The organism is Nocardia cyriacigeorgica, assembly GCF_029868385.1.
Classification (GTDB): Bacteria; Actinomycetota; Actinomycetes; order Mycobacteriales; family Mycobacteriaceae; genus Nocardia; species Nocardia cyriacigeorgica_F.
Map to the genome: position 1 here is coordinate 1 of NZ_JARWNX010000037.1, position 57671 is coordinate 57671.

A 57671-nucleotide genomic window follows, 5' to 3' on the forward strand; every position below is an offset into this window, starting at 1 on the left:
ATTGCTCTACCCGTTTGCGGGTCGATCGGCCCGCCCTCGATGGGGAGGACCCATGCAGGACACCGGATCCACACTGCCGCGCCGCCAACTCGGCCGCTACCTGATGGACTGGCGCACCCGCGCCGGACTGAGCCTGACGCAGGCGGCGGTACTACTCGAGATGGGATCGACCAGTCTGTATCGGCTCGAACACGGACAGAACGGACGCGTGAATATCGCTCAGATCGAAGCGGCCTGTGAGTTGTACGCGGTACCCGAACATCACGCGGCCGCATTCGTCGGGCTGGCGCAACAGGCGAACGTGACGAGTTGGTGGCATGAGTTCGGCGATCTGATTCCAGAAGACTTCGACGTGTACCTGGGCCTGGAATCCGCTGCGCAGACTTTCATCTCGTACCACGCGGAACTGGTGCCCGGAATTTTGCAGACCGCCGACTACACGCGGGCGCTGATGCGTGCGGCGCGCCCCGACGAACCGGAGGCCGAGCGGGAACGGCGGGTACAGATGCGGCAGTACCGGCAGATGATCGTCACCCGGAAACGTCGTCCGGTCGAGGTCGATATCGTGCTGTACGAGGCCGCGCTGCGGCGCACCGTCGGTAGCCGCAAGACCATGTCCGTCCAGGCGCGACACCTGGCCGATATGAGTACGCGGCCGAACGTCACCATCAGAATTCTGCCCCTCGCAGCGGGCATCCCCGGAGCCTGCACCGGGCAGTTCACCATTCTGGAGTTCGGTACCAACGGCACCGGCCAGCCCACCGAACCACCAGTGGTTTACGTACCGAGTCTCACCGGCGGGCTCTATCTCGAGAAACCGCACGCTGTTCGTCGGTACCATGAGGCATACAACGCATTTCGGAACGCTGCGCTCGATGAGGTGGCAAGCAGGAGCCTGCTTCGGCAGGTAGCGAAGGAGCTTCAATCGTGACGACCGATTTATCCGACGCCCGCTGGTTCAAGAGCCGCCACAGCGATGCAGAAAGGGATTGCGTGGAGGTCGCCTTCCTGAACTCCGGCCTGGTCGGCCTTCGCGATTCCAAGAATCCGGGCAGCGGTGCGCTCGTTTTCGGTCCAGGCGAGTGGGATGCATTCACCACTGGATTGGCAGGCGGCAAGTTCGACCGTTGATCAACCGAGTGCTGGTCCTGGACAACATCTATCCAGGGCCGACACTCCGGTCTGGCCGACCAGTGATCGATCGAATGTTGCCGGATCAGGACGTTTGCGCGTCGCTCCGACCTCAGGCGTGCCATAGCGACAGGCGATTACTCCGTAGGTGCCAATGTGATTCGCAAGACGGCGATCAGCCGGGTCCCTGCGGAATGTCCTGCCCGGTCTTCGTAACCTGCTGCCCGGTGTCCTGATCGGTCTCGGTCAGGTTCGCGATCGACTTGGCTACGACCTGTTTGATCAGCTTGACTGTCTCGATATGTTCGAGAATCACCGCGTCGAGGGACTGGGGTGTTCCGCTGCCTTTGAGTGAGAACTTGTCACGCAACGCCTCGCCCGACGGAAACGTGCCGAAACCCTCTACGTTTGCGACGTTTCGTGCCTTCAGTAGCGCATCATCCAACTTGTCCAGATAGGTCTGGCATGCCGTGTCCAAGTTGGCGGCGACATCAGGATCCAATGCCAGCTCGCCTGCTTCGGCTCGACTCAGAAGGTTGCGCCACACTTGTGGGTCGACTCCACCGAGGTCGACGACGCCCATCGTCTATCTCCTACTTCTCGGGCAGATGGTCGGCAAGGTCAGCAGCGTGCCGATCGACCACTGTGCAGGGGTTCTCCTGCGCGCCCTTTGATGCGCGAGCCTGCACTTTGATCATGACCACACCTTGCTGGAGCTCGACTGCGGTCGCACATTCCAGATCCTTTGTGGCTCCGACTGGAACGTACTGTGTCGCTCGATGTGAACCAACGGTTTTAGGCGTGTAGCCCGTGAATGTCGGGCGAGCCTCCACTTCCGCCAGCGTTGGTGTGCCCGAGAAAATTGTCACGTCATACCAATTCGCTGTCGCACGCCACGTGCAGATTTCCCACCCGGCGTCGGTGAAGTCGGTCTCCGCGATACCGGACTCCTTGGACGCCGGGTCCAGCCCAGTTCCGCTGATCGCCGATTCCGGCAGTGCGCACGGATCCCACAGCTCCGCCTCTTCCGATGCTGCGGTAGTACTCGCCGCCGCACCATCGGTCCCCGCGCTCTGACTGCTCTCCGACCCGGTGGCACCCGCCTCCACCGGAGTCGGTGACCCATCGGTCGACCCCGAGCACCCGGCGAGCCCCAACGCCGCCACGGCGAGCATTGCGACGACCGGCCCTCGGCGAGCGCGACGGAACCTGCTGTTGTCCACGGACACATAGCCCCCTTCTGAACCCATACCGGCCGCTGAACCCCGCCAGGAACCGGGCGGTGGAGCCGATATATCCCTCAGCACGCTACCGCCCACCCTCACCCCCAACAACCTCGGCGGCGCGGCGTGGTCGTGCTCTCGTTTCGTGTCGATATCGAGGCCTCCCGAGATAGCAGAGAGCACTGCTCTTGACTTGGCGGCAAAGATATGCGACTGTTGTTCTCAACAGAGAGCGATGCTCACAAGGAGGCGGAGATGACCGGCAACAACGCGAACAACCGATACATCGGTCCGGGGCGGGGTGAGGCGACCATGAATCGGATCGCGAACCTGCTGCCCAAATTGGGGATCAGCGTCATGGGCTCGCGACTGCTCGCGGTGCGTGGGCGCAAGAGCGGTGAATGGCGCACGACGATGGTGAATGTGATGGATGCCGAGGGGGCGCGTTATCTGGTCGCGCCGCGTGGGCACACCCAGTGGGTGCGGAATCTGCGGGTGGCCGGTGGTGGTGAACTGCGGCTCGGGCGGAAGGTGGAGGCGTTCACCGTGAGCGAGGTCGACGATGCCGACAAGGTGCCGCTGCTGCGGCTGTACCTGAAGCGTTGGGGCTGGGAGGTCGGGCGCTTCTTCGACGGTGTCACCAAGGACTCCACCGACGCGGAGCTGGCCGCGGTCGCTCCGGGCTTCCCGGTGTTCCGTATCGCCTGATCAGCGGCGCACCAGGAATTCGATGGCGGCGGCGTAACCGAATACGCCCATGCCCGCGATCACCGCGGTCGCGATGGGGGAGATGAAGGAGTGGTGCCGGAACTCCTCGCGGGCATGCACATTGCTCACGTGCACCTCGACGATCGGCACCTCGGGAATCACCAGCGCATCGCGCAGGGCCACCGAGGTGTGGGTGAGCCCGCCGGGATTGATCACGATTCCCGATACGGCCCCGCGCGCCTGATGGATCCGATCGATCAGGGCGCCCTCGGAGTTCGACTGGTATGCCTGCACCTCGCGGCCGAGTCCGGTGGCGGTGCGGGTGCACAGTTCCACCACGTCGTCGAGCGTGTCCGAGCCGTAGATCTCGGGCTGGCGAACGCCGAGCATGTTCAGGTTCGGTCCGTTCAGCACCAGGATCGGCAGGTTCGGCGCGGCGGTTTCGGGCATGCGGGCAACCTTACCGATCGGGTCGATGGGCACCCCGGCGATTGGCCGCGGACCCGGCCGGGTATCTATGGAGAAACGCCGAGTTCGGTGGTATCTGCACACCGGGTGTCGTCTGCCGGTACGGTAGCGGCGCCGGTTGTCTTCGCACCATCGGCCGAGGTTGGTGAACGCCTTCGGAGAAGGGAGGGATCGGGCACAATTGGAATCGTTGTGTACGGGTGGCTCTCCCGGCTCGGGGGGCGCCGCAAACAGGGATTTTTCAGGTACGGTGTTCTTGTTACTGGAGTGACAAGAGTGAAGAGTGGGCGACATGGATGTGTGGGGATCCCGCCGCTTTCGCTTCCGGGGCGCACTGGCCCTCACGGGGGTGGCGGCTCTGGTATTCGCGATGGGATCGTGTGGTTTAGGTGAGCAGCCGAATGAACCCGAGGCTGTGGTCGAACGCTTTACCGAGCTGCTCGACGACCATGACTACGCGGCCGCCGCGGAGCTGACGTCGTACCCCACTGCGGCCTCGGCAACCCTCAAGCAAATGTTCGAGGGCCTGGAATCGGGCGAAGTCGACTACGAGAAGACCCAATTCATCGGGCTCGATCCCGCGTCGGGCATGTTCAGCATGGACGTCGACTGGAACTTCGGCGAGGGCAAGGACTGGAGCTACAGCATCGAAGGCTCGGTGCGCAAGCTCGCCATCGGCTGGCGGATCTCCTGGGACCCCGCGATCGTCATGCCGCAGCTGAGCCACAGCCGCGACGTCAAACTGGTGCGGACCACCCCGAATCCACCACCGCGCGTGGTGGACATCGTCGGCGAGCCGCTGATGGCCGAGCAGACGATCAATGTGATCAAACTGGACCCGGCCCTCATGCCCGATCCGGTCGCCTCGACCAATGCCCTTGCCGCCGCGATCGAACCGGTCGCCTCGCTGATCACGGGCCCGTCGCTGATGCAGGACCTGGCCGCCTCGCAGGGCAAACCGATCGTCGCGGTCAGCCTGCGCGACGGCGACTTCAACATCCTCGAACCGTTGATGGCGCCCATCCCCGGTGTGGTGATGGAGAAGCATCCGCGGCTCATCTCCCTCGACCGCCGGGTGCGCTCGCCGATGCTCGACGCGCTGAACGAGGTGTGGAAGGACAGCCAGCAGGCGCACTCCGGATGGGGCGTCCAACTGTTCGAGAAGGACGGCCGCTTCATCACCCAGCTGGCCGGTGAACAGGGTCCGGCGGGCCCGGATATCGCCTCGACCATGGACCAGAAGTTGCAACGTGCCGCCGAGGACGCCGTGGTGAGCGTGGCCTCACCGGCCACACTCGTCGCGATACAGCCGTCGAGCGGCGCGGTGGTTGCGGTCGCCCAGAACGGTTACGCCAGCGCGCATGGACCGGTGGCGTTCACCGGTCTGTACCCGATCGGCGGGAATATCGAGCTGTTCCGCTCCGTCGCGGCCATCACCAAAGGCAAGGCGCCGCAGGACGTATCCGTGCAGGAAGCGGCCGAGGCCGCCTCGATGCTCGGGGTCGGCGTCGACTTCCGGGTGCCTGGACTGGACGAGGTCACCGGACGGCTGGCGATCTCGGGTCGCAGCGCCGAGCAGGTCAGGCAGGGCGGCGGTGCGGATGCGGTGCTGGCGAGCCCGTTCGGGATGGCGATCGCGGCCGCGACCATCGCGCGCGGTTCGGTGCCGCCGCCGATGATCGAGCGTGGCCGCCCGGCCGAGACCGACGCCCAGCTCGGACCGCTGGCCGCCCCGGTCACCGATCGGCTGCGGACGATGATGCGCGACGGTATGAACGATCCACGGCTGGACAAGCTGCGGGTCTATCGCGATGTCACCGGGTTCACCGCCACTGCGGGAGCCGACGGCTGGTTGATCGCCACCATGGGTGATCTGGCCTTCGCCGTCCACATCGACAATGTCGACAGTGGTGACGCGGTGGCGCGCATGGCCGCCCGGATGTTCCAGTCCTTCACCACACCCGAACCCTGATCGGTCGGAAGTCGGCCTGATCAGTTGATCGCGGTGATGGCCGCGCGCCAGCCGAGCAGGAACAACGCGAGCACACCGGACGCCACCAGCATGAAGCTGAACGCGGTGCCCTGACCGCTGAACGAACGCAGCAGCATGCCGCCGCCGAGGGTGCCGAGCCAGACCAGCACGCCGGTGGGCCACAGGGCCGTGCCGTCGAAGCGGGCGCCCTCGCCGTACATCCGGCTCGCCGCGGCCAGCGCCACCAGCCAGCCGACCGCCAACCCGATCGCGAACGGCCATACCGTCCGCAACAATCCGGCGAGCACCGCCTCGTCGTGACTTTGCCGTCCGATCGCGCAGAACAGGATCACCAGCAGGGCATCGACCACCAAAGGCACGAAAATCCTCACGCGGGTCAGCTTAGTGTTTGTTTCAACAACATCCCCGCGACACCACGGCTACACGGTGCGGCGCTGCTCGAATTCCTTTTCGTATTCCGCGTCATCGGCCTGTTTGGTGCGGAAAAGGAACGCGAAAACGATCCAGCCGATGATCGCCACCAGAATGAAACTCACCAACCGGTAGACGAATGCGGCGGCGACGGCCTGTGCGGCGGGCAGGCCAGCGGCGGCGGTGAGACCGTAGATCAGGGTCGCGTCGACGTAGACGATGCCGCCGGGCGCGAACGGAATGGAACCGACGGCTTTACCGGCGGCGAAAGCGATCAGCAGACCCGCCCATTTCGGATCGCCGCCCACCGCATAACAGGCGGCGCCGAGACAGGCGACATCGGCGAATCGGTGCACCAGCGCCCATCCGGCCACCCACGCGCCATCGCGTTTGCCGAGGTCGACCGACTCCAATTGGGCCAGCATGTCGGTGACGTCGGCCATGCCGTGATCGGCCGGTTGTTTACGCACCCGGTTCACCAGCGCCAGACCCTTGCGCAGCACCAGTTCCAGTGCACCGGGATTGCTGGAGATGTAATTGCCCGCCCATACGAGGGCGACGATGGCGGCCACCGTGACGATCAGCTTGACCGGCCCCACCCGGTTACCGACCAGCAGCGCACCGCCCACCCCGAGCAGCGCAAGGCCCGCCGCCGCCACCACACCGGAAAACACCAGCTGCCAGGACGCGACCACCGGGCTTGCGCCCCAGCGGCGGGTCTGCCGGTAGGTGAAGGCGGTGGAGAAGACCTGACCGGCGGGCAGCGTCACCGACATCGCGGTCGCGCCATAGACGACGGCTACCGATTTACGCTGACCGACCTCGACGCCACCGGCATTGAGCAGCTGTTTCTGCACCCGTCCGAAACCGCTCATCGACATCGCCTGGAATGCGATGCACAGCGCCACCCAACCCCAATGGATTTCGGTGAGGGTGCGCCACGATTCGTGCAAACGCGGCCACAGATAGATGGCCTCGCCGATCAGCAATGCGAGCAACGCCACACCGGCAACCCATTTCAGCCACCGGAATTTTCGCCGATTCGGCGCGACAGCGGCCGCGGGCGATGCATGATCACCTGCTGGAGCACCGTTGGCCGTCACGCGGTCAGCCTAACGAACGCACCTGTTCTTCGTCTGCATCGTCGGTCGCCTCGGCGCCGTTCTTCGGCCAGGCCAATCTGGTTTTCCTGCGGCGCCCGCGCAGCTGTACCTCGTCGCCGCTCACCCAAAACTCTTGCTCACTTTCATCGGCGAAATACAGCGCGGAGCCCGAGGCGAGCACCCGACCGGGCTGGTCTTTGGCCAGCTCGGTCAATCGCGACGCCTCGTTGACCGGATCTCCGATGACCGTGTATTCGAAACGGTTGGCCGCACCGATATTCCCCGCGACGGCCAGACCGGCCGATACGCCGATACCGATATCGAGGCCGTTCACCTCGCGCAGCGCTTCACGCAATTCCCTGGCCGCGGCGAGGGCGGCGCCCGGTGCGTCCGGGCGGTCCAGCGGCGCACCGAAAATTGCCAGCGCGGCATCACCGACGAACTTGTTGACGAATCCGTGGTGCCGATCGATGACGTCCACCACGACCCGGAAGAACTCGTTGAGCAGGCTCACCACCTCGGTGGGCGGGCGTTCGGCGGCGGTGGCGGTGGAGCCGACCATATCCACGAACAGCACGGCGACGAAACGCGTCTCACCACCGAGTTCGGTGCCGTAGTCGAGGGCGCGCTGGGCCACCTCGGCGCCGACGTGCTGGCCGAACAGCTCCTGGAGCTGCTGACGCTTGGCAGCCTCCTCCATCATGCGGTTGAAGCCCACTTGGAGCAGCCCGATCTCACTGCCGTCGAAAACCTCGACCTGCACATCACGCGCGCCCGCCTGCACCCGGTCGATGGCCTGGCTGAGCTGGCGCACCGGATCGGAGATGCTGGAGGCGGTGAGCATGGACAGCGCGAGCGCCTGCATGATCACCACACCGCACAGCAGCAGGATCGACACCGCCAGCGACTGTGCCGAGAACTTGATATCGGAGGAGATCTGGGTGACGCACAGCAGCACGATCGCAATGGTCGGCGCGAAGGTGCCCATACCCCAGGTCATGGCCATTCTGGTGCCGACACCGGGGGTGAGGGTCTGATCGAAGGTCCCGGCGGTGAGCGCTTCGGCGGCGACGGGGCGCAGGATGCGCTCGCCGAGCATGTAGGTGAAACCGAACACGATGGTCGCGGCCATACATTCGGTGACGATCACCGCACCGGCCAGTTCGGGTGTGTCGACGATGATCAACGAGGCCAGCACCGCGCCGCCGACCAGCCATAACGCCAGGTGCAGGATCGCCTGACGCAGCGGGGCGTGCAGTGCGGCCATCTGCTCTTGCCGGCTCGGCGGACCACCGCGGACCTGCCAGCGCATCACCGGTCGCAGCATCCACGCCGAGGCGACTACGCTGAGCAGGCCGCCGATCGCGAAGACCAGCGCCGGAATCAGCAGGCCGACCCGGCGCGGGCCGCCGAGTTCGCCCTCGGGCACCGGCAGACCGTATTGGATGAACGCCCACACCAGCACCGCACCGAAGGCATTCGCCAGCAACATCGAGGCCAGGTACAGCGGCCAGCGCGTATGCATGGTCTGTTTGACCGCTTCCAAGGGCGCTGACACGATCACCAATCTAGCGTTTCGAACATCTATCCTCTGCGCGGTGGGGTTGCGCGGATAAGCTCGGCAAGGTGACCGAGCCGAAGTCAGGTTCCGCGGGATCGACGCCGGAGACGGCGGCACAGCGGGAGGGGAGAGCGTCGGCGGCAGCCGATGCGGTGCATCCGATCGTTCGGGTGAGCGCGGAGTGGGCGTGGCGGTTACTCGTCATCTTCGCGCTGATCGCGGTGCTCGCCATGGTGGTGCAACGCCTGGCGACGGTGGTGATCCCGCTGGCCATCGCACTGCTGGCGGCCGCGCTGCTTGCGCCGCTGGTGGACTGGATGCAACGGTTGGGGATCGCGCGCTCGGTCGGCGTGTTCGTGGTGCTCGCCGGATCGCTCGGGCTGGTGGCCGGAATCCTCACCTTCGTCGTCGAACAGTTCGTCGAGGGCGTACCGCAGCTGACCGATCAGTTCACCAACAGCATCAAAGAGGTCCAGGACTGGCTGATCAACGGGCCGATCCACCTCAGCGAGGACCAGATCCGCAGCGCGGGCGACACCGCGGTCAAGACCATCCAGTCCAATCAGGACGAGCTGACCAGTGGCGCGCTGACCACCGCGACGGTGATCGGGCACATCCTCACCGGCACCTTCCTCACCCTGTTCATCCTCATCTTCTTCCTCTACGGCGGCGATCAGATCTGGCGCTTCGTCACCCGGATCGTGCCGACGCCGCATCGGCAGCGGGTGCGCACTGCCGGTGAACTCGGCTTCGGATCGCTGGTCGGGTTCGTGCGCGCCACGGTGGCGGTGGCGGCGGTCGACGCCATCGGTATCGGCGCTGGGCTGGCGATTCTCGGGGTGCCGCTGGCGCTGCCGCTGGCCTCGCTGGTGTTCGTGGGCGCGTTCATCCCGATCATCGGCGCGTTTCTGGCCGGGTTCGTCGCGGTGTTCATCGCGCTGGTCACCAAAGGCCTGGTGACGGCGCTGATCGTGCTGGGCATCATCATCGCGGTGATGCAGCTCGAAGGCCATGTGTTGCAGCCGCTGCTGCTCGGCCGGGCGGTGAGCATCCATCCGCTGGCGGTGGTGCTGGCGATCACCGCTGGCGTGGTGCTCGGCGGAATCGCGGGCGGTCTGCTCGCCGTGCCGTTTGTCGCGGTGATGAACACCGCGATCAGATCGCTGCTCACCGACGATCCGGAGGAGCTGCTGGAGGAACTGCACACCGACGAGGAACGCGGCCGCCTGTACTCGGCTGAACCCGATGAGGCCGAGCCGGGCCGATTCGACGTCGCTGCCATGCTGGCGGAGGCGCAGCGCAAACTCGGCTCGGGGAGGTCCGGTCACGCCAAGCTGCGCGAGTCCGCCGGGCCCGGATCGACGGTCGATGATGTCGGGACAGCCGATGATGCGACCTCCGACGATTGACCTGAACCCGGCCGACACCGCGACCGCGCCGCTGTGGCGGGCGGCGCAGGCGTTTCGGCTGGTGACGCTGCTGTACGCGGTCGGTCAGCAGATCGCCTCGGTGCCCTACTACCAGAACCAGCGGCTGAGCTGGGTGTTGATCGCGGTGATGGCGGTCTGGTCCGGTGTCTCGGCGATCATGTTGTCGCAGTGGCATTTCCCCGATGCGATCCGGCTGCGCGGCTGGGTGGTGCTCGGCGACCACGTGGTGGTGATCGCGCTGATGGCCTCGACCCGCTTGGTCGCCGATTACGGCTGGTACCACGGCCATCAGACCCTGCCGACCACGCTGTGGGCGACCAATGCGGTGATCTCGGCGGCGATCCTGCGCGGACCGCTGTTCGGCGTGCTGTCGGGGGTGCTGATCGCCGCCACCAGCATCACCGTGCGGGACCAGTGGGGGCAGGACGTGTGGACCGATGCCACCGCGCCGGTCCTGGTGTCGGTGGGGCTCGCGCTCGGCCTCGCCGCCAACACCGCACGCGCCGCGCAACGGCAGCTCGAGCGTGCCGTGCGGTTGACGGCGGCGACCGAGGAACGCGAACGGCTCGCCCGGCAGGTGCACGATGGGGTGCTGCAAGTGCTCAGCTACATCAAACGGCGCGGTACCGAGATCGGCGGACCCACCGAAGAACTCGCGCGGCGCGCGGGCGAGCAGGAGGTTGCGCTGCGCGTGTTGATCTCCGAACAGGGCGCTCGCGCAGACGAGGGCGGGGCGGAGGTGGATCTGCGGCCGCTGCTCACCGAGAACGCCACCCCGACGGTCTTCGTCTCGACACCGGGCGATCCGGTGCCGGTCGGACGCTGGGCGGCGAACGAGATCGCGGCCGCCGTCGCCACCGCGCTGTCGAATGTCGGACTGCATGCCGGCGCGGACGCGAAAGCCTATGTGCTGCTGGAAGACACCGGCGACGAGCTGATCATCAGCGTGCGCGACGACGGTGTCGGCATCGCGCCCGGCCGGTTGGCCGAGGCCGAACGCGAAGGGCGGATGGGGGTTTCACGCTCCATCGTCGGCCGGATCGCGGCACTCGGCGGCACCGCCGAGCTGTTGACCGAGGAGACCGGCGGTGTCGGCTTCGGCACCGAATGGGAGATCCGGGTGCCACGTGGATGAGCATCGGGACGAGGGAGGTAGCGAATGAGCGGGGACGCGATCACCGTGATGGTGGTGGACGATCACCCGATGTGGCGCGACGGCGTCTCGCGTGATCTGACCGAGGCCGGGTTCCAGGTCGTCGCCACCGCCGACGGTGTCGGAGCCGCGACCAGGCGCGCGACGGCCGTGCGTCCCGATGTGGTGCTGATGGATATGCAGTTGCCCGACGGAAATGGCGCACAGGCCACCGCCGAGGTGCTGCGGGTGTCACCGGACAGCCGGGTGCTGGTGCTGTCGGCCTCGGCCGAACGCGATGATGTGCTCGACGCGATCAAGGCGGGCGCCACCGGATACCTGGTCAAGAGCGCGTCATCGGCGGAACTGCTCGAGGCCGTACGTGCCACCGCGGCCGGTCAGGCGGTGTTCACGCCGGGGCTGGCCGGGCTGGTACTCGGCGAATACCGGCGCATCGCCACCACGCCCGCCGATCCGGCGACGCCGCCGCGGCCCGCACTCACCGAACGTGAGACGGAGGTGCTGCGGATGGTGGCGAAGGGGCTGTCGGCCAAACAGATCGCCTCCCGGTTGGGGTTGTCGCATCGCACCGTGGAAAACCATGTGCAGGCGACCCTGCGGAAGTTGCAGCTGGCGAACCGGGTCGAACTGACCAGGTACGCGATCGAGCAGGGGCTCGAGTAGAGCGGGCGGAGATCGTCCTCGGCCAGCCGCTCTTGCTGCTACTCCCGCTGGAGTTGCTCGCGGCTGGGCGTGCATCCGGTCACCGATCGGGCGTCGACGCCGGAATTCGGGTCGTCGCGAGATCGCGCCTACGACTTCGGGAGGATGCGCTGGGGCGTCGGAATCGGGGATCGCCCCGATGCCGAGTCGGGCGATTCCTCGGTAATCTCGGACGCATGGGCGGCCCCGATTCGGATTCTTCACCTCTCGGCTCCGGCGGTCCGGTGGGTGATCGCGACCTGCGGGTCTCCGATGCCGAACGCGAGCACGTCGGTCAGCTGCTGCAACGCGCCGTCGGGCTCGGCATGCTCTCGCTGGGGGAGTTCACCGAGCGGATGGACACCGCGCTGGCCGCCAAGACCCGCGGCGAACTGAACTCCGTGCTCATCGACCTGCCCGGCGTCCGGCTGGTCGGCCAACCCGCCGCACCGTCCACGCCGTTCGTGAACGCGCCGCGCCCACTCTCGGAGCCCACCGCGCCGACCCACGTCCCGATACCGCAGCATCCGAGCAATGTCATCCGTGGTCGGTTGTCCACGCTGAGCAGACGCGGTCCCTGGCAGGTGGCTCCGGTGCTGCACGCCAACAATGTGCTCTCCACCGTGACCCTGGATTTCACCGAGGCCATCATGTCCACCCAGATCGTGGAACTGCACGTCGACGACTACGCCAGCACCCTCACCCTGATCGTCCCCAGCGAAGCCACCGTCGACCTCAACGGCATCGAACTGGTCGGCTCGAGCACCAACAACAAGGTCCGCACCGGCCCACCCATCGGCCGCCTCCACCTCATCGTCCACGGCCGCACCCGCTTCGGCTCCGTCACCGCCAAACACCCGTTCATGTCGAACTGGCGCAAACTCATGGGGTTCTGAGGGGCGCATCGGATGGCCGACCTCGCTGCGGGGTTGCTCGGTGGCGCTGTTCCGGGCAGATCCCGACGCTGTGGCCGAGAGCTGAGTCGCGATCGGCGGGACGGGAGCCCGCGTCGGCGTCACACTGGCCGATAGGCGGCGCACCTGCGGATTCGGGTAGATATTTGGGTGCGGACGGGGGTTTCTACTCATGTTCGCGGATGCTCGGCGGACGAGCATCGACGGTATGAGTACAGCTATTGATCCAGTGCTGATCTCGCGGTTGTCGGGGGAGTTCGAGGCGCTCGGCGATCAGATGTGGGCTATGGGGCGCGACCTGGAGCTGTTGCGGGTTCAGGTCGCGGCGGAGGGGGTTTCGGGCGACCGGGCTGCCCGGAGTGGGGCAGATACCGAACCCGTATCGGAACCTGCGCCGGGGCCGGAGGAAACGGATGCCGGACCGAGCCGAGGCCGAGCGGCGGCGGATGGAGGCGGGATCGCGGCCTCGGCGGTGCATGTCGCGGCGGCGGATATGGGTCGGGCGGGGGCAGGCGCTCCCGCCGCCGGAGTGCAACCCGCCGAATCCGGGCTCACCCACGGCGGTGCTGGTGAGACTGTCGAAGCGGGTGCAGGACCGACTGCCGGAGCGGCCCCGCCGCCGAGCGGGGCTCCGGGCGAAGCAGCGCGGGCGAACGCTTCCGGCGCTTACGCAACCACTGGTGGGCAGTATGACGACTCTGGGCGTGCTCCCTCGTCCAGCGCACCAGGTCAGGCTCCCCGCGCTGGTGCGATGCCCGCGCCGGGACTGTTCGCGCAGCCGGTCGGCGCCGCTGGTCCGCAGCCGCAGTACCCACCGCCCGCCGGGCAGTTCGTTCAGCCCGGTGCGTGGGCGGGTCGGGGCGCCGGGGTGCCTTATGGTCTGCCGCCGGGTGGGCGGGGGTGGGGTGTGCCGGTGGGGGCCGCGTGGCGTCCGCCGCAGGTGCCGAAGCGGACGCCGTGGTGGCAGCAGGATGGGGTGATCAGCCGGATTCTGGCGGTGGCCGGGGTCGGGGTGACGTTGATCGGCGTCGTCATGTTGCTGGTGCTCGCGGCGCAGGCGGGGTTCTTCGGGCCGGTGCCGCGAGTCGCTACCGGTATCGCGTTCTCGGCTGCGCTGGTCGCCGCAGGAGCGCGGGTGTACGGACGCAGCGGTGGACAGGTCGGCGGGATCGCGTTGGCGGCCACCGGGATCGCGGGTGGGTATCTGAATGTGGTCGGTGTGACGACCGTGTACGAATGGTTGCCGTCGGTCGCCGGGCTCGCGTCGGCTTCGGCGGTCGCGGCCGGTGGGGTATGGCTGGCGATGCGGTGGAATTCGCAGACCCTCGCGGTACTGGTGGTGGCCGGTGCGGCGGTGCTGTCGCCGGTGCTGACCGTGGAACTGGCACTGCTCGGATTCCTGATCGTATTGCAAACTGCCTGTGTGCCGGTGCAATTGGTGCGTGACTGGCCGATCCTGCACATCATCCGAACCGCGCCCGCCGTACTGGCCGCGCTGGCGGCGATCGCCGTAGCCACCTTCGAATCCCCCGAGCGTGCGCGGCTTTATTGGCTGCTCACGGCGGCGGTCGCCATCGCGGTGGTCGGGTTGGTCGGCGCGGTGCTCGCGGTGCGTAAACGCCAGGGGGACATCACCGCCACCGTCACCCTGGCGATGGCTGCCACCCCGCTGCTGGCCGTGCCAGTGATGTTCGAACGGCATACCTCGGTGCTCATCGCGGCGGTCTTCGCTGCGGTACTGCTCGCTGTCGCGGCAACGGCGGTCCTGCCGAATCAGCGGATGCGCCGGTTCATTCCGCCGCATACCGCGATCGCGGCGGCCGTCGCCGGATCGTTCGCCCTGCTCGAGGCGTGCGTCGGCGCGACCAGGGTGCAGACGTTGCCGATCGCGCTGTTGCTGGTCGCGCTCGGCTTCTTCGGCGTCGCCGGACAGCTGCGCAACCCGGTGGCCGCTGGTATCGGCGCGATGTTCGCGGTGCTCGGCGCACTGGTGTTCCTCGACAGTGCGTCACCGGAAACCCTTGCCGTGCAACGGTTCGCCGAAGCGCAGCTCGGCATCCCGACACTGCTGGCCGCACTGCTCGCGCTCGCCGTCGCGGTCGCGGGGGTGTGGGCCGTGCGCAGGCTGCCCGGTATCGGCGGTGATATCGCGGACGCGGTGCTGTGGGTCACCGGGAGCCTCGCCGGGCTGTACGCGGTGACCGCGGCGACGGTGTCGATCGGTGTCGCCACCGGCGCGCGCGACGGATTCCTCATCGGCCACAGCGCCGCCACCATCGCCTGGATGGTCGCGGCGACGGGCTCGCTGCTCTACGGTCTGCGCAACCTGGCGGGCTCGCCCGCCGTGGCCAAACTGGCCCTCGGCTCCGGCCTGCTGGTCACCGCGGCGGCCCTGGCGAAGCTGTTCCTGTTCGATCTGGCCACGCTCGACGGCCTGGTCCGAGTGGCGGCATTCCTGATCGTCGGCGTTCTGCTGCTGGTGGCGGGCACCCGCTATGCGCGCGCATTCGCCGATGCGGGCAGTCAGAACCCGCCGACGTCGTAGCGACGCACCTACTCGCTGTCGCGCCGCCGCAGCAACTCGTTCACGCTGACCGTCCGCCCATCACCGGAATGGTGCCGCCCCTGGTCCGGCGGCGGTGTGCGACGCCTGGAGGAGCGGAGTTCGGCCATCCAGTTCTCGATGCTGCTGCGGCTGTCCTCGCCGGAGTCGGCCTCGGGTTCCGGTGTCTCGGTCGAATCCGGCTGCTGGGCAGGTGCTTCCGTGGTCGGCGCCTCGTCGGCCGGAGCCGGGTCGGGCTCGGCCACCGGAGTCGGGTCGGGCCCGGCCCCTGGAGTGGAGACGCGTGGCAGCAGCGGGCGCGGTGCCGTGTGGTGGGGTGCCGCGGCTGCGGAATCCGGATGCGGCGCGGGGGATTCGGTCTCACCGAAGGGATCGAAAGTCGCATCCGTCGACTCGATTCCGAACGGATCCCGGTGCGGGCGAGCCGATTCCGCCGACGGTCCGTCCGAAGGAGCCCCGAACGACGCGGGATTCGGATGCGGGCGCGTCGGATCGGCGGGCCTGAACGGTGCTTGCGCACCCGGACCGGCAGTGTGCCCAGTGCCCGCGTCGTGGTGCGGTGGGAGACCGCGCGATCCGGTGTCGGCTCCCGTCTCTGCGCTCGGCGGCGGAACGACACGCGCGGAGCCGAGCTGTTGTCCCGCAGGAGGTTCGGGTGGTGCGAACCGCAAGGTGGATCCGCCCGGCTGAGTCGGGTTGCCGGTCTCGCCGCCCACCGATTCCGATTCCGGCGGCGTCGCCTGAGCCGCCCGCGGCCGGGTCGGATCGGGCGGGACGGGCATCGGAATGTGCTGGGTGGACGATGCACCCGGCGCCCGTTTCATTTCCGGCGGAAGGGCATCCAGCCGCTGGGTGGGCGCTTCGGCCTCGATCTCCTCCACGGTGCGCGGCCGCCGCGGCGTCTTGCGCTGCTGGCTCTCCGGCATGGCGGGCATCTGCATGGTCACCGGATCGGTGATCGGCGTGGTCTTCACCAGGTCGACGACCTCGCCGCCGGTCGGCCGCTCATCGTCGAGGATGGGCTCACCGAGGCCGATCTTCTCCTGGATGCGCTTCATCCAGGCGGGCGCCCACCAGCAATCGTCGCCGAGCAGCTTCATGGTGGCCGGCACCAGCAGCATGCGCAGGATGGTGGCGTCGATGAACAGTGCCGCGATCATGCCGTAGGCGATGTACTGCATCATCACCAGATCGGAGAACGCGAACGCGCCCGTCACGACCAGCAGGATCAAGGCGGCCGCGGTGATGATGCGGCCGGTATGCGCGGTACCTATTCGGACCGCCTCGGTGGTGGAGGCGCCCTGTGCGCGCGCCTCGACCATGCGTGAGAGCAGGAAGACCTCGTAGTCGGTGGACAGACCGTAGACCACGGCGATGATCAGCACCAGCACCGGCGACATGATCGGTTGCGGTGTGAAGTTCAGCAGGTCGGCACCGTGGCCGTCGACGAATATCCAGGTCAGGATGCCGAGGGTGGAGCCGAGACCGAGCGCGCTCATCAATGCCGCCTTGATGGGCAGCACGAGCGAGCCGAACGTCAGGAACATCAGCAGGGTCGTGACGAACAGCACCAGCGCGATCATCAACGGCATGCGATCGACCAGTGCGTCGATACTGTCCATGGTGAACGCGGGTTGGCCGCCGACGAGCAGGGTGACGTCGTCGGGGATTTCCATCGCCCGCAGGTATTCGATGGTCGGCCGATAGTCCTCGGAGTCCGTCAGCGTCACGGTCGTCCGGTAGACGTCGGTCTGCTCGGTGGACCGGGCCGGCACCTCGAACTTGCCCGCGAGCCCCGGCGCCTCACTGGCCTGTTTCCAGACCTGGCCGACGGAATTGCTGTTGTCGGAGATCATGATCAGCTGCACCGGATCGGATTTGCGCAGCGGGAAGATCTCGTCGAAGTTCTGCTGCGCCATCCGGGTCGGGTTGTCCGGCGGCAGATAGCGCTCGTTGATCCCACCGAACTCCAGGTTCTTGACCGGGATGATCAACAGCAGCAGCAGGATGCTGATCGGGATGGCGATCTTGAGCGGATGCTTCATCACCCAGCGGGTCGAGCGGCCCCAGAAACCGTTCTCGACCTCCTCGGCGGTCTTGGTCTTGCGGAACCACTTGAGCCCGAACTTGTCGACCCGCGGTCCGAGGATGCCGAGCATGGCCGGCAGCAGGGTGATCGAGGTCAGCGCGGCCAGCGAGACCGTCGCGATGGTGCCGTAGGCCACCGATTTCAGGAAGCCCTGCGGGAACAGCAGCATGCCGCCGAGGCTGGCGATGATCATGGTCGCGGAGAACACCACGGTGCGGCCCGCGGTCATCACCGAGCGTCTGACCGCCGCCGGGGTGTCGTAGCCCTCCGCCAATTCCTCACGGAACCGGCTGACTATGAACAGGCCGTAGTCGATCGCCAGACCGAGACCGATCATCGAGACGACATTGGAGACGAAGGAGTTGACGTCGGTGAAGTTGGTCAACGCCATGACGATGCCATTGGCGCCGATCACGGTGAGGCCGCCGACGATCAGCGGCAGCGCGGCGGCCACGATACCGCCGAAGATGAAGAACAGCAGGACGGCGACGGCCGGAATGGCCAGCACCTCCATGCGTTTGGAGTCGCTGGCGATGGTGTCGTTGAGCGTGCCAGCGACCGCTTGCAGGCCCGCGACCTGCACATCGATGCCCTCGATATAGAAGACGTCCTTCACCGCGCGGAAATTGCGCACCATATCGGTGTCGTTGTCGCCGACGATGGCGATCGAGGCGAAGGTGTGCTTACCGTCTTTGGATCCGAACAGACTCGGCTGTGCCGGACCGGTTTCGGTGGCCCAGTAGGCGCCGTTGACCTTGGCGATCTGCTCGGGATGCTCCCGCGGCAGCCGGTTCAGGCTGTCGATGATCTTGCTGCTGAACGCGGGGTCCTGGATGGTGGTGCCCTCGGGCGCGGTGTACAGCACGATCACATCGCTGGTGTGATCGCGGCCGTAGGCCGAGTCGGAGATACGCGCCGCCGCGGCCGATTCCGAGGTGGGGTCGTCCCATCCGCTGTTGCTCAAATGGTCGCCGAGTCCGAGACCGTAGCCACCGAGCGCCAGTAGTGCGGCCACGACGACACCGATGACGGCGAAACGTAGTCGGTAGACCAGATCGCCCCAGCGGGTGAACACTAAGCGACTCCTTGTGCGGGGCGAGAGGTGAGCAGCGCCGACAGCGGCCGGAACGGCTGAAGCCAGGCACCCTCGTCGGGCAGCGAGTCGAGGCTAACCCGTGGCAGCGGTTCGCGGAACACACCGGGAATGTCCTCGAGATCGACGAACTCGAGGGTATCGGATGTGACCGCCCAGCTCGCGTGCTCACGGAAGCCGAGGATCGAGACGGGGACACCGTCGGCCGCGATCTGCTCGAGCGGTTCGCGGAAGGCCTGTCCATCGGCCGAGGCGACCATGATGCCCGCGAGCCCGGCGCCGCGACGGCGCATCGCGATATGGGCGAGCATATCGGCGTCGACATCGGAATCTTCGTCGATCTTGGGTTTGGCGAAGACGGCGTAACCCACATTGCGCAGCGCCTCCACCCACGGCCGCACCACATCGGCGGTGCCGGGCGCGATATTGGTGAACACCGTCGCCTCGGGTTCGACGCGCTGACCGGCGCCGACCGACAGCTCGGCGGTGCGCGAGAGCAACCAGCGGCCGAGCGCGTCGAAGCGGGGGCGGTAGGCGGCGGTCGGGCGGCCACCGAGGATGGCGCCGAGCCCCATATCGAGGTTGGGGGCGTCCCATACCAACAGCACCCGGCGCACGTCCGAACTGTCGGCTCCGCGCACCCCGGCGGCAACCTCGTCCGCTGCGGGTGCCATCTCACTGACGCTCATCATTCGATCTTCCCCCATATGAACTCGGTGATGGCGCTTCCGGCGCGATGGGCCTTGCCCTCGAACTTGGTGATCGGCCGTTCGAAACCGATCGGCGCGCTGTCGCGATGTTCGGCGCTGACCCCGCCGGTGGTCTCGTTCAGGCCGGTCAGCAGTGGTTCGGCGGCGCCGACCTCGGCGATGTGTTCGGCATAACCCGCATGGTCGGTCGCGACATGCAACACACCGCCCGGTCGCAGCCGGTTCGCGATCAGCGCGAGTGTCGCGGGCTGTAGCAGTCTGCGTTTGTGATGTCTGGCCTTGGGCCACGGATCGGGGAAGAACACGCGCACGCCGGTCAGCGACTGTTCGGCAATCATGTTCTCCAGCACGTCGACGGCATCGCCGCGCAGCAGTCGGATGTTGTCGATCTGCTCCCGCTCGACCGCCTGCACCAGCTGGGCCAGGCCCGGCTGATAGACCTCGATGCCGATCAGGTTCAGATGCGGTTCGGCCTGCGCCATCGCCGCCGTCGCGGTACCGGTGCCACAGCCGATCTCGATGACCAGCGGGGCGCTGCGGCCGAACCAGGCGTCGGCGTCGAGCGCTTCGTCGGCCACGTCGCGGCCGATCACCGGCCAGGTGCGGTCCCAGGATTTCTGCTGGTTGGGGGTCAGCGCGCCGCGCCGGGACCGGAAGCTGGTCACCCGGGGGTACAGGCGGGACCCGGTCTTCGACCGCCGACCGGCATCAGCGGGAGCCGAAGCTGTGGACGGTGGGACCGGAACGGACTCGTCTGTAGGGTTCACGGCGTCGTTCACACGTCCATTGTCCAGCATCGGGTGTTCTACGGCGCAGGCGACCGCGTGGTTACCCGGCCCGACGCCCGGTAAACGGCGCTTGACCGGCTCAGGCGGCCCTGACCTGCTCCACCTCGGCCACCGTCGGCCGCGGTGCGCGCAGCGGGCGGCCGAGCGCGACCATGACCGCGGTCGTGGCCAACTCGACCAGTCCGCGCACCCCGGCCACCGAGGCGGTCACCGACCACACGGTGGTGTCGCCGTCGTCGGCGATCGGACGGCCCGCCACCCGGTCGGCGAGCCAGTTCAGGCTGATCGGGGCGGCCAGCGGCATCAGCGTGAGGTGCTCGCTGAGCCGATCGCGCAGATAGCTGACCGCCGCGCCGCCGCTGCGATACCGCTGCACCTGGCCGTCGACGCCGTCGATGTGGATGATCTGATCGTGCACCGGCTGGATCACCAGCAGCGGACAGGTCGGTGTCGAATTGCCGAGACGAAGATCGTCGAGCATGGTTTGGAACTCCGGCCTGGCCAGCACCTCGGCCAACGGACGATCCAGATAGTCGTCGAGCCGCTTACCGGCGAGGCCCAGCACCGCCGCCACCGTCGGCCAGCGCGCCGCCCGGTCGAGCAGCTGCTTGCCCTCCGGGGTGAGTTCATCGCGCACCAGCGCGCCGAGCGCCGGGTACAGCCGTGACAGCGCCGCGATGACGATGGTCGGCAGACCCGCGTAGTGGCTGCCGTTGAGCCGGACGAACACCTGACCGGGATCGCCCACCGGAGCACCGAGCGCCGCGCCGACGATATCGAGTTCCGGTGCGTAGGTCGGAGCCATCTCCACCAGCCAGGAACTGGCCATACCGCCGCCGGAGTAGCCCCACGCGACCACCGGGGTGTCCGCGCGCAGGCCGAGCGGGCCGAAGGCGAGGGCGGCGCGCACACCGTCGAGGGCGCGGTAACCGGGTTCGCGGGGCGCGCCGAAATTCCCGTTCGGGCCCTCGTGATCGGCGATGCTCACCGCCCAGCCGCGCCGCAGCGCATTGGCCACCAGCAGCCACTCCAGCTGGGTCACCGAACCGAGGGCCTTCGCGCCGCGGCGCAATGCGTAGGACGGCGAACACCTTTCGGTGACCGCGTCCATCGCCGTCTGAAAGGCCAGCAGCGGGCGCGCATCCGCGGGATCGGCGCCCTGCGGCAGCAGCACCGTGGTGACCGCGACCTCGGGGACGCCGTGCAGGTCACAGCTGCGATAGAGCAGCTGCCAGGCCGAAACCTGTTGCGGCACGAGGCCGAACAACGCGACCTCGACCGTGCGGCTGCGCAGCACCGTGCCCGCGGGCTGATCGGCGAATCCCGGCGGCGGGCGATGGAAGGGATCACGGCTCGGCAGCAGGGGCGTGCTGCCCGCGCCGGTGTCGAGGACTGTCACTTCGCTCGGCTCGGCGCCGATGGTCCGGTCGGCATCGACCGCCCTGTCGCGAGTCATCGCAACCTCCTCGTCGAGGCCCGATGCACTGGCTTCGGGCACATTTGGCGGCATCGTGCCGCCGCGCGGTTCGGCGCCGCGCTGTGTCGCCCGCTCGTCGTGATCGAAAAGTCAAGCTACGCACCGACTGTGGTGCCGACCATCAGGTCAGGGTAAGTTACCCGGCATTCGTCGGGCCAGCCCAAGGCGGATAGTACGGCACGGCGCAACAATCGCCATTACGCTGCCTGATATGGGTGGTCCGACGGTTTTCATCACGGGGGCGGCAGCCGGTATCGGCCGTGCCACAGCGCTGCTTTTCGCTGCTAATGGCTACCACGTCGGCGCCTACGACATCGACGAGGTCGGACTCACCAGGCTCGCCGCCGATATCGGCGGTGCGGGCGGCAGCGTCCGCACCGGGCTGCTCGATGTGACCGACACCACAGCGTGGGCGGAGCGGCTCGCCGAACTATGGGCGGACTCCGGCCGCCTCGACATCCTGATCAACAACGCGGGCGTCCTGCGCGCGGGCCCCTTCGAATCGATCGACCTCGCCCAGCATCACGCCATCATCGACGTGAACATCGGCGGCGTCGTCAACGGAACGCACCTCGCCTTCCGCTATCTGCGTGACACCCCCGGCGCCCAGGTGGTGAACCTGTGCTCGGCCTCGGCCATCTACGGCCAGCCCGAACTCGCCAGCTACGGCGCCACCAAATCGGCGGTCAAAGGGCTCACCGAGGCGCTCGACCTGGAATGGGCGCATCACGACATCCGGGTCATCGCGGTGTGGCCGCTGTTCGTCGCCACCGCGATGGTCGAGGGCGTGAACACGAAATCCACTCGCTCGCTCGGTGTGCGGCTGACCGCCGAGGACGTCGCCGACGGAATCTGGTCGGCCACCACGAAGCACGGCAGGCTGCCCCGCGTGCACTACGAGATCGGCACGCAGGCGAAACTGCTGGCCACCGCGGCGAAATATGCGCCGAACTGGGCGGTGCGCACGGTGAACAAATACGTCAGCGGCTCATGAGCCCCGCGGTGCGGCGGCCAGCACTGGCCACCGCCCCGACTTCTGAGAGAATGCCCGCAGAACTCGACAGGGGGGTAAGTACCGATGCCGAACGCCGCCGGACCGGATACAACCATGCTCGACCGACCCGAACCGACCCGTGAGCACGATCAACTCGACGAACTGCTCGACGTGCTGCGTCAGGGGCCGGGCAACGATCCGCAGATCGGTTACCACGCCGGGCTCGCGGTGGACCGCTGGCGCATGCCGCCGCGCATCCAGGTCACCGGTCGCGCGCATACGGGGCGCACCACCGTGCTGCACGCGCTGGCGCTGATGTCGGCGGTGGAGACCGGCCCGATCGACGAACCCGGTCTGCCCGATCCGGTGCTCGACGGCGACATCGTCGTCTATGTGCTCGCCGCCGCCCCCGGCCCCGCCGATCTGCGCATCCTCGGTGCGCTGCCGCCCGACCGCACCATCGTGGTGCTCAACAAGGCCGATGCGGTGGGCGCCCGCTGGGCCGACGCCGTGCTCGCCGCCGAACAGTACAGCCGCCAACTCGGCAGGCTCGTGCTGCCCGTCGTCGCCTCGCTCGCGGTGCGGACCAGGGCGGGCGCGGTCACCGACAGTGATATGGACACGCTGCGCAGGCATGCGGGCAATACCGATCCGGCGTTCACCCTCTCACCCGATCTGTTCACCGCGCCGAACGTTGGGCCCGATGTCGCCGAACGGGCCCAGCTGTTGCAGCGCTGGGATCTGTACGGGGTGAGCTGTGCGCTGAGCGCGGTGCGCAACCAGCCCGAGATCAGCGGGCAGGCGCTGTTGCAGATCCTGCATGCCGTCAGCGCTGTCGACCCGCTGCACAAACTGCTGCACCGCCGCTACGAGCAGGTCTCGGCCCAGCGCGGCGGTGAACTGCTCGACGAACTCACCAGGTTGGCCGCGCGTGCGGTCCCCGGCGACGGTGGGCAGGCCCGCGACGTGCTCGAGGACTATCTCTACGGCGACGACGCCCTGTGGACCGGTCTGTGCGCCGGTCTCGCCCATCCGTCGGTCGCGCATCTGGCCGCCGGTTACCCCTCACCCGCGCCCGCCGATGCCGACGACGCCCTCAACCGGGCCGCCCGCTGGCGCTCGCTGGTGTCCAGCGATATGCCGCCCGCCGCCCGCCGCGCCGCACTGCGGGTGCACAACGGCTACGTCCGGCTATGGGAGCGAATGAGCAGTGCAGGTCTCTGATCCCCCGGAACACCCGTCGCGCACCGATTCCGCCGCATCCGTCTCCGCGCTGCCCGCGGAGCTGGAGGCAGTGGTGCAGCGATGGAATCCGCAGGGGATGGCGCTGTTGCGAGCCGTCGCGGGTGTCGGCAGCGCCTCCGGTGTGGTGCTGATCGGCCCGGATGACGCCGGAACCACACTGCTCAGGACCGAACTTGCCCGGTTCGAACCGCATGTCGATCTCACCGACCCCGTCGCCGACGCGCGCACGGCTGTCGAAACCACCTCACCCTCGGGTGATGCGCCCGCCGCGGTGGCGCTGATCCTGCTCGATGCGGGCACCACCCTCGGCGCCGGTGTCCTAGATATGGTGCGCGGGCTACGCGCCGGTGGCACCAGGGTGCTGCTCGCCATGAACGGCATCCACGCCCATCAGGACTGGCGCGCGGTGCTCGATCGCGATCTGGCGTTGCTCACCGGCGCCGGTATCACCGATATCGATATCGTGCCGGTCTCCGCGCGTCTCGCGGTGGCGGCACGATCCTCCGGCGATACCGCCCTGCTGGATCGTTCCGGTCTCGCCGTTCTGCACGCGGCGCTCGTCGCCGCCACCCTCGGCGCCGCCGACGACGGTGACGACCGGCTCGCCGCCGTACGAACCAGGGTGCTGACCGACACCAGGGCCCGCATCGTCGAACAGGTCGGCGCGTTGCGTGCCGGTACCGCCGCGGTCCGGCTGCGCGAGGAACGCGCCACCGTGCTGGCCGGACGCGACGGCGGTCGGGGCGCTGCCATGTCCACCCTGCGCAGCCAGCTGCATCTGGCGCGACTGGATCTGATGACCGAGGTCGGGGCGCGGGTGCGGGCCCTGCACACCGCCGCGCGCGCCGAACTCGACCGGCTCGGCCGCTCCGATATCGGCGACTACCCGGACCGGCTCCAGCAGGCGGTGACCGAACTGGCCGCCGCCGTCGACGCCGATATCGAGCATCGGCTGGCCGAACTGGCCTCGCGCGTCGGCGGCCCGGATCCGGGCGGGGTCCGCCGCGATCCGCCGCCGCGGGTGGGCGCGGACCCTGAACCGCGGCAGCGGGGTGTCGAAGATCACCTCATGATCGCGCTCGGCGCGTCGGCCGGTGTCGGCCTCGGTCGGCTGGTGGTTTCGCCGTTCAGTCTGGTGCCCGCGCTGGACGTGGCGAGCGTGCCGGTGACACTGCTGCTCGGCGCCGGTGTGGCCGCCTGGGTGGTGCGGGCTCGCGGCCAGCTCGCCGATCGCAACCATCTGCGGCAATGGGTCGCCGACGTCCTGGTGAATGTGAAAGCCCAGCTAGAGCAGCGGGTCGGCACGGCGATGGTGGAGGCGGAAGCGCAGTTGTCGGAGCGGGTGGCGCGGTCGAGCACCGAACGGATGGTCGAGGTCGATCGTCGCGCCGCCGAACTCGAGGCGCGGCTGCGGCGCTATATCGCCGAACAGCCGGGTCAGCTCGCGGCCTGTGAACGCGACATCGACAGCATCGATCGCTGGGTGGGACCGGCCGGACCTGGGAAGAATGATCAGCGGTGACGAGGGGTACATATGAGGAACCCGATTCCGTACGGTTCGTCATATCGCGTTAACCTCTAGACAGGAACCTGGGCGTCCGCTTCGCCCTGTGCGTCGTCCAGCCGGTCGGCGCTTTCGACGGGCCGCAGCGGGTGCCATCCAGCCAATGGTGGCGCTCGGTGGTTCGGGGCTGGTCATGCGCCGATTGGGCCAGGACCGAAACACCGCAGAACCGCCCATCTCAGGAGAGTTTTCATGACCTCAGCGACCATTCCTGGTCTTCGTGGATCCGACGGCAAAGCGCCGACCGAACACAGCGAACTGCTCGCCTGGGTACAGGAAGTCGCCGAACTGACTCAGCCTGATCGGGTGGTGTGGGCCGACGGTTCCGATGCCGAATGGGAGCGTCTGACCAATCAGCTGGTCGAGGCGGGGACGTTCAAGCGCCTCGACGAGAAGAAGAAGCCCAACTCCTTCCTCGCCCTGTCCGACCCCTCCGATGTCGCGCGCGTCGAATCGCGCACCTACATCTGTTCGGAGTCCGAGGCCGACGCCGGGCCAACCAACAACTGGGTCGACCCGGCCGAGATGCGCGCCACCATGACCGAGCTGTACCGCGGCTCGATGAAGGGCCGCACCATGTACGTGGTGCCGTTCTGCATGGGTCCGCTCGGCGCCGATGATCCCAAGCTCGGTGTCGAGATCACCGACTCGGAGTACGTGGTGGTGTCGATGCGCGTGATGACCCGCATGGGTCAGGCCGCCCTCGACAAGCTCGGCGCCGACAAGCCGTTCGTGAAGGCGCTGCATTCGGTGGGCGCGCCGCTGGCCGACGGTCAGGCCGACGTCCCGTGGCCGTGCAACGACACCAAATACATCACCCACTTCCCCGAGGCCCGCGAGATCTGGTCCTACGGCTCGGGCTACGGCGGCAACGCGCTGCTCGGTAAGAAGTGCTACTCGCTGCGTATCGCCTCGGCGATGGCGCACGACGAGGGCTGGCTGGCCGAGCATATGCTGATTCTCAAGCTGATCTCCCCGGAGAACAAGGCCTACTACATCGCGGCCGCCTTCCCCAGCGCCTGCGGTAAGACCAACCTCGCCATGATCCAGCCGACCGTGCCCGGCTGGCGCGCGGAAACCCTCGGCGACGACATCGCCTGGATGCGTTTCGGCAAGGACGGCCGCCTGTACGCGGTGAACCCAGAGTTCGGTTTCTTCGGTGTCGCGCCGGGCACCAACCACAGCTCCAACCCCAATGCCATGGCGACCATGGACGCGGGCAACACCGTCTACACCAATGTCGCGCTGACCGATGACAACGACGTCTGGTGGGAAGGTCTCGAGGGCGAGCCCGATCATCTGATCGATTGGAAGGGCAACGACTGGTACCTGCGCGAGACCGAAACTCTCGCCGCCCACCCGAACTCGCGCTACTGCACCCCGATGTCGCAGTGCCCGATCCTGGCCCCCGAATGGGACGACCCGCAGGGTGTGCCGATCTCGGCGATCCTGTTCGGCGGTCGCCGCAAGACCACCGTCCCGCTGGTGACCGAGTCCTTCGACTGGCAGCACGGCGTTTTCATGGGCGCCACGCTGTCCTCGGAGCAGACCGCCGCCGCCGAGGGCAAGGTCGGCACCGTGCGCCGCGATCCGATGGCCATGCTGCCGTTCATGGGCTACCACGTCGGTGACTACCTGAACCACTGGATCAATGTCGGCAAGAACGCCGATGCGACCAAGCTGCCGAAGATCTTCTACGTCAACTGGTTCCGTCGCGGCGACGACGGCCGGTTCCTCTGGCCCGGATTCGGCGAGAACTCCCGCGTGCTGGAGTGGATCGTCAACCGGATCGAGGGCAAGGCCGAGGCCGAGTCCACCGCGATCGGCAACGTCCCCACCGCCGCCCAGCTCGATCTGGCCGGTCTCGACGTCGAACACTCCGACGTCGACGAGGCGCTGAAGGTCGACGCCGAGGAGTGGAAGAAGGAGATCCCGCTCATCGAGGAGTGGTTCGAATTCGTCGGCGATAAGCTGCCCTCGGGCGTGCGCGACGAATTCGAGGCGCTCAAACAGCGTCTCGGGTAGATCACCCGTAGCACTTCGACACCGTCCGCACCTGAGGTGCGGGCGGTGTCGATTTCGTGGTCGGCCTGTGGGTTTGGCATGACGCGACACGGGTACCTGTCCGTTATGCCTAGTTGAGCCTGTTGTGTGGCTTATGCTTTGCGTGTTCTCCAGCTCACGACAGCACAGTTCGATTGTCACTGGTCAACTGATCGACTGAACTGCTTCCTCGATCTGTCCGTGGCGCGCGAGAACCGCCGCCGACGACACGATCGCCGCGCGAGAGGGTGTGGAGCATGGCCGATGGGTACAACCGGACTCCGGTAGTCGAGCTACCGATGGCGACGGTGTCACATACGAGTACGCCGTTGCATCGGGCCGCACGGCGCCTGCAATCGGTTCTGCCGCCGGGCTGGTACGTCGAAGTGGTCGACGCGCCGACATGCGGTGACGACGCGCAGTCGGTGCTGCGCGTGGTGCTGCCTCCGGAGTGAGTCGCACCCACCCCGGAGGCTGTCGAATCGTCTTCGGGTCCTAGCCGGTCCAGCCGAGCGGCATCAGCACCGACTTCTGCTCACAGAACGCGTCGAGGCCCTCCGGCCCGTTCTCCCGGCCGAGCCCGGAATTCTTGTAGCCGCCGAACGGTGCGCCGGGATCGAAGGCGTACCAGTTGATCGCATAGGTTCCGGTGCGCACGCGCGCGGCGATCGCGGCGCCGTGCTCCACATCGCTGGTCCACACCGAACCGGCCAGACCGTAGTCGGAATCGTTGGCGATGGCCACGGCTTCGTCCTCGGTGTCGTACGGGATCACCGAAAGTACCGGTCCGAAAATCTCTTCCCGCGCGATCGTCGACGAATTGTCCACATCGGCGAAGATGGTCGGCTCGACGAACCAGCCCTTGTCCAGCCCTTCCGGCCTGCCGCCGCCGAGCACCAGTCGCGCACCCTCGGCCTTGCCCTTGGCGATATAGCCCTCGACCCGCTCCCGCTGACGCTGCGAGATCAGCGGGCCGAGTTGGGTGGCCGGATCGGTGGGATCGCCGACGGTCATGGTGCGCACATGCGCGGCCAGCGCCTCGATGATCTCGTCGTAGTGGCTGCGCGGCGCCAGGATTCGGGTCTGCGCGACACAACCCTGACCGGAGTTCATCAGACCGGAGAAGGCCAGCACCGGAATGCTCGCGGCAATGTCCATATCCGGCAACAGGATTGCCGCGGACTTACCGCCGAGTTCGAGTGAGACGGTCTTGAGCTGTTCGGTGGCGATGGCGCCGATCCGGCGGCCGACCGCGGTGCTGCCGGTGAAGGTCAGCTTATCGATGCCGGGATGTGACGCCAGGTACTCCGAGGCCTCGGCCTCGGCGGGCAGCACCGAAAGCACACCCTCGGGCAGTCCGGCCTCGGCGAAGATCTCGGCGACCTTGTTGGTGGTCAGCGGCGTCAAGGGGGATGGCTTGAGCACCACCGTACAACCGGCAAGCAGCGAGGGCGCGAGCTTGTTGGCGGCGAGGAACAGCGGAACGTTCCACGCGGTGATCGCGGCGACCACACCACGCGGTTCGCGGGATACCCGGGTGGTGCCGAAGATGCCGGTGCGGGTCTCGTTCCACGGGAAGGATTTCGCCAGGCCCGCGTAGTAGTCGAGGGCCGCGACGGCCGGGATCTGGTTCAGCGTGGTGGCCGCCATCAGCGGGGCGCCCATCTCGGCGGTGAGGGTGGCGGCCAGGTCGGCGCCGCGTTCCTCGATCAGACGGGCGGCGCGGGTGAGCACCTGGGCGCGCTCCTCCGGCGGCGTGGACGGCCACGGACCGGAGTCGAAGGCCGCGCGGGCCGCGGCGACCGCGGCGTCGACGTCGGCGCGGTCGACGGCGGGGACGCTGCCGACCGGCTCCTCGGTGGCCGGGGAGAAGACCTGGATGCGCTCGGTGGTGGCGGGCGCGGTCCAGCGGCCGCCGATGAAGAGGCTGTCGTAATCCATGAGAACACGTTACAGTTTTGTCGCCCCGTTGTCTGTAACAGGTTTCAGTTTCGCTTCCGCGCACCCCCATGAGCTGCGTGAATTCCGACCTGTCGGTTCGCTTTTCGTCAGAACGCACTATTGCGTTCTGTTGCTGGACAGTGGATGCTGTAGCTACTGATCAGCTCGCTCGACCCATCGAACCGATACCGCAATTGGGGAGTCCGATTCATGGCGGTGCAAGTGATCGGCCGGTCGTTGATGACAAGCGACCAGACCGAGCATCAAGCTAAGAGCGTTGGCAGCGGCGGCTGGGTGGTTTCCTTCCTACCCGGCCGCACTTTGACCATCGAGCAGGCAACGGCCGCTATGCAGGCCGCCGAGGCCGTGGCGGTGGTCGGAACGCTGGCCGATCTGGTCGGCCTGACCACGCTCGAGGCGGTCGGACTCGCCATGCGGGAGTCGCCGTGGCAGGAGGCGCGTCACGTCACCCGCGGGTGGCGTCAGGCCCTGCGGGTTCGCTGAAAGCGACCGGCCGTTCCGCGCCAGCGCCGCCGGGTTCAGTCCGGTTTGATTGCGACGATCACCAGGTTGCTGACCAGTAACTCGCGCAACAACGGGATACGAACCAGCCACCACGCCCACCGCGGGTGATAGCGGGGGAACACCGCGAACACCTCCGCGGGCGTCCGCTGTGCCCACCGCAGACCATCCGCGGCGCCCACGGCGAACAGGGACCGGCCGAACCTGTTCTTGGGCTCACGACCATGCTTGCGCCGATACCGGCGGGCCGCGTACTCGCCGCCCAGGTAATGCCACGGGCCGGTCTCATGCCCACCGAACGGGCCGTGCCACACCGTGTAGGACAGCACGATCACCCCACCTGGCCGCGTCACACGCACCATCTCGTCGGCCATCAGCCACGGATGGGGCACATGCTCGGCCACATTCGACGAAAAACAGATATCCACCGCGCCATCCCGAAACGGCAGCGCCATCCCCGAACCGCGCACCGCGCCCGGCACCGTCAGACCGGCCGCATGCAGCTCAGAGGGGTCCGGCTCCACCGGGATGTACCTCGCGCCGGTCCTGGCGAACTCGTCGGCGAAATAGCCCGGCCCGCCGCCCACATCGATGATCGTCGCGCCCGCCAGCGCACGACCGGTCGCATCCGCGTAGAAATCGCTGATCATGGCGGCGCTGTCGGTGGCGAGACCACCGTAGAACACCGCGGGCGCGGTCTGCTCGAACCGGAAACTGCTCAGCAGCCGCAGGGAGCGCCGCAGCGTCGCCCGCTCGGCGAAGCGCGGGCCGCGCATCGACCCACGCGGGGCCGCCCGTCCCGTTCGCATCCGGGTCTGCGGCGACCACCCGGTCGGCCTCATATCGGCTCCGATCACGGCGCCGAGTCTCGCACAAACCGCGCCGAGGGCCGGTCGCGGCCGGGTCGGCGGGCGGTCAGGGCCATGATCGGACCACTGTCCAGTGCTGTCCATTAGGGTGTACGTCGATATCCGACGTTCCCGACGGGGACCCGACGACCGGAGAAGCTCGACCGTGCGCGAAGTCCTTCTGCTCTGCTGGCGCGACACGGGGCATCCGCAGGGCGGGGGCAGCGAACGCTACCTCGAGCAGGTCGGCGCCCACCTGGCCGCCCGCGGGGTCAAGGTCACCCTGCGCACGGCGCGCTATCCGGGCGCGGCCACCCGCGAGACCGTCGACGGCATCGACATCAGCCGCGCGGGCGGACGCTACTCGGTGTACCCGCGTGCGCTCGCCGCCATCGCCCTCGGGCGGCTCGGGTTCGGACCGCTGCGCGGACTGCGACCCGACGCGGTGATCGACACCCAGAACGGCATCCCGTTCTTCGCCAGGGCCGTGGGTGGCGCGCCCTCGGTGGTGCTGGTGCATCACGGGCATCGTGAACAGTGGCCCGTCGCGGGGCGAATGGTCGGCCGGATCGGCTGGTGGATCGAATCGAGGCTCTCGCCACGGGTGCATCGCGACAACCAATACCTGACCGTATCCCTGCCCTCCGCCGAGGAATTGACGACGCTCGGCGTGGACAGTTCGCGCATCGCGGTGGTGCGCAACGGAGCTGAACCTGTTCCAGCCGACGCCCCCACCGGTGCGTCCGAAACCCGCACCGCCGAACCACGGGTCGTGGTGCTCTCACGGCTGGTGCCGCACAAGCAGATCGAGGACGCGCTCTCGGCCGTCGCGCGACTGCGCGACCGGATTCCCGGCGTGGCGCTCGACGTCATCGGCGACGGCTGGTGGGCCGACAATCTGAAATCCGTCGCGCGCGAGCTGGGTATCGCCGATGCGGTGACCTTCCACGGGCACGTCGACGAACGCCGCAAACACGAACTGCTCGCCCGCGCCTGGGTGCACGTCATGCCCTCACGCAAAGAAGGCTGGGGTCTCGCGGTGATCGAGGCGGCCCAGCACGGTGTGCCGACGGTCGGCTACCGGTCCTCGCGCGGGCTCACCGATTCCATCGTCGACGGCGTCACCGGGCTGCTGGTCGACGATGTCGATCAGCTGGCCGAATCGGTCGCCGAACTGCTCGACGACGCCCCGAGCCGCACCGTCATGGGGGAGAAGGCGCGCGCCCGTGCTCGGGAATTCTCATGGGAGAGTACGGCGGCGGGCGTGTACCAGGTGCTCGCGGCGGCGGCGGATGGGCGGAAGGTGTCGGGGCTGATTCCGCCGGTGTGAGCCGGGCTGATTCGGCGGGGGTGAGCTGGGCTGATTCGGGGTGTGGGCCGGGCTGATTCGGGGTGTGGGCCGGGCTGATACGGCGGGTGTGGGCCGGGCTGATACGGCGGAGGTGGGCCGGGCTGATTCGGCCGGTGGGCGGAGTGTTCGGGTCGATCCTTCCGGTGCGATCGGGAGCGGAGTTACCAGCTGCCGCAGGCGCACTCGGTGCGGGCTGCGGCTACTGCGCCGGTGTGCTCCGCTCGCGGATTCGACGCCTGGTCAGTGGGCGAATCGTGAGTAGCGGTGCGAACAGCAGGCTCGCCCAGAGCAGGTGGGCGCTGATCACCAAGGGGCGGTGCGCGGCCGTGCGCTCGGTGATGACGCCGGGGACGCGATAGAGCGAGAGATCCGGAGTGGTCAGCATCGGCTCCAGTTGCGCCAGTGTGGTTTTCGATTCACCCAGCGGGCCTGGCGTGCGGTGCTCGACGAGCACCCAGCCCACACCGAGCGCCGCCAGATCCTTCGCCGTACCACCCGTCAGCAGCAGACTCTCCACCTGCCCGGCCCGCGCGCCCTCACCCGAAACCCGCTGCCCACGCACCGGCAGCTCACCGGTCTGCAACACATCGTTCGGCAGCATGCGCGGCGCCGGATCCAGCACCGGCGCCGGCCCGCTGTACGGGAACCGCCGGAACATCCCTCCGGGCAGCACCGCGACATCTCCCGGCCCATCCACCCGTTCGGCCACCTGCTGCCACGCCGCCGGGTACCGCACCGCCCGCATCTCACCACCCACGCCCCACGCCAGGTCGATGAGCGGGAGTATCAGTGCCGCGATGAACAGGGCGGCGATGGTGGTGAGCGCAGGACCGGCGGCGGATCGGCGGTCGTGGGTGGGTGGTGCGACCCGGGATCGGCCGGGTCCATCCGCGCCGGATGATCCGGGCTGGGCGTCGATGGATCCGGCGTCGGCCAGGGTGGACGTGTGCCCTGGGGTAGTCGAGCTGCTGCCGGGTTCGGCTGTGCTGCTGATCGGATTCGAGGTGGGATCGTTCGGCGTGTGCGCGGATGCGCCGCCTACAGAGTCGGCTGAGCGGACTTCGGTTTCGGCCGTCGTGGCGGTAGCGTCGGGCCCGGCGCTTCGGTCGATGGCCCGACCGCCGAACCTCGCCGCGACGGCAGCGCATCCCGCTGCGACACACAACGCATACGCGGGCATCGCGAGCGCGACGTACTTCTGCGTATCACGTAGCAGCCCCGCGCCCGGTACCTCGACGACGAGCCATTCGAGAACTTCCATGCCCCATGCGGTCGCGCCGAGCGCGGGTAGGAGCACGGCAGCCAGCGCGAGCCCGAGGAGCCTGCGTCCGGTGCGCACGTCTGCGGTGTCGGGCTGCTGTCCCACCGGATCCTCGGCGGTCTGATGCGCTCTGCTGGCGCCGGGCCGGATGCGCCGAACCGGGAATCCGGCGACGGTCCGCACGCCGAGGGCGACGAGGATCAGCAGGATCGCGGTCGCGGCGAGGGCGAGCGGGGTGGTGCGGGACCAGGGGACGGCGTCGGCGTTCCAGATGCCGCCGAGACCCGCCAGGCTGCCGATGGTGGCGAGGCCGGGTTCGGCGCGGGCGGCAAAGGCGGCGATACCGGCGGGGTCGGAGGTCTCGGTGCCCGCGCCGGAGGCGAGCGTCGCGACCAGCCAGGGCGCGGAGGCGGCGATCAGCAGCGCCAGCGCACCGGCGACGTTGCGACGGCCCGCGACGACGAGGCCGACGATGCCCGCCAGCAGCGCACCCGTCGGTGTCAGCCCCGCGGCGGCGAAGCACCCGGCGAGCGCCGCCCAGTCCCGCACCGCTTGCCCCGGACGCCGATCAGCCACGCGCGTAACCGGCTCGGGTTCACTCGGCTCCGAGGGCACATGCGGTCGTGAACCGGCCTGGCCTGGGTGCATCCGGCTGGGGGAGGTCTGGTCGGTGGTGGTCTGGTTGGAGCCTGGCTGGTCGGAATTGGTTTGTTCGGGGGGAGTTCGGTTGGCGGCGGTCCGGTCGGAACCGGTCGGACCGGACCCGATCTGGTCGGGGGCGGTCTGGCTGGACGCTGTCCGGTCGAGAGAAGGGTGAACGGGTGCTGCCCGGCCCTCTGGGGTCGCGGCCAGGCTTCGGGGCCCGGTGGTGGTCTGGTCATGTGCCTCGGTGGCCTGTTCGGGGCGAGCCGTCCGGCTCGGTGTCGGGTCGGGGCGGCGTCGATGTGGCGCGGAGACTGCGTTGCGGTTCGCCCGCTCGCGGAGCCGATGCGCTGCCAGCGCGGTCCACGGGAGGGCGGCGTACCCGGTGAGCAGGCTCCAATGACCCTGTAAGAGACGTTCGGCGACAAAGGGATTCCAGATCGCCACCGTGACGGCCACCAACTGCGCCGCGACAGGCACACCGAGCAGCGTCCGCGACAGGACCGCCGCACCGTATCCCGCCGCCCACAGCGCCGCCAGCAGGATCGCTTTCACCAGCAGGCCACCATCGATCACCGGCGACAACGCGGCCAGTAGCGCGTCCTGTGGCACCGCGCGGGGTGCGGCGTCGCCGAGACCGAGAGCCGCATCGGTGAGATAGGACCGCGGTGTGCTCACCGCATCGCGCAGCAGCAGATATCCGGTGCCGAGCAGCGGGCCCGCGATCACCAGCGTCAGCAGCGCGCTGTAGGCGGCCGGGACAACCCGCACCCACCGGTCGCCTCGACCCCAACCGCGCTCACTCACGACTGTGCACCCTACGTTCCCCACCCGGCCACAGCCCGCCCTTGTACCTGTCGGCCTCATCGCACGGTCGATGACCTCGCGTTCATCGCCGCGGTCCGCCGGTCGAGGTCTTCGATCGGCGTCGTGTCCAGCAGGCCGAGATGGTGGCCGAATGCCGCGCTCATTTCGTTGCGGAAGCGGCCCATGGGGTTCGTGCGCGCAACCTGACCCGGTCTCTTGTTTCCGATCGGCCCCGAGCGTCGTGGATCGCCTACTTCGGCACGGCGGTGCGCTGGCGACCCCGAGCACCGTGCACCCCGGGCGCCGATGCGGCGGTGGCCGACCTCGCGGTCTATGCGAACCGGGTGTGCGAACCCTTGCGAGTCCGGTCCATTCGGGCGACTCGCGGTGGTTCGGGGGCGGACAAGCGGGATTGCCGGGTGGGGTGCGACGATGGCGGGCGTGTCTGCTGTTCGTCGCCTTCCCGTCGTGGCGGATCTGAGCTTGGTGACGGCGGGCGCGATGACGGCCAATGTGGCCGGGTATCTGCTCCAGTTGCTTGCCGGACGATGGCTCGGGGTCGCGGGATACAGCGAATTCGCCAGCCTGCTCGCGGTGCAACTGCTGTGCGCGGTGCCCGCGCTCGCCTTACAGAACGTGGTCGCGCGAGAACTCGTGCGTGGCGCGAGTGTGGCGGCGCTGCGTGGTCTGCAATGGCGGTGCGCGGTGATCGTCGCGGCGGTGGCGGTGGTGCTGATTCCGGTGGTGACCATGGTGCTGGAGGTGAGTCCGGTTGCCTGCGCCGCCGCGCTCGTTCCAGCGCCCGCATTGGTGATGCTGTCCGGCGAGCAGGGGGTTCTCCAGGGCGGCAGGCGTTTCCGCGGGCTGGCCGTTGTGCTCGGCGCCGCCGGTGTCGCGCGGGTGGTGCCTGCGATCGTGGTGCTCGCAATCGGCGCGGGTGCCGCGCCGGCATTGTGGGCGGCGGCGTTCGGTATTGCCGGGGCGGCCGTGTTCGCCCGGTATGTGGCCGGTGCGTCGGTGGATGCGATGCCTGCCGCGGAGCCTGTCGGGCCGGAGGTGGCGGCGGCCGCCGGTGGTCAGGCCTCGCTGGAGTTCTCCGCGCCGCCCGTGCCGACCGCCGGATTCGCCGGTGTGATCGCGGTGCTGCGGGCCGCGCAGGTGCAGGCGGCGCTGATGGCATTGTCGTCGGCGGATCTGATCGTGGTGCGGATCGTGCTGGACGAGGACGACGCCAGCCGCTACGCCCTCGGCACCATGGCCACCAAGATCGCGTTCTGGCTGCCGGCGGCCGTCGGCATGGTGCTGTATCCCCGCATGGCCCAGCCAGGGCATTCGGCGGGCGCGATCCGCTCGGCGCTGGCGGTGCTGTCCGGCATCGGCATCATCGCGGTGCTCGGCGCGGCCGTCGCTGCCCCGCTCGCCCCCCTGCTCGTCGGCGAGGATTACGCGCCCATCCAGGGCCTGCTGTGGTTGTTCGCCCTGCACGGTGCGGTTCTGGCGGTATTGCAGGGCGCGCTGCTGTCCGCGATCGCCGTCGACCGCACCGCCCTCGCCGCCATCACCTGGCTCGGTCTCGGCATAGAACTCGCCCTCATGCTGGCCTTCGCCCGCACCATCCCCGCCCTGATCACCACCGCCGCAGGCGTGGCCACCACCACGACCGTGATCGTCGCCGTCCTGGTCCTCTACACCGCTGCCCGGAAACCAACCAAGGCCGAGACGGGCTCCTGACCTCCGGCCCTGTGCGCGGTGGTGTGCGCGGGCCGATGCGCTGTCCGACCCTTGGCGTGCGGAATGTGCCCCCGGTATGTCCCGCATCGGCGATGTCCAGACACTGTCGACGGGCCGCTGGCAGTGCCCGGCCGCCCACCACCCGTCACGCTGCCGAGAGCAATCGGGCTCTGATCCAGCCGACATCGCATACCCAGACCGCTTGTCGGCGGTGGTCACGTATAGCGCCGTCCGGGAGCCCCGGACGACGTGCTGATGCCCGAACGGCACCCCGCCGCCGAACTGTGGATGGCAGGTCCGACCGAACCCGGTGCGTATTCACGCGGGCGGAGATCGTCTCCTGGGTGCCCGGTGTCGAGCCATAGGTTCGGTCAGCACGAATCCCCGACCGCAGGCGGAAACACCGCAACGGCAGCCAACGAAAACAACTCGGCCCCCGGCGCGATTGCCGGGGGCCGAGTCGATTCGAGGTGTTACCGCTGAGCGATCAGGGCTTCTCGGGAAGCTTGATCGTCTCGGTCGGCGCGTCCGCGTCACCGCGGCGCGGGCTCGGGGCGGTCGGTGCCGCAGGTGCGGGACGACGCGGCGGCACACCGCCACGGCCGGCCGGGGCAGCCGCGCCGCCGCCGCGGATACCGAGGACGAGGCCCGCGATCAGCGCGATCACACCGACGACGCCGAGGATGATCGGTACGATGCGACCGAACAGCGACAGCTTGTCGATGTTCTCCTTGGCCACATCCAGCTGCGACTCGATGGTGGGCTCATCGAAGGTCAGGGTCGCCTTCAGCGCGGTGACCTGCGGCTTGTCGCCGGTTTCGCCGTAGTACATGTGGATGGCCTCTTGACCGTCGACGACGGTGCCGGTCTCCGGCTCCACGAACAGGTCGCGAGTGTTGGTGTACCAGCGGTACATGGTGACCTCGCCGTCACCCTCCATGCCCCATTTCGCGGCGGGCAGGGTGAGCTTGAACGCGGGCTGCTGGCTGGCCTCCCACAGGTTCGACGGCGGGACGACCTGCTGGAAGTGGTAGACCTTGGTGCCGTTGATCTCGGTCTCCTCGATGAACTTGGCATCGGAGGTGACGCGGGCGGTCCGGTCGAAGTACGGGTAGTCCTTCTTCTCGGTGCCGATCGGGAAGCGGTACTGCAAGCCCTCGCGCTTGAACGGGTCGGCGACGCTCTCGCCTTCCTTGTTCACGGTGGCCGCGATGGAGCCGTTCGGGTCCTCGTCCACCGGCTCGCCGGACTTACGGTCGATGGTGACCCGGTCGACCTCGGCGGTCAGCAGACCGGTGTCGCCCTGCTTATCGGTGCGACGCAGGGTCGTACCGGCCTGGACGGTCATCTCGGTCGCGTCCGAGGGCTCCTCGACGGTCACGAACCGCTGGAAGACCAGCGGAACGTCGGCGTCGACCTTCGCCGAACCCTCGGGGGCGGTCAGTGATTTGGAGTCGAGCACGAGGCTCTCCGTGCCCTCGGCATTGGTGGCGACGGTGGTGATCTCGAGGTCGAGGGGAGTCTTCGCCATCTTGCTCAAGGTATAAGTCGGGATCATCAGCGCGGCCACGATGAGCAGCGCGCCGAGGCCCACGAGCAGGCAGGCAACCGTCCTTTTGGTTCCGGCACTCTGTGCCATGCAAAGTCTCCTCGTTGTAGAACACGGGTCGCTCCGTCGGTACTGTGGGCACACCACAGCACTCGTGAGCCCCGACACTAACAGCCCGGTCATGAACCACGCCGTGTCGAGGCCGGAATCGGACCTGAAATCGCCCGAGTCTAGCGCGAAAAGTGAAATGTCGGATTCTCATGTCGAAATCCGCAGGGCAGACTGGACCCGATGATCGCCACCGCACCGACCACTACGGACGCCCCTCGTCGTCCCCGCACCTTCCTGCCCGCGCTCGAAGGTATGCGCGGGATGGCGGCACTCGGTGTCTTGGTCACCCATGTCGCCTTCCAGACGGCGGCGACCGGGGTTCCGGTGCTCGGCAGACTGCTGGAACGGTTCGATATGGCGGTGGCGGTGTTCTTCGCGCTGTCGGGGTTCCTGCTCTGGCGGCCGCATGCCACGGCCGCGCGTGGGCTCGGTTCCGCGCCGGGAGTCGTCCGCTACCTGCGCCATCGTGCCGCGCGCATCCTGCCCGCCTACTGGGTGGTGGTGTGCGTGGTTCTCGTGCTGCTGCCGAGCGCGGCCGATACGGCGGGTTTCCGGGTGTGGCTGGCCAACCTCGCGTTGCTTCAGGTGTTCGTCCCGTTGACACTGACCGACGGATTGACCCAGATGTGGAGTCTGTCGGTGGAGGTGGCTTTCTATCTGGTGCTGCCGTTATTGGCGTTCGCGCTGTCGGGGTTGCGTGGTTCGGCGGCGCGGGCGCGGATTCCGGCGGTGCTCGCGCTCGGATTGATAAGTCTGAGTTGGAATTTCCTTCCGGTGCCGACGCCGGATGCGATTCACGCCGACAATTGGTTGCCCGGATATCTGCCGTGGTTCGCGGCGGGCATGTTGCTGGCCGAATTGGCGGTCGATAGCCGACCGCTACCGCGGCTGCGCCGGATCGCGGGCAATCAATGGTTGATGTGGGCGGTGGCGCTGATCGTTTTCTGCGTCTCGGCCACGAATTTCGGTGGTCCCGCCGGGCTCACGCGCGCCGAGCCGTGGCAGTACGCCGCCAAGATGGCTCTCGGCGCGCTGATCGGGTTCACCCTGCTCGCGCCGCTGATCCTGCGTGACTCCGCGGCGGCGCCGCATCGCTGGCTGGAGTCGTCGGTCTGTCAGGCCATCGGCCGCTGGTCCTACGGCATCTTCATCTGGCATCTCGCGGTGCTGTCGATCGTCTTCCCGGTGTTCGGCATCGTGCCGTTCAGCGGCGATTTCCTGTTCGTGCTCACCCTGACCGTCGCCATCACCCTCCCCATCTCCGCCGCCAGTTATGCGCTCATCGAGGAGCCGGTGCGCCGGTATGTCCGCCGGCGCGAGCAGTTGGCGGCGGAGCGTAAGGCGCAGGCGGAGTAGTTTCGGTCGGCTCTCGACGAGGCCGGGTTCTGCTGCGGCGTGGCCGGCACGTTGGTGGGCGCGCTGCGATCGGGACACCCCGCAGTCCGTCAGTTCGGTTCGTCCTCGGTTGCCTCGGGTTCGGTACGGCGCTGCGGCAGCGCCGCGATACCCACGGCGATCACCGCGATGAGCGCGGGCAACTGCACCCACAGCGAACCGCCCACATAACCGCCGGGCGAGCGCCACGGCCCGGTCGACAGGGCGGCCGCCGAGAGCACGGTGCCGACACCGGCGATCACCACCAGCGCGGTGCGCGGAATCCGCGGGACGAAGCGCGTCACGGCGAGACCCGCGGCGGTGAGTGCGGTGCCGACCGGGCCGGAGATGATCGTGGTCGCGGCGGCGAGGCCGACGGCGGGCAGCCAGCGGGTGCGCCAAGTGCGTGGCGCGGGGCTGTCGGCGAGGGCGCGGCCGCGGCGCGGGATCGCGAGGAACGCCAGAGGTATCAGCAACAGCAGGCCGCCGAAGATCGCCAGGCGATACCAGCGGTCGACGGGGAAGGCGACCGTGATCGGCCCGGTGGTGTCTTCGGGCAGGAGCCAGCCCTGTTTCCAGCCGTCGACGACGATCGGTTCGAGTTCGCGGCCGTCCTGTGTCTGTGCGGTCCAGCCGACGTTCGTGCTCAGCGGCAACACCAGCAGCTGCGGTCCGGCGGCAGCTGCGGTCGGAACCGGGTCCACGGCGGGGTTGTCCAGGCGCAGCCGATCGACGAAGAAGAGTTCGGTCGGCGCCGCGATCACATCGACCCGGCCGGGGAAGAGATCGACGGTATCGGCCGACACCGAGTTCCGTTGATCCGTCGTGCCATCGGTATCGGGCAGCTGGGCTCGATCGGTCGCCGAACCAGCCACATCCGAATCAGCTCCGGTCCCGTCGGCATCCGTCCCGTTCGCCGCCGAATCGGTCCCGGCAGTATCCGGTTCATCGAGCGAGGAACCCGCTCCCGCGCAGATCCGTGCCGAAACCGGTGCACCCGAACGCAGCTCGGCCGCGGTCGCCGTGATCGATGTCGAGAAGACCTGCCCGCCCAATGCGACCGTCGGCCCGTCCGCGCACTCGACCGTGATCAACCGGTCCGGGTCGGCGGGTGGCGGATAGTCCGGTCCGAGTACCGAGATCTCGGCCAGGCCGGGTGGTTGTGATTGGGCAAAGCCGAGAGCGGTGCGGTCGAGTACCGGCGCCCAGCTCTGGATGCTGAGTTCGATGCGATCGGTGACCGTCGGATGCAGGGCGATCTGTGTCATCGCGTCCTCATCGAGTGCACGAACCTGCGGACCGTTGCCGAGATTCACCGACACCGCGGTCGGCGCGGCGGGCAGCCCGCCCAGCGACGGCGTGATCTCCAGGCCATCGACCAGCGCCGGTTCCGGCAGTTCGATGGTCAGGGTCGGCTTGGCGCCGAGCAGGTTTCGCACCGAATCCTCCGGCGCGGTCCAGCTGGTGCGCGGGTCGCCATCGGTGGCCGCGAATGCGGAGCCGCGCAGATCGCCCACATCGGATTTGCCGCGTGCGATCGGGCGGCGCGGATCGGTGAGCAGCGCTTCGAGTGCGGGACCCTGGCGGGTGCGCACGGTGAGTTCGGGCGTGACGGTCATCGGGTCCGGAACCGACAGCGTCCGCTGGAACGCGCCGAGTTCCTCGGGCGCGAGCGCCAAACCCTTACCGCAGCGCACCCGGTCCGGTGCATCGAAACACGCACTGCGTCCGGGGAATTCCTGTCCGAGATCCCAGCCGGCGATCTCGGCGCCCGTCGGGGTGGGTGGCAGTACGGTGCGATGCTGGATGTCCACGCGCACCGGTGCATCGCGCATCGAGTAGTCGTCGAGGGTGAGTTCGCTGATGCCGAACTGTCCGCCGCCGGTGCCGTCCTTGGTGCGGATCGCGGTGATGGTGAGCCAGCTGGTCGAACCCGCGGGCAACGAAACCGACACCTGCGCACCGGGTTCGGAGATGCGGGTGGATACGCTGCCGTTGTCGGTGCGCACCTCGACCCATTTCACCGGATCGCCGATCGCCGCCGCGCTGGTCGTCAACCGCAGCAGCCCGGAGCTGATGGGTTGATCGAGATCGAGCCGAAGCCATTGGCCCACCGCACGTTCGGCGCCATTGCTGACCCAGCCGGTAGCGGGATCGCCGTCCACGGCGGCCACGGTAGAACTGCCGGGCGCCGAACCGCCGAGCTGGGTGGCGTCGGCGGCGGAACTGGACGCGGTGACCGTCGCACCGGACCATTCCCCGACCACCGGCTCCGCATCGGTCACCGGATAGTCGGGCACCAGATTGTGGGTGCGCCGCGCATCGTCGGGGGCGCGCAGCGCCGAATTGTGGTTGTCCACCTTGCCGAAATCGGCTTCCCGCGCCATCGGGGTGTCGGTGATGGTCACCGGCCCCATCGGCAGCCCGGCACGCTGGGCGTCGGCGGCGAGCAGGCGGGGTTCGGCACCCACTCCGGGATCGCGGTTCAGTCGTTCCAGTGCCTCGGGTCCGCCCTGCACCGTGGGCACGGTGTTCAACGGGACGGTGTAGGCGCCGGGTATCGCATCGGGTGCGCCGGTGCCGCTACGCAGGTCGGCGGGGGTGCCGGGGAGTGGAACCTCGACCCGGTAGATCTCGATCGCCGGATAGGCGGGCCGCAGATCACCGTCGGCGACCAGTCCGTCGGCGATGACCCCGGTTTCGATCGGATCGCCGAATTCGGCCACCTTGTGCAGACCCGGCGATCTGTCGAGCGCCTGGTGCGCGAGCATCGGCCTGGTCGAGCGCGAGGTATCGGGATCGAGGTCGTTGCGCAACACCACGACGCCGATGCCCTGCGCGGCCAGGGTCGCGGCCAGCCCCGCCGACGGTCGCCCGTCGGCGATCAAACGCTGCACCGAATCCATCGCGCGGATGGTGCCCGGCGGGTTGAGCGGCACCGCATCGCGCACCGCCCATGGCGTCTGCGCCAGCGCCTGGAGCGGTTCGTCGCGGGTGAGTCCCCACACCTGACTGCCGAACGGAGCGCCGGGCACCACGAGAGCCCTGGTATCGGCGGCGTTGTCCTGGAGCCATTGCGCGGTCTGCCGCCAATAGCCGGGCACTTCGTCGTAGGCGCCGCGCGGTGCGAGTTTTCCGGTCCAGGCCAGCGAAGTGGACAGGGCGAGCGCGGTGAGGATCAAGGCCGTCACCGCGACTTTCCGATCCCGTTCGGGATGGGCGAACGCGCTGCGCCAGACCGGCATCGGCACCGAGGCTGGCAGCGGGACGCGGGCGATCAGATGCGCCAGACCCAATACCAGCGGGATACGGATGAGCGGCTCGAGCTTGTGCACATTCCGCAGCGGCGCACCGCTCGAATCCAGGAACACCCGCACCGATTCGGCGAACGGGCCACCGAGTTCGCCGACGTACCCGGCGCTGATGCCGACCAACCCGACGCACAGGATCACCGTCAGCCGTCCGCGTCCCGGCATCGATCGCATGGCCAGCCCGGCCATACCCGCTGCCGCGATCAGCCCGGTCGCCAGTACCGCGGCCGGTTGGGTGACCAGCACCGCGCCCGCGATGCGCTCCGGCGAGACGAACGGCGTCCAGCTGTCGGTGCCGCGCAGCACCTCGCCGAGCGAGGCCCATTGGGTGGTGACGCCAGAGGATTCGATGAAGTCGAGGAACGGCGGACTCACCCGGCCGAGCAGCAGCAGCGGCACCGCCCACCAGAATGTCGCGAGCACCAGCAGTGGAATCCAGGCTCTGGTGAACCGCCACCAGCGCCGGTTCGGCCGATAGGAGGCCCACCACAGCAGGGCGGGCAGGAATGCCGCGACGGTCGCCACCGCGTTCACCGCGCCCATCAGCGCCAGGGCGAGCGCACTGCCCGCCGGTGAGCGCGCGCCACCACGTCGTCGCTGGTAGGCGGTCCCGAGCGCGGCGGGGGCCAACAGCACCCACGGGGCGAGCACCATCGGCAGGGTCTCCGAGGAGATCGACCCGAGCGTGGTCAGCACCCGCGGCGACAGCGTGAACGCGACCGCCGCGACCACCCGTGACCCGCGGCTACCGATCCCGAGCGTTTCGCACAGCCGCACGATGCCCCAGAACCCGGCGAGCAGCAGCAGCGCCCACCAGATCCGCTGGGTCACCCAGGCGGGCAGCCCGAGCAGGTCACCGAGGGAGAAGAAGGTCCCGTGCGGGAAGAAGTACCCGTAGGCCTGGTTCTGCACCTGCCCCATCGGCGCCTGGCTGCTCCACATGTGCGAGGCACGGTCGAGGAAGCCGAGCGGGTTCTCGGCCAGGTCGTATTTGGTATCGGCGACGGTGAGGCCGGGAGCTTGTAGGAAGGTCAGCAGGAAGGCGGCGACGACGGTGCCCGCGAACCAGCGCCTGCCCAGCGGAGCGGTCTCCGCGGCATGTGGCGCGCCCGTGACCGTGGACGGCCGGTCGGCATCCGGTCGGCGCACGGGAGTTCTGGTGTCGTCGGGCATCACGTTCGTATCAGTCGGCTTCGGTGGCGGCGGGTCGAGCACCCGCGAGGGTAGCCGCGAGATGAGCCGGACCGGGCGCATCCGAGACAGCTGTGCGGGGCTCGGCCGGGATGTCGACCGGAAGGCGCTGTCGGCCGGGCAGTCCGGGTCGGCGGGCTGATGCGATGCGGGATCTTCCAGGGTCCGCTGAACCGTTCGGATCTACCTGGGCGCTCGGGCCTACAACGCCGCTTGGCGCAGCCGGACGAACGGCGTGACTCGATGCCAGCGCCGGACGCGGACCGGGCGCATCGGCAGCCGACCGGATCATCGGACCGACAGGCCGAGAGCGCCGGTAACTCGCAGTGTTCTCACAAGGTGTCGGACCGCGGTGCTGCGCAGATTCGGCGCGCACCACGGTCAGCGGATCGCCCGCGCCGGACGCGAGCGATCCGAGGGAAACCGGGTGTGGATCAGCGGCTGCCGTATTCGACGTTGTTCAGCAGCGAGGAGTCGGCATCGCCACTGCGGTCGATCTCGGGGCGGGAGTTCTGCTGCACCGCCGCCGTGATGATGAACACCGCGATCGCGCCGAGGACGGCGCCCGCGACCGCACTAGCGGCACCAGGTACAGCAAACTTCATCGGGGCACTCCAATACTTCGCGGAAGGCAGGTATTCCCGGCCAACCTAGCAGGACTTCGGCCATTCGCGTATGCGCAGGTCCGCTATAGCCGATGGGTATTTCGAAGAAACGCCGGTGACGGGCATCGCACTGGCGCGCCCACCTCACTTCGGCGGCAGTGCGCAATTCATGGTGTCGAGGAAAGTACGCAGCTTCGCGGTGGTTTCGTCGAGTTCGATCTGCGGCTCGGACGCGGCGACGATGCCGCCACCGGCGAACGCCCGCAGCGACAGACCGTCGGCGGCGATCTCGGCGCAGCGGATCGCCACCAGCCAGTCGCCGTCGCCATCGGCGTCGCACCAGCCCGCCGCGCCACCGTAGAACCCGCGCTCGCCCTCCAACTCGATGATGGCCTCCAGCGCGTCCGGGGTGGGGGTCCCGCAGACGGCGGGTGTCGGATGCAGTAGCAGCGCGAGTTCGAGCGCGGTCGGCGCCGGATCACGCAGCGTGCCGGTGATCGGCGTGCCCAGATGCCAGACCTGCTGGGTCTGCACCAGCTCCGGGCCGTCGGGAACCGTCAGCGAGGAGCACAGCGGGCCGAGCTGCTCCACGATCCAATCGATGACGAAGGTGTGCTCCTCGCGATTCTTCGGGCTCGCCAGCAGCTCACGGGCCTGGGCGGCGTCGGCGTCCGGATCGGCGAGCCGCGGCAGTGTGCCCGCGAGCGGATGCAGGGTGACGGTGCTGCCGTGGCGCGAGACGAGTACCTCGGGAGTCGCGCCGACCAGCGTCTGGCCCGGACGTCCGGCCGGGGACAGATCCACCGCGTACACATGCGCCCGCGGATGCCGGGTCAGCAGATGCGCGGCCACCACCTCCGGGTCGAGCGGTTGTTCGGACGCGGCGAGCACCGATCGCGCCGCCACCACCTTGCGCAACGGCTGACGCGCATCGCCGAGCTGCTCGACCAGTTTCGCCACCCGCGCCAGGTGCTCGCCCGGGCTCGGCAATTCGCTGATCACCGCGATCTCGGGCAGTTCGGGCACGGCGGCGGGCCGCCATGGTCCGGCCGTATGCTCCACCCGACCGGGGACGGACAACGCTGCGTTTTCCCGTGGATCGAAGGGCAGCGCACCGACCACCATCGCGGCCGATCCGTCGCGCAGGGCCGCCACCGCCAGCTGTGCGTCATCGAAAGTCGCGCGCGTATCGTGCGCCCGGATCACACCGTCCGGCGTGGCCAGCAAAAACCCGTCCATAACCCGACGGTATCCGCGGATTCGGTCGAGTTGGTGAGCTACGTCCGCCGGGGCGACGAAGATCTCATCGGGGGCGCGAGCGCTCGGTTGTCGACGGAACTCACTTGCCCGGCGGGACCAGTAGCACCGGCCGGTGGCAGTGTTTGAGGACGGCGTCGGCCACGCTGCTGTGCAGGAGTGCGCGGATGCCGGTGGCGCCGCGGGTGCCCGCCACGACGATGTCGACGTCGAGGTCGTCGGCGCATTCGACGATGGCGTTCCAGATCGTCGAGGTGCATTCGGCCGTTCTGGCCTCGGCGTTGAGTCCGGCCAGTTCGGCCAGGCGCACACCCTCACGGTTGGTTTCGCGCGCCGAGACGTAGGCGACGTCCTCGATCTCCTCATCGGGCACCCACTCCGGCTGCATCACCCCGGACAGCCCGGAGATGCGGGCGGCCTGGCGCACCATGGGTTCCCATGCGGTCAGCACCACCGCACGATCGGCGGTGAGGAATCGTCCGGCGTACTCGATGGCCCGTTTGGCGTTCTCGGATCCGTCGTAGGCGATGAGCATCAGATCGCAGGGCACGACGACCTCCCGGTGGTCTCACGGCTACGCCCTCAGGTTACTCCGGCAAATCGCCCGAGCCGGGCATTCGCGGCTCCGATCGCGGCGTGTGGCCGCGCGTGACGCGCCGTGGAAAGGCCGTGCGGATTACCGCGCGCACCTGCGCGCGGACTACCGTCGACTCATGCGGAAGACGCCTCTCGTCCTGTTCGCGGTACTGGCTGCCATAGCGACCGGTTGTTCCGGCGGTGACGGCGGGAATTCGGCCACCTCCCGTCCGGTGGCGACCGAAGCGACCGCCGGTGCGACGCCCGGCGCCACCACCACCGACGAACGCGACTGTTCCGCCGACTATCTGGCGAAGTTCACGCCCCGCCAGAAGCTCGCCCAGCTACTGACCGTCGGCGTCAACGGCACCGCCGACGCGCTGGCTGTGGTGCGTGATCACCAGGTCGGCGGCATCTTCATCGGCGGCTGGACCGAGCAGTCGATGCTGGCCGACGGCCAGGTGGAGCAGGTCAAGGTGGTCGCGAACGCGCCGCTCATGGTCACCATCGACGAGGAGGGCGGCCGCGTCTCACGAGTCAGCGATCTGATCGGTGCGGCGCCCTCGGCGCGCGACACCGCGCAGACCATGACCACCGACGAGTTCTACAACGCGACCCTCACGCGGGGGCAGGCGCTCAAAGACCTCGGCGTGACGGTGAATTTCGCGCCCGACGTCGATGTGAGCAGCCAGCCGGACAACTCCGTCATCGGCGACCGTTCCTTCTCCGACGCTCCGATGGTCGTCACCGAATACGCGGGCGCCTATATCCGCGCCATGCGTGAGGTCGGTGTCGGCACGGTGATGAAACATTTCCCTGGTCACGGCGCTGGCTCGGGTGATTCGCATCTGGGCGCGGTGCGCACTCCGCCGCTGGATCAGTTGCAGAATCGCGATCTGGTGCCGTTCCGTGATCTGGTCGGTTCGGGTGCGGCCGTCATGGTCGGCCATCTCGACGTCCCCGGTCTGACCGAGCCCGATGTCCCCGCCAGCATCAGCCCCGCCGTCATGGACCTGCTGCGCAAGGGCACCGGCTACGGCGCCGCCCCCTTCGACGGCCCCATCTTCACCGACGACCTCGGCGGCATGGCGGCCATCACCAACCGCATGACCATCGCCGAAGCGGTGGAAGCCGCACTGGTCGCCGGTGCCGACAACGCGCTGTGGATCACCACCGACGCCGTCCCGCAGGTCCTCGACCGCCTCGAGCAGGCCGTCTGGAGCGGTCGCCTGCCGATCGCCCAGGTCGACGCGTCGGTCCTGCGTATGGCCTGGTTCAAGGGCGCGCCGCTGCACTGCTGAGCGTCATACCTGGTGAGTGCGGTGCTGCCACTCGCTGCTGCTCTGTCTGTGCTGCCACCCGTCATCGCCCCGCCGCCTGCCCCACTCTGCCGCCTCGGGCCGCGCTATCGGCGACGTCGCTGCTGACCGCGGCGCGTCGCTGACCCCACCTTGGTGCTGCCACCTTCGTTCTGCCGCGCGCCCTGACATTGCTGCCCTGGACTGTGCTGCTGTCCGCTGTCGTAGCCGCCGATCGCAGCCGCGTCAGTGTCGGCCCTCATGGCCACCACCTGTCGCGCCGTAGCAGCCCGCCGTTGCCGTCGCTGGGAATCTCCGACCGCAACCGTCGCATAGACTCCTCGACGCGACACGGCATCTTCGCCGTGTCTGCGCCGCCACCGATTGGTGGTATCCGGCCTGCGACGCCCCCTCCGAGCCGATCTGGGCGACTGCTGGGCAAATCGATCCGAGAAGAACTTACCTTGGAGTAATATAAGAGGCTCACCCTGTAGTAGGAGAGCGGATGGCGGGCGGAACGAAGCGACTTCCTCGGGCGGTTCGTGAGCAGCAGATGCTCGACGCAGCCGTCGAGGTGTTCTCGCGTAAGGGTTTCCACGAGACGTCCATGGACGCCATCGCGGCCGAGGCCAAGATCTCCAAGCCGATGCTGTACCTCTACTACGGCTCCAAGGACGAACTGTTCCGCGCCTGCATCCAACGCGAGGGCCTTCGCTTCATCGAATCGGTCGCCCCGGCCGGAAATCCGCTGCTCAGCCCGCATGAGCAGCTGCGCACCGCGCTGGAGGGCTTCCTCGGCTTCGTCGACCACAACCGTCATTCCTGGCAGGTGCTCTACCGCCAGGCCATCGGTCAGCAGGCCTTCGCCTCCGAAATCGAGAACGCCCGCGAGCGCGTCATCGAGCTGACCGCCAAACTCCTCGAATCCAGCGCCAAGCACGCCGACCCCGGGACGAACTTCGATGTCGTCGCCGCGGCCGTCATCGGTGCGGGCGAAGCCATCGCCGATCGCGTCGCCACCGGCCGCATCGAGGTCTCCGAAGCCGTCGACCTCCTCGACGACCTGGCCTGGAGCGGCCTAGCAGGCCGCAAAAAGGCCGAATAACCCACCCGCACCTGCGCGAGTGGCACCTCAGTGCGGGCGCTACTCGGGCGAAACGCCGCAGCCAGGTGCCACTCGCGGCTGGTTTGTTGGGTGGTGGCTTGGGGAATGGTGTATGGGGTTGCCGCGCAGCGCGGTTGGTGCGAGAGTTCGATGCGTTCTTCGGGGCCGGGGATTTCGGCAAAATTTGTGGAGGGGATGTTTGTTCGGGTTGCTGAAGCCGTGCGCGCACAGCGCGGCGAAATACGGGGTGGATCCGGGGCAGTGGCAGGCGCATATGTGCGGGCTGTGTCTCGGCCTGCGCGACGGGCACGGGCAACTGGCCCGCAGCGCCACCAATACCGATGCGATCGTGCTGAGCATGCTCACCGAGGCGCAGCAGGCGGGCGAGGCCGAGCGGGTCACCGCCGGGCCGTGCGCATTGCGCGGAATGCGGCGAGCGCAGGTGGCGACCGCCGGTTCGGCGGGAATCATGCTGGCGTCCACGGCATCACTGCTGCTCGGCTCGGCCAAGATTCGTGACCACGTCGACGACGGTGACACATCCGTGCTGACCCGGCGCCCGATGGCGAAGGTGTCGAGCCGCTGGGCCGATGGCGCCCGGCGGCAGGCGGCGCTGATCGGCTTCGATGTGGAACCACTTGTTACCGTGCTGAATTCGCAATCCGAGCTCGAACGTCGCGCGCATACCCTCACCCTCGACGAACTGACCGTTCCGACCCAGGTGTGTGCCGCCGAATTCTTCGCGCACTCCGCCGTATTGGCCGACCGACCCGCCAATATCGCGCCATTGTGTGAGGCCGGAAAGCATTTCGGCCATATCGCACATCTCGTCGATGCCATCGAGGACTTCGATACCGACCGTGATCGCGGCCGGTTCAATCCGCTCGCCGCCACTGGAACCGACCTCGCGCAGGCATACGACCTGCTGCACCAGTCGAATTCTCGCCTACGCGAGTCGATCGAGACGACAGGCCTCGCCGCCGAACCCGCTGTCCGCTGGATGTTGCTCGACCCGCTGCGCAGTCTGGTGCGCCGCATCGGACGCGGGGTCGGCTCGGTATCGGCGCACGCCTGCTCGGGGCGTGAGCCTGCCGAAGTCCCGCACGCCGAGGACGGTCTGCTCATCGGTCACCAGCAGGTAGACGCGGTGACCCTTTCGTCGCCGGAATCCGCACGGCGGGCGCGCAGACAGGACACCGGCCATCGCCCGCCGACCCGCCGCCCCGGCATCGGCGAGGCGCTGCCCGCCGTGCTCGGTATCTACTGCACCGGCTACGCGTGCTGCGCCGACCACACCAACCCGTGTAATGGCGAACGCCGCCCCGCCTGGTGGAAGGAACACCTCGGCGAGTGCTGCGATGGCGTCGACTGCTGCTCGAACTGCGGCGGCGAAGGCGGCTGCTGCGATGGCTGCTGTTGCTGCGACGGGTGCTGCTGCGACTGCTGAAACCCAAAGCGAGGGCCGTGCACCTCGAAAGATGCACGGCCCCAGTCGATTCCGCTGAATCCTAACTCAGCGCAACGTCGCCGTCAGATGCGGGAACCCCTTCTTCGGATTACGCAACGCCAGATCCCAACCGCCATCGGCCTGATCGGCGTACAGGTTCACCGTCGAGGGCAGGAAGATCGGCTTACCGAACTTCACCGAATAGGTGACCTGCTCCGGGATCCGGCCTTCGATCGAGCCGAGAACCATTGCCGCCGACCACATACCGTGCGCGATCGCCTTCGGGAAGCCGAAGGCCTTGGCGCCGAGCGCGGAGGTGTGGATCGGGTTGTGGTCGCCCGATGCCGCCGCGTAGCGGGTGATCGTCGGCTGATCCACGCGCACGGCGCGCAGCGGGGGCGGCGGCACCTCGTCCGGTTTCGGTTCGGGCTTCGGCCCGCCCGACAGCGAGGTGCGCTGCTGATGCAGGAAGGTGGTGACCTGACGCCACACCAGCTCACGACCCACCCGGATCTCGCTGATCGCGTCGACCAGTAGACCCTTCGGATGCTCACGCAGGTTCTCGATATGGGCGGTGATGTCGAGCGGTTCGCTCACCGAGATCTCGCGGGTGCGCTCGATGACGTTCTCCGCGTGCACCGCGCCCACCGCGACGAACGGGAAATCGCGCTGCACCACCAGCTGCATCACCACCGGGAAAGTGAGGATGAACGGGTAGGTCAGCGGCAGCGAATCACCGAACCGCAGCCCCGTCGCCCGGCAGTAGGCGGCCAGATGATCGGGATCGACCCGCACGCCCTCCAGCTTGATCTCGCGATCGGGCAGCGTGGGTTTGCGCGCCGAGACCAGCGGCAACGGCACCGAACCGAGCGCCGCCTTCAAATACAGCTTGCCGTTCTTCGGCGCTTCGGTGAGCGTGATCGTCTCGGTCATCATGCTCCGATCAGGCTCTGACCGCAGACGCGAACCACATTGCCGGTCACCGCGTTCGACGCCGGGCTGGCGAAGAAGGCGATGGCCTCGGCCACGTCGACGGTCTGGCCGCCCTGGAGCAGCGAACTCATCAGGCGACCGGCCTCGCGGGTGCCCAGCGGGATGGCGGCGGTCATCGCGGTCTCGATGAAGCCGGGGGCGACGGCGTTGATGGTGATGCCCTTCTCGGCCAGCTTCGGCGCTTCGGCGTTCACCATGCCGATGACGCCCGCCTTGGAGGCGCCGTAGTTGGTCTGGCCGCGGTTGCCCGCGATGCCAGCGATGGAGGACACGTCGATCACACGGCCACCGGCCTTCAGCGCACCGGAGGCCACCAGGCCCTCGGTGATGCGATGCGGAGCGGCGAGGTTGACGCCGATGACCGAGTTCCAGCGGCCCTCGTCCATGTTCGCGAGCAGCTTGTCGCGGGTGATGCCCGCGTTGTGCACGATGATGTCGATCCCGCCGAAGCGTTCGGTGGCGAATTCGGCCAGCTTCTGCGCGGCGTCGGGGGCGGTGACGTCGAGCGCGAGCGCGGTGCCGCCCACCTTGTTGGCGGTTTCCGACAGCGCCTCACCGGCGGCCGGGATATCGGCGACGATCACCTGGGCGCCGTCGCGGGCGAAGACCTCGGCGATGGTGGCGCCGATACCGCGCGCGGCACCGGTGACCACGGCAACCTTGCCTTCCAGCGGGCGATCCCAGCTGGCGGGGGCGGTGGCGTCGTCCTTGCCGACCCGGATGACCTGGCCGTCGACGAAGGCCGACTTGGCCGAGAGCAGGAACCGCAGTGTCGATTCGAGGCCGGTGGCGGCGGGGGAGGCGTCGGGGTGCAGATACACCAGCTGGGCGGTGGCGCCGCGCAGCAGTTCCTTGGCGACGCTGCGGGTGAAGCCTTCCAGCGCGCGCTGGGCGATCTGTGCGTCGACGCTCGAGGTGAGTTCCGGCGTGGTGCCGATGACGACGACGCGGCCGGAGGCGGCGAGGCTGCGCATGGCGGGCTGGAAGAACTCGAACAGCTGCGACAGATCATCGATGGAGCCGATGCCGGTGGCGTCGAAGACCAGCGCGCCGTACTTGGTGCCCTGGGCCGGGGTGTCGGCGAAGGTGTAGTCGGTCAGCAGCGCGCGGACCGGTTCGGCGACCCGGCCCTTACCGCCGAGCAGTACCGGGCCGGGCAGGGCGGGTTCGCCCTTGACGTAGCGCCGCAGGGTTTCCGGCTGCGGCAGGCCAAGCTTGCTCGCGAGGAAGGCGCCGGGGGCGGAGTGGATGAACGATCCGTAGAGGTTGGGTGCACCCTTGCTCTTGGCTGCCACGATTCCTACCTTTTCTGTGCTCGATGTCTGGAATGTCGGTGCGTCCCCCTGTTTGCGCTCGCATCACTCCATAGGCTGCCTGACCAGCGGCGCAGGCTCCGCCCGTGAGGTGCGCGAGCGCACAATTGCGGGGTGCGGTATCGACAACAAACTTACTCCAGAGTAAGTTTAATGTAAACCGATTGCGACCGGGTGTGGAAACGTGTGGAGGGGTTCCGCACCGGCACCCGGGCCGCGCCGGAAGATCCCGACGAGACCTTGGAGACTCGAGTGACCAGCAAAGCCCGTTCGACGAAGAGCACGGCCAAGACCACCAAGCAGCCACGTCCGGTCGCGATCGTTGGCGGTAACCGGATTCCGTTCGCTCGTTCCGACAAGGCGTACGCCCACGCCTCCAACCAGGACATGTTCACCGCCGCGCTGGACGGCCTGGTCAGCCGATTCGGCCTCCAGGGTGAGCGTCTCGGCATGGTCGTCGGCGGCGCGGTGCTCAAGCGGGTCGGCGAGCACGGCATGATCCGCGAGAGCGTGCTCGGGAGCAAGCTCAGCCCCTACACCCCCGCCCACGACCTCCAGCTCGCCTGCGGCACCGGCCTCCAGGCCATCGTCACCGTCGGTGATGCGATCGCGGCGGGCCGCATCGATGCGGGCGTCGGCGGCGGCACCGACACCACCTCGGACGCCCCGATCGGCGTCAGCGAGGGCATGCGCGAATGGATGCTCGACGCCAACCGCGCCAAGACCAACAAGGACCGGCTGAAGCTGGTCGGCCAGCTGCGCCCGAACATGCTCGGCATCGAGATCCCGCGCAATGCCGAACCGCGCACCGGCCTGTCCATGGGTGAGCACGCCGCTATCACCGCCAAGGAGTTCGGCGTCGCCCGTGAGGCTCAGGACGAGCTGGCCTATCTGTCGCACAAGAACATGGCCGCCGCCTACGACCGCGGTTTCTTCGATGATCTGATCACCCCGTTCCTCGGCCTGACCCGCGACGACAATCTGCGCCCCGGTTCCTCGATCGAGAAGCTGGCCACCCTGAAGCCGGTCTTCGGCGTCAAGGCCGGTGACGCGACCATGACCGCGGGCAACTCCACCCCGCTCACCGACGGCGCCTCCGCGGTGCTGCTGTCCAGCGACGAATGGGCCGCCGAGCGCAACCTGCCGGTGCTCGCGCATCTGGTGGACTCCGAGGTCGCCGCCGTCGACTACATCCACGGCCCCGACGGCCTGCTGATGGCGCCCACCTACGCGGTGCCGCGCATGCTCGCCCGCAACGGCCTGACTCTCCAGGATTTCGACTACTACGAGATCCACGAGGCCTTCGCCTCGGTCGTGCTGGCCACGCTCCAGGCCTGGGAGTCCGACCAGTACTGCAAGGAACGTCTGGGTCTGGACGGCGCGCTCGGTTCCATCGACCGCAGCAAGCTCAACGTCAACGGTTCCTCGCTGGCGGCGGGTCACCCGTTCGCCGCCACCGGCGGCCGCATCGTGGCCTCCACCGCGAAGATGCTGGCCGAGAAGGGCTCCGGCCGCGCGCTGATCTCCATCTGCGCCGCGGGCGGGCAGGGCGTGGTCGCGATCCTGGAGCGCTGACCTCCGGCCCCGCCAGCGGGGTGCGTCGAACCGCTCGGGCTTCGACGGCGCACAGCTGACCCAAGGGTTGGTACCCGGCATTCCGCCGGGTACCAACCCTTCGTGTTGTCCGGGGCGGCTCGCCTGATCCAGCTTCTTCGCTCGGCGGCCGAACCTCATGCGACGATCGGCTCGCCATCGGGGTCGAGGCAAAACGATCCGTCGCGACGGCTCTGCGAGGCCGTACGAGCCGTGTTCGAACCGACCCCATTCGGCGTTACCGATTTGTGATCCTTCGCATCGCCGCAACCGGGCCGACTGCCGATGTTTGCTGCGGTCCCGCACCGATCTGTTGGCAATTACCAGGCAATTCCGTTCGATTCCGCCCAATTCGCGACCGGTGCCGTCGAGTGCGTGGCAGGGTTGCATACGCCGGTCCGGGTGTGTTTACCTGCTCGTAACCTGCTGGGCTGTCGGGGTCGAGTGGTGATTGATCGGTGTTTCGGCATCCGACCGGTCTGTTCGGAATGTGGCTATCCGCGGGAAATGTGCTGTCATCGCGCATTTCTTGAATTCGAGTTCAAGGAAATCGAGCGTGCGGAGAGGAAGGCTGAACGGCTGATGCGTATCGGGATGGTGCTACGCGCGGCGGTGGTGCTGCTCGCGGCGGCGGTTGGGCTCGGGCTGGCCACGGCACCCGCCACGGCAAGCGAACTCGACCGCTATCTGGACCTACCGCTGGTCAACCGCAATGCCGAGGCCGGGCCGGGTGGCGTGCACCCCGATCTCCCCTATGACGCGGCCCAGTTGCGCGGCCTGCTCGACCAGGCGCGCTCCCAGGGTGTCGCACCGACCCGCTATGCCGCCCTGCTGTACCAGTACTGGCTGGTCGACGCGACGAACAAGGCCGGGATCGACCTGCGCTCCTGGAACCCACGCGACAGCGTCGAAGCCAACCGCCAGAACCTGATCAAGTCCTACCGCTACTACGAGGATCTGCAACTGGCCCACCGCGAATTGCAGTGGGCCGGGATGGGCGGGCAGGTCGGCGCCGATTTCGGTGGCGGTCTCATCGATTTCGAGCTGATGAGCAATATCTACTCGCTGCCCGGTCTGTCCGAATCGGCCCGCGGCGTGATCGGCGCGGTCGAGCAGGCGGCGGGCCCGCAGGCCGTGGCCATGCTCCCGCGCGGGCTGGCCGCACTCGCCGAAGCCGGTCCGCAGATCACCCCCGAGGACCTGCACTACATCATCGGGATGATCCTGGTGATGCAGAAGAACATCTTCTCCGACCTCATGCCCATGCACGACGCCTACGTCACCGAGGGCCTGCCCGCGCTGGAAGAATTCCAGGCCGCAGGACTCTTCGGCGCCGACATCATGAACGCCTGGCGCGATGTGGCCTCCGGCGATCGCGACCGTATCGCCGCCGGTAACGCGACCCTGCTGCGCCGTGAGCAGGAATGGGCCATCGGCGGGCAGTGGGACCGGGTCCGCGAATACAAGGGCGCGGTCGGTGAGGCCATCACCTATGTCAGCGGCGCCGCGGGTTCGCCATCGGTGGCCGGTGTGGCGCCGCCGCGCGAATTCGATCCGGTGCGTATTCCGTTCACGATGGCCGACGGCAGGCCCGCGCTGCTCACGATGCCGCTGCCGGACTGGAACTGGTCGGTGCTCGACGCCCGCTGGGACTACATCACCACCGAACTCCTGCCGAAATACAAGTGGCAGGTCGAAAACAATTGGCCCGCTTTGGAAGCGGTCATGCGCACACCATATGAGGTGCAGATGGAATCGCATCGTCCGTTGATGAATATTCCGCAGCTGCTGGATTCGGCGGTGCGGCAGTTGCAGGTGACGCCGGTGGGCGCGGAAATGGCGGTGAATTGAGATGCGGGCCGAACGAGATATGCGCGGAATCGATGTCGCGCGCCGCCATGCGGTCGGTCGTCGCCGGAGCAGGTCCGCGGCGGTGCTCACCGCGGTGGTCGGGATCGTCCTCGCGGTAGTCGCTGGTTCCGGGATCGCGCTCGCCCAGCCCGAACCCGCGCCACCCGCACCGTTCACGCCGCCGCGCACCCCCGGACTCGGTGAGGTGTTCAACGGTTACGTCATCGGTTCGCTCCAAGGCGCCACCGTCGCATCGCCCGAGGAAGTGTTCCGTGGACTGCGCGCCGACGACCCGTTCTATCAGGAACCACCGCTCACCGGCGACGAGAAGCCGGGGACGGTCCTGAAATCCAAGAAGGTCGACGTCCTGTTCACCGGTGTGAAACCGGCGAATCTCGACGCCTACAAGCTCATGTACGTCACCACCGGCGTCGACGGCGTCACCCCCGTGATCAGCACCGGCATCCTGATGATCCCCGTCGACGGCAAGCCGAACGATCAGCGCAAGCTCATCTCCTATCAGGAGGCCAACGACAGTGTCGGCGCGTCGTGCCATCCCAGCACCCAGTGGACCGGTGGTGCGCCGATGGACGGTGCATCCTGGTCGGCGCTCGGACCGTTGGCGATGCTGTTCGGCAAGGGCTACGCGGTGATGATCTCCGATGTCGGTAATGACGCCGACCGTCGCCCGCACGGTGTGTTCGCGGGCAAGTTCGCCGCGCACGCGCAACTCGACGGTGCGCGGGCTGCGCTGAATTTCGGTGAGGCGAAGCTGGACCCGAAGGCGCAGGTCGGCCTGTTCGGTATCGCGGGCGGCGGCGTCGGCGCGGGATTCTCCGCCGAACTCCAGCCCACCTACGCACCCGAGCTGGATGTGAAGGCGACCGTGCTGGAAGGCATGGTCGTGAAACCACGCAACTTCATGCGCGTCGCCGACGGCTCGGTGGGTTCTGGTTTCGCCTTCGCCACCCTGCTCGGCCTCGAGCCCTGGTATCCCGAGATGAAGATCGACGAGAAACTCAACCCCGCCGGTAAGGCTCTCGCCGACTTCTTCCGCACCCAGTGTCAGACCCCGGCGTACTTCGGGCTCCCGTTCGTCCCGCTGAACATGCTGTTCACCTCGGGCCTGAACCCCGCCGACGAACCGGCCTTCCAACACGTCTACGACGACAACATCCTCGGCCACGCGGGCACCCCGGATTCCAAGGTCCTCATCACCTCCTGCGCCGCCGACGATTCGTTCATGTCGCTCGTTCCCGCCGCCGACTCCCGTGAGTTGGCCGACATCTATCGCGGCAAGGGCACCGACGTCACCTACGCGCCGTCCGATTGCAGCATGGTCCGCATGATCACCGACCTCTACGGTTGGGGCACCGATCTTTTCGGTATGCAGACCATCGACTGGCTGGATGCGGCTTTCGACTGACGCGTCAGTTCGAGCACCGGCGTACGCTTCCACCTCGACGAGCACATTGGGTTCGACGAGATGAGCAGTAGGCCGGAACCGTACCGCGCGGACCCGTGGATTCAGGAAGGTCCACAGCGACACCGTTCATCCACCGAGGAAGCGCAACAGTTCCGCCGTGACGAACTGCGGGTTCTCCTCGACCAACCAGTGCCCCGCATTCGGAACATCCACCGCCCGAACGATA

At 68.1% G+C, this 57671-nt stretch carries 46 protein-coding genes (1 of these 46 running past the window's edge); 24 read left to right on the forward strand and 22 right to left on the reverse strand.

The features are described 5' to 3' along the window. Positions 1-52 precede the first annotated feature (52 nt). A complete protein-coding gene (locus tag QH168_RS07595; RefSeq protein WP_280233798.1) occupies positions 53-931 on the forward strand; it encodes a helix-turn-helix domain-containing protein in 879 nt (292 codons plus the stop codon). Next, positions 928-1131 (forward strand): DUF397 domain-containing protein, encoded by a 204-nt coding sequence (locus QH168_RS07600; RefSeq protein ID WP_280233799.1) that lies wholly within the window; start codon positions 928-930, stop codon positions 1129-1131. Before QH168_RS07595 ends, QH168_RS07600 begins: the two co-directional genes overlap by 4 nt. A 175-nt stretch (positions 1132-1306) precedes the next feature. Here QH168_RS07600 and QH168_RS07605 read toward each other — a convergent pair whose 3' ends face one another. Continuing rightward, on the reverse strand, positions 1307-1714 hold the full coding sequence (locus QH168_RS07605) for a hypothetical protein (protein WP_280233800.1): 408 nt from the start codon (positions 1712-1714) through the stop codon (positions 1307-1309). A gap of 10 nt (positions 1715-1724) precedes the next feature. Continuing rightward, on the reverse strand, positions 1725-2381 hold the full coding sequence (locus QH168_RS27685) for a DUF3558 domain-containing protein (protein WP_432421059.1): 657 nt from the start codon (positions 2379-2381) through the stop codon (positions 1725-1727). 228 nt (positions 2382-2609) lie between these two features. Between QH168_RS27685 and QH168_RS07610 the strand changes: the two genes are divergently transcribed. Then, positions 2610-3062, forward strand: coding sequence for a nitroreductase family deazaflavin-dependent oxidoreductase (locus QH168_RS07610; protein WP_280233801.1), 453 nt, complete (start codon positions 2610-2612; stop codon positions 3060-3062). Here QH168_RS07610 and aroQ read toward each other — a convergent pair whose 3' ends face one another. After that, positions 3063-3512, reverse strand: coding sequence for a type II 3-dehydroquinate dehydratase (gene aroQ / locus QH168_RS07615; RefSeq protein WP_280233802.1), 450 nt, complete (start codon positions 3510-3512; stop codon positions 3063-3065). A gap of 433 nt (positions 3513-3945) precedes the next feature. Between aroQ and QH168_RS07620 the strand changes: the two genes are divergently transcribed. Beyond that, on the forward strand, positions 3946-5502 hold the full coding sequence (locus QH168_RS07620; RefSeq protein WP_280233803.1) for an NTF2-like N-terminal transpeptidase domain-containing protein: 1557 nt from the start codon (positions 3946-3948) through the stop codon (positions 5500-5502). 20 nt (positions 5503-5522) lie between these two features. On the opposite strand, the gene QH168_RS07625 is transcribed toward QH168_RS07620, so the two are convergent. Genes QH168_RS07625 through QH168_RS07635 form a run of 3 tightly spaced genes read right to left on the reverse strand, consistent with a single transcriptional unit; the run spans position 5523 to position 8562 of the window. Further along, positions 5523-5894 (reverse strand): DUF3054 domain-containing protein, encoded by a 372-nt coding sequence (locus QH168_RS07625; protein ID WP_280233805.1) that lies wholly within the window; start codon positions 5892-5894, stop codon positions 5523-5525. Between the two features lie 48 nt (positions 5895-5942). Beyond that, positions 5943-7037, reverse strand: coding sequence for a lysylphosphatidylglycerol synthase transmembrane domain-containing protein (locus QH168_RS07630; protein ID WP_280233806.1), 1095 nt, complete (start codon positions 7035-7037; stop codon positions 5943-5945). Positions 7038-7041: 4 nt separating this feature from the next. Then, positions 7042-8562, reverse strand: coding sequence for an adenylate/guanylate cyclase domain-containing protein (locus QH168_RS07635; RefSeq protein WP_280233945.1), 1521 nt, complete (start codon positions 8560-8562; stop codon positions 7042-7044). A 188-nt stretch (positions 8563-8750) separates the two neighbouring features. Between QH168_RS07635 and QH168_RS07640 the strand changes: the two genes are divergently transcribed. The 5 genes from QH168_RS07640 (at position 8751) to QH168_RS07660 (ending at position 15321) form a co-directional block, all read left to right on the forward strand. Next, complete coding sequence (locus QH168_RS07640; protein WP_280233946.1) at positions 8751-10007, forward strand: AI-2E family transporter; 1257 nt, start codon at positions 8751-8753, stop codon at positions 10005-10007. Next, entirely contained in the window at positions 9985-11163 is a 1179-nt protein-coding gene (gene macS / locus QH168_RS07645) for a MacS family sensor histidine kinase (RefSeq protein WP_432421056.1), read from the forward strand. The genes QH168_RS07640 and macS overlap by 23 nt, the downstream gene beginning before the upstream one ends. A gap of 24 nt (positions 11164-11187) precedes the next feature. Then, entirely contained in the window at positions 11188-11844 is a 657-nt protein-coding gene (locus tag QH168_RS07650) for a response regulator transcription factor (RefSeq protein ID WP_280233807.1), read from the forward strand. Between the two features lie 263 nt (positions 11845-12107). Continuing rightward, positions 12108-12758, forward strand: a complete 651-nt coding sequence (locus QH168_RS07655) for a DUF1707 SHOCT-like domain-containing protein (RefSeq protein WP_280233948.1) — start codon at positions 12108-12110, stop codon at positions 12756-12758. Between the two features lie 769 nt (positions 12759-13527). Beyond that, positions 13528-15321 carry a DUF2339 domain-containing protein gene (locus QH168_RS07660; RefSeq protein WP_280233808.1) on the forward strand — a complete coding sequence of 598 codons (1794 nt, stop codon included), beginning with the start codon at positions 13528-13530 and terminating at the stop codon, positions 15319-15321. Positions 15322-15329: 8 nt separating this feature from the next. On the opposite strand, the gene QH168_RS07665 is transcribed toward QH168_RS07660, so the two are convergent. The 4 genes from QH168_RS07665 to QH168_RS07680 form a co-directional block, all read right to left on the reverse strand. Beyond that, entirely contained in the window at positions 15330-18503 is a 3174-nt protein-coding gene (locus QH168_RS07665) for an MMPL family transporter (protein ID WP_280233809.1), read from the reverse strand. Continuing rightward, the gene (locus QH168_RS07670) at positions 18503-19210 is read right to left on the reverse strand and encodes an NYN domain-containing protein (RefSeq protein ID WP_432421057.1); all 708 of its coding nucleotides are present in this window, start codon (positions 19208-19210) and stop codon (positions 18503-18505) included. The genes QH168_RS07665 and QH168_RS07670 overlap by 1 nt, the downstream gene beginning before the upstream one ends. Then, the gene (gene trmB / locus QH168_RS07675) at positions 19210-20028 is read right to left on the reverse strand and encodes a tRNA (guanosine(46)-N7)-methyltransferase TrmB (RefSeq protein ID WP_280233810.1); all 819 of its coding nucleotides are present in this window, start codon (positions 20026-20028) and stop codon (positions 19210-19212) included. Before trmB ends, QH168_RS07670 begins: the two co-directional genes overlap by 1 nt. 70 nt (positions 20029-20098) lie before the next feature. After that, positions 20099-21475, reverse strand: a complete 1377-nt coding sequence (locus QH168_RS07680; protein WP_280233811.1) for a lipase family protein — start codon at positions 21473-21475, stop codon at positions 20099-20101. Positions 21476-21707: 232 nt separating this feature from the next. Between QH168_RS07680 and QH168_RS07685 the strand changes: the two genes are divergently transcribed. The 5 genes from QH168_RS07685 (at position 21708) to QH168_RS07705 (ending at position 27797) form a co-directional block, all read left to right on the forward strand. Next, positions 21708-22490, forward strand: a complete 783-nt coding sequence (locus QH168_RS07685; protein ID WP_280233812.1) for an SDR family oxidoreductase — start codon at positions 21708-21710, stop codon at positions 22488-22490. A gap of 114 nt (positions 22491-22604) precedes the next feature. Next, positions 22605-23714 carry a hypothetical protein gene (locus QH168_RS07690; RefSeq protein WP_280233813.1) on the forward strand — a complete coding sequence of 370 codons (1110 nt, stop codon included), beginning with the start codon at positions 22605-22607 and terminating at the stop codon, positions 23712-23714. Further along, positions 23701-25257: a hypothetical protein gene (locus QH168_RS07695; protein WP_280233814.1), complete on the forward strand. Its 1557-nt coding sequence runs from the start codon at positions 23701-23703 to the stop codon at positions 25255-25257. The genes QH168_RS07690 and QH168_RS07695 overlap by 14 nt, the downstream gene beginning before the upstream one ends. Positions 25258-25491: 234 nt before the next feature. After that, entirely contained in the window at positions 25492-27324 is a 1833-nt protein-coding gene (locus tag QH168_RS07700; RefSeq protein WP_280233815.1) for a phosphoenolpyruvate carboxykinase (GTP), read from the forward strand. 275 nt (positions 27325-27599) lie between these two features. After that, positions 27600-27797, forward strand: coding sequence for a hypothetical protein (locus QH168_RS07705; protein ID WP_280233816.1), 198 nt, complete (start codon positions 27600-27602; stop codon positions 27795-27797). A gap of 40 nt (positions 27798-27837) precedes the next feature. Here QH168_RS07705 and QH168_RS07710 read toward each other — a convergent pair whose 3' ends face one another. Beyond that, entirely contained in the window at positions 27838-29283 is a 1446-nt protein-coding gene (locus QH168_RS07710; RefSeq protein WP_280233817.1) for an aldehyde dehydrogenase, read from the reverse strand. A 210-nt stretch (positions 29284-29493) separates the two neighbouring features. On the opposite strand from QH168_RS07710, the gene QH168_RS07715 reads away from it, so the two are divergent. Then, positions 29494-29787 (forward strand): hypothetical protein, encoded by a 294-nt coding sequence (locus QH168_RS07715; RefSeq protein ID WP_280233818.1) that lies wholly within the window; start codon positions 29494-29496, stop codon positions 29785-29787. 35 nt (positions 29788-29822) lie between these two features. Here the strand turns inward: QH168_RS07715 and QH168_RS07720 are convergent, their stop codons facing one another. After that, complete coding sequence (locus QH168_RS07720) at positions 29823-30581, reverse strand: class I SAM-dependent methyltransferase (protein WP_432421060.1); 759 nt, start codon at positions 30579-30581, stop codon at positions 29823-29825. Between the two features lie 238 nt (positions 30582-30819). On the opposite strand from QH168_RS07720, the gene QH168_RS07725 reads away from it, so the two are divergent. Further along, positions 30820-31983: a glycosyltransferase family 4 protein gene (locus QH168_RS07725; protein ID WP_280233819.1), complete on the forward strand. Its 1164-nt coding sequence runs from the start codon at positions 30820-30822 to the stop codon at positions 31981-31983. Between the two features lie 220 nt (positions 31984-32203). Here QH168_RS07725 and QH168_RS07730 read toward each other — a convergent pair whose 3' ends face one another. Continuing rightward, positions 32204-34714, reverse strand: a complete 2511-nt coding sequence (locus tag QH168_RS07730; protein WP_432421058.1) for a hypothetical protein — start codon at positions 34712-34714, stop codon at positions 32204-32206. A 56-nt stretch (positions 34715-34770) separates the two neighbouring features. After that, positions 34771-34899: a hypothetical protein gene (locus QH168_RS07735; protein ID WP_280233821.1), complete on the reverse strand. Its 129-nt coding sequence runs from the start codon at positions 34897-34899 to the stop codon at positions 34771-34773. A gap of 247 nt (positions 34900-35146) precedes the next feature. Here QH168_RS07735 and QH168_RS07740 point away from each other — a divergent pair, with 247 nt between their 5' ends. Next, positions 35147-36445, forward strand: a complete 1299-nt coding sequence (locus QH168_RS07740) for a polysaccharide biosynthesis protein (RefSeq protein WP_280233822.1) — start codon at positions 35147-35149, stop codon at positions 36443-36445. A 487-nt stretch (positions 36446-36932) separates the two neighbouring features. Here QH168_RS07740 and QH168_RS07745 read toward each other — a convergent pair whose 3' ends face one another. Further along, the gene (locus QH168_RS07745) at positions 36933-38084 is read right to left on the reverse strand and encodes a DUF3068 domain-containing protein (protein ID WP_280233823.1); all 1152 of its coding nucleotides are present in this window, start codon (positions 38082-38084) and stop codon (positions 36933-36935) included. Between the two features lie 201 nt (positions 38085-38285). Between QH168_RS07745 and QH168_RS07750 the strand changes: the two genes are divergently transcribed. After that, positions 38286-39461 carry an acyltransferase family protein gene (locus QH168_RS07750; RefSeq protein WP_280233825.1) on the forward strand — a complete coding sequence of 392 codons (1176 nt, stop codon included), beginning with the start codon at positions 38286-38288 and terminating at the stop codon, positions 39459-39461. Between the two features lie 89 nt (positions 39462-39550). Here QH168_RS07750 and QH168_RS07755 read toward each other — a convergent pair whose 3' ends face one another. The 4 genes from QH168_RS07755 to QH168_RS07770 all read right to left on the reverse strand — a co-directional run bounded on the left by QH168_RS07755 (position 39551) and on the right by QH168_RS07770 (position 46393). After that, positions 39551-43963, reverse strand: coding sequence for an alpha-(1->3)-arabinofuranosyltransferase (locus QH168_RS07755; RefSeq protein ID WP_280233826.1), 4413 nt, complete (start codon positions 43961-43963; stop codon positions 39551-39553). A 452-nt stretch (positions 43964-44415) separates the two neighbouring features. Beyond that, entirely contained in the window at positions 44416-44586 is a 171-nt protein-coding gene (locus QH168_RS07760; protein ID WP_280233827.1) for a DUF2613 domain-containing protein, read from the reverse strand. A 144-nt stretch (positions 44587-44730) separates the two neighbouring features. After that, positions 44731-45825, reverse strand: coding sequence for an isochorismate synthase (locus QH168_RS07765; protein ID WP_280233828.1), 1095 nt, complete (start codon positions 45823-45825; stop codon positions 44731-44733). A 100-nt stretch (positions 45826-45925) separates the two neighbouring features. Continuing rightward, positions 45926-46393 carry a universal stress protein gene (locus QH168_RS07770; protein WP_280233829.1) on the reverse strand — a complete coding sequence of 156 codons (468 nt, stop codon included), beginning with the start codon at positions 46391-46393 and terminating at the stop codon, positions 45926-45928. Between the two features lie 163 nt (positions 46394-46556). On the opposite strand from QH168_RS07770, the gene QH168_RS07775 reads away from it, so the two are divergent. From QH168_RS07775 to QH168_RS07785, 3 genes are all read left to right on the forward strand, one after another. Continuing rightward, positions 46557-47720, forward strand: coding sequence for a glycoside hydrolase family 3 N-terminal domain-containing protein (locus QH168_RS07775; RefSeq protein WP_280233830.1), 1164 nt, complete (start codon positions 46557-46559; stop codon positions 47718-47720). A gap of 502 nt (positions 47721-48222) precedes the next feature. Further along, on the forward strand, positions 48223-48822 hold the full coding sequence (locus tag QH168_RS07780) for a TetR/AcrR family transcriptional regulator (RefSeq protein ID WP_280233832.1): 600 nt from the start codon (positions 48223-48225) through the stop codon (positions 48820-48822). A 199-nt stretch (positions 48823-49021) separates the two neighbouring features. Further along, positions 49022-50269 (forward strand): DUF5685 family protein, encoded by a 1248-nt coding sequence (locus tag QH168_RS07785; RefSeq protein WP_280233833.1) that lies wholly within the window; start codon positions 49022-49024, stop codon positions 50267-50269. 66 nt (positions 50270-50335) lie between these two features. Here the strand turns inward: QH168_RS07785 and QH168_RS07790 are convergent, their stop codons facing one another. Both QH168_RS07790 and QH168_RS07795 read right to left on the reverse strand, forming a co-directional pair. Then, the gene (locus QH168_RS07790; RefSeq protein WP_280233835.1) at positions 50336-51205 is read right to left on the reverse strand and encodes a MaoC family dehydratase; all 870 of its coding nucleotides are present in this window, start codon (positions 51203-51205) and stop codon (positions 50336-50338) included. Further along, entirely contained in the window at positions 51202-52557 is a 1356-nt protein-coding gene (locus tag QH168_RS07795) for a 3-oxoacyl-ACP reductase (RefSeq protein WP_280233836.1), read from the reverse strand. The genes QH168_RS07790 and QH168_RS07795 overlap by 4 nt, the downstream gene beginning before the upstream one ends. Positions 52558-52827: 270 nt before the next feature. On the opposite strand from QH168_RS07795, the gene QH168_RS07800 reads away from it, so the two are divergent. The 3 genes from QH168_RS07800 to QH168_RS07810 all read left to right on the forward strand — a co-directional run bounded on the left by QH168_RS07800 (position 52828) and on the right by QH168_RS07810 (position 57445). Then, positions 52828-54150, forward strand: a complete 1323-nt coding sequence (locus QH168_RS07800; protein WP_280233837.1) for an acetyl-CoA C-acetyltransferase — start codon at positions 52828-52830, stop codon at positions 54148-54150. Between the two features lie 600 nt (positions 54151-54750). After that, entirely contained in the window at positions 54751-56019 is a 1269-nt protein-coding gene (locus QH168_RS07805; protein WP_280233839.1) for a hypothetical protein, read from the forward strand. A gap of 1 nt (position 56020) precedes the next feature. Beyond that, positions 56021-57445 carry a lipase family protein gene (locus tag QH168_RS07810; protein ID WP_280233840.1) on the forward strand — a complete coding sequence of 475 codons (1425 nt, stop codon included), beginning with the start codon at positions 56021-56023 and terminating at the stop codon, positions 57443-57445. Positions 57446-57571: 126 nt separating this feature from the next. On the opposite strand, the gene QH168_RS07815 is transcribed toward QH168_RS07810, so the two are convergent. After that, positions 57572-57671, reverse strand: the 3' portion of a protein-coding gene (locus QH168_RS07815; RefSeq protein WP_280233841.1) for an alpha/beta fold hydrolase. It continues 914 nt past the right edge of the window; only the last 100 of its 1014 coding nucleotides appear in the window; the start codon falls outside the window, past its right edge; its stop codon occupies positions 57572-57574.

Excerpts from the sequence above, each read along its gene's own strand:
- QH168_RS07595 (WP_280233798.1), top strand. The coding sequence starts at position 53 with ATGCAGGACACCGGATCCACACTGCCGCGCCGCCAACTCGGCCGCTAC.
- QH168_RS07605 (WP_280233800.1), bottom strand. The coding sequence starts at position 1,714 with ATGGGCGTCGTCGACCTCGGTGGAGTCGACCCACAAGTGTGGCGCAAC.
- QH168_RS27685 (WP_432421059.1), bottom strand. The coding sequence starts at position 2,381 with ATGGGTTCAGAAGGGGGCTATGTGTCCGTGGACAACAGCAGGTTCCGT.
- QH168_RS07610 (WP_280233801.1), top strand. The coding sequence starts at position 2,610 with ATGACCGGCAACAACGCGAACAACCGATACATCGGTCCGGGGCGGGGT.
- aroQ (WP_280233802.1), bottom strand. The coding sequence starts at position 3,512 with ATGCCCGAAACCGCCGCGCCGAACCTGCCGATCCTGGTGCTGAACGGA.
- QH168_RS07635 (WP_280233945.1), bottom strand. The coding sequence starts at position 8,562 with ATGCATACGCGCTGGCCGCTGTACCTGGCCTCGATGTTGCTGGCGAAT.
- macS (WP_432421056.1), top strand. The coding sequence starts at position 9,985 with ATGATGCGACCTCCGACGATTGACCTGAACCCGGCCGACACCGCGACC.
- QH168_RS07650 (WP_280233807.1), top strand. The coding sequence starts at position 11,188 with ATGAGCGGGGACGCGATCACCGTGATGGTGGTGGACGATCACCCGATG.
- QH168_RS07660 (WP_280233808.1), top strand. The coding sequence starts at position 13,528 with ATGCCCGCGCCGGGACTGTTCGCGCAGCCGGTCGGCGCCGCTGGTCCG.
- QH168_RS07670 (WP_432421057.1), bottom strand. The coding sequence starts at position 19,210 with ATGAGCGTCAGTGAGATGGCACCCGCAGCGGACGAGGTTGCCGCCGGG.
- trmB (WP_280233810.1), bottom strand. The coding sequence starts at position 20,028 with ATGCTGGACAATGGACGTGTGAACGACGCCGTGAACCCTACAGACGAG.
- QH168_RS07680 (WP_280233811.1), bottom strand. The coding sequence starts at position 21,475 with ATGACTCGCGACAGGGCGGTCGATGCCGACCGGACCATCGGCGCCGAG.
- QH168_RS07685 (WP_280233812.1), top strand. The coding sequence starts at position 21,708 with ATGGGTGGTCCGACGGTTTTCATCACGGGGGCGGCAGCCGGTATCGGC.
- QH168_RS07690 (WP_280233813.1), top strand. The coding sequence starts at position 22,605 with ATGCTCGACCGACCCGAACCGACCCGTGAGCACGATCAACTCGACGAA.
- QH168_RS07700 (WP_280233815.1), top strand. The coding sequence starts at position 25,492 with ATGACCTCAGCGACCATTCCTGGTCTTCGTGGATCCGACGGCAAAGCG.
- QH168_RS07705 (WP_280233816.1), top strand. The coding sequence starts at position 27,600 with ATGGCCGATGGGTACAACCGGACTCCGGTAGTCGAGCTACCGATGGCG.
- QH168_RS07710 (WP_280233817.1), bottom strand. The coding sequence starts at position 29,283 with ATGGATTACGACAGCCTCTTCATCGGCGGCCGCTGGACCGCGCCCGCC.
- QH168_RS07715 (WP_280233818.1), top strand. The coding sequence starts at position 29,494 with ATGGCGGTGCAAGTGATCGGCCGGTCGTTGATGACAAGCGACCAGACC.
- QH168_RS07720 (WP_432421060.1), bottom strand. The coding sequence starts at position 30,581 with ATGCGCGGCCCGCGCTTCGCCGAGCGGGCGACGCTGCGGCGCTCCCTG.
- QH168_RS07735 (WP_280233821.1), bottom strand. The coding sequence starts at position 34,899 with ATGGGCCGCTTCCGCAACGAAATGAGCGCGGCATTCGGCCACCATCTC.
- QH168_RS07740 (WP_280233822.1), top strand. The coding sequence starts at position 35,147 with ATGGCGGGCGTGTCTGCTGTTCGTCGCCTTCCCGTCGTGGCGGATCTG.
- QH168_RS07745 (WP_280233823.1), bottom strand. The coding sequence starts at position 38,084 with ATGGCACAGAGTGCCGGAACCAAAAGGACGGTTGCCTGCCTGCTCGTG.
- QH168_RS07750 (WP_280233825.1), top strand. The coding sequence starts at position 38,286 with ATGATCGCCACCGCACCGACCACTACGGACGCCCCTCGTCGTCCCCGC.
- QH168_RS07755 (WP_280233826.1), bottom strand. The coding sequence starts at position 43,963 with ATGCCCGACGACACCAGAACTCCCGTGCGCCGACCGGATGCCGACCGG.
- QH168_RS07760 (WP_280233827.1), bottom strand. The coding sequence starts at position 44,586 with ATGAAGTTTGCTGTACCTGGTGCCGCTAGTGCGGTCGCGGGCGCCGTC.
- QH168_RS07765 (WP_280233828.1), bottom strand. The coding sequence starts at position 45,825 with ATGGACGGGTTTTTGCTGGCCACGCCGGACGGTGTGATCCGGGCGCAC.
- QH168_RS07775 (WP_280233830.1), top strand. The coding sequence starts at position 46,557 with ATGCGGAAGACGCCTCTCGTCCTGTTCGCGGTACTGGCTGCCATAGCG.
- QH168_RS07780 (WP_280233832.1), top strand. The coding sequence starts at position 48,223 with ATGGCGGGCGGAACGAAGCGACTTCCTCGGGCGGTTCGTGAGCAGCAG.
- QH168_RS07790 (WP_280233835.1), bottom strand. The coding sequence starts at position 51,205 with ATGATGACCGAGACGATCACGCTCACCGAAGCGCCGAAGAACGGCAAG.
- QH168_RS07805 (WP_280233839.1), top strand. The coding sequence starts at position 54,751 with ATGCGTATCGGGATGGTGCTACGCGCGGCGGTGGTGCTGCTCGCGGCG.
- QH168_RS07810 (WP_280233840.1), top strand. The coding sequence starts at position 56,021 with ATGCGGGCCGAACGAGATATGCGCGGAATCGATGTCGCGCGCCGCCAT.